This is a genomic window from Desulfomonilia bacterium, from assembly GCA_036567785.1.
GTDB lineage: Bacteria > Desulfobacterota > Desulfomonilia > UBA1062 > UBA1062 > DATCTV01.
This window is the reverse complement of sequence record DATCTV010000055.1, coordinates 1-45403: the sequence shown is the minus strand read 5'-3', so window position 1 is coordinate 45403 and position 45403 is coordinate 1. Positions and strand designations below refer to the sequence as shown.

At 46.4% G+C, this 45403-nt stretch carries 40 protein-coding genes and 2 pseudogenes; 13 read left to right on the top strand and 29 right to left on the bottom strand.

Annotated elements, in window-relative coordinates; all coding sequences use genetic code 11:
- The first annotated feature begins 180 nt into the window (after positions 1-180).
- Both VIS94_14705 and VIS94_14700 read left to right on the top strand, forming a co-directional pair.
- The gene (locus tag VIS94_14705; GenBank protein HEY9162324.1) at positions 181-1131 is read left to right on the top strand and encodes a transposase; all 951 of its coding nucleotides are present in this window, start codon (positions 181-183) and stop codon (positions 1129-1131) included.
- 97 nt (positions 1132-1228) lie between these two features.
- Positions 1229-2050 (top strand): endonuclease/exonuclease/phosphatase family protein, encoded by an 822-nt coding sequence (locus VIS94_14700; protein ID HEY9162323.1) that lies wholly within the window; start codon positions 1229-1231, stop codon positions 2048-2050.
- A 40-nt stretch (positions 2051-2090) separates the two neighbouring features.
- Here VIS94_14700 and VIS94_14695 read toward each other — a convergent pair whose 3' ends face one another.
- Positions 2091-2255 carry a hypothetical protein gene (locus VIS94_14695; GenBank protein ID HEY9162322.1) on the bottom strand — a complete coding sequence of 55 codons (165 nt, stop codon included), beginning with the start codon at positions 2253-2255 and terminating at the stop codon, positions 2091-2093.
- Between the two features lie 211 nt (positions 2256-2466).
- Between VIS94_14695 and lon the strand changes: the two genes are divergently transcribed.
- A complete protein-coding gene (gene lon, locus VIS94_14690; protein ID HEY9162321.1) occupies positions 2467-4896 on the top strand; it encodes an endopeptidase La in 2430 nt (809 codons plus the stop codon).
- Positions 4897-4915: 19 nt separating this feature from the next.
- Here lon and VIS94_14685 read toward each other — a convergent pair whose 3' ends face one another.
- From VIS94_14685 to ffh, 17 genes and pseudogenes are all read right to left on the bottom strand, one after another.
- On the bottom strand, positions 4916-5476 hold the full coding sequence (locus VIS94_14685) for a hypothetical protein (GenBank protein HEY9162320.1): 561 nt from the start codon (positions 5474-5476) through the stop codon (positions 4916-4918).
- Positions 5477-5846: 370 nt separating this feature from the next.
- Positions 5847-6032, bottom strand: a complete 186-nt coding sequence (locus VIS94_14680; protein ID HEY9162319.1) for a hypothetical protein — start codon at positions 6030-6032, stop codon at positions 5847-5849.
- Positions 6033-6076: 44 nt separating this feature from the next.
- Complete coding sequence (locus VIS94_14675) at positions 6077-6202, bottom strand: hypothetical protein (protein HEY9162318.1); 126 nt, start codon at positions 6200-6202, stop codon at positions 6077-6079.
- Between the two features lie 123 nt (positions 6203-6325).
- Positions 6326-6766 carry a hypothetical protein gene (locus VIS94_14670; GenBank protein ID HEY9162317.1) on the bottom strand — a complete coding sequence of 147 codons (441 nt, stop codon included), beginning with the start codon at positions 6764-6766 and terminating at the stop codon, positions 6326-6328.
- A gap of 57 nt (positions 6767-6823) precedes the next feature.
- A complete protein-coding gene (locus VIS94_14665; protein HEY9162316.1) occupies positions 6824-7288 on the bottom strand; it encodes a GNAT family N-acetyltransferase in 465 nt (154 codons plus the stop codon).
- Between the two features lie 125 nt (positions 7289-7413).
- Positions 7414-7845 (bottom strand): D-glycero-beta-D-manno-heptose 1-phosphate adenylyltransferase, encoded by a 432-nt coding sequence (gene rfaE2, locus VIS94_14660; GenBank protein ID HEY9162315.1) that lies wholly within the window; start codon positions 7843-7845, stop codon positions 7414-7416.
- A 105-nt stretch (positions 7846-7950) separates the two neighbouring features.
- A pseudogene (locus VIS94_14655) lies at positions 7951-8694 on the bottom strand (Rossmann-like and DUF2520 domain-containing protein).
- The gene (locus VIS94_14650) at positions 8687-9580 is read right to left on the bottom strand and encodes a hypothetical protein (protein ID HEY9162314.1); all 894 of its coding nucleotides are present in this window, start codon (positions 9578-9580) and stop codon (positions 8687-8689) included. The pseudogene VIS94_14655 and the gene VIS94_14650 overlap by 8 nt, the downstream one beginning before the upstream one ends.
- Entirely contained in the window at positions 9574-10260 is a 687-nt protein-coding gene (locus VIS94_14645; protein ID HEY9162313.1) for a double zinc ribbon domain-containing protein, read from the bottom strand. Before VIS94_14645 ends, VIS94_14650 begins: the two co-directional genes overlap by 7 nt.
- Positions 10261-10337: 77 nt before the next feature.
- Entirely contained in the window at positions 10338-11129 is a 792-nt protein-coding gene (locus VIS94_14640) for a CpsD/CapB family tyrosine-protein kinase (GenBank protein HEY9162312.1), read from the bottom strand.
- A complete protein-coding gene (locus tag VIS94_14635; GenBank protein HEY9162311.1) occupies positions 11130-12596 on the bottom strand; it encodes an AAA family ATPase in 1467 nt (488 codons plus the stop codon). It abuts the gene before it with no gap.
- Between the two features lie 15 nt (positions 12597-12611).
- Positions 12612-14144, bottom strand: coding sequence for a GNVR domain-containing protein (locus VIS94_14630; GenBank protein ID HEY9162310.1), 1533 nt, complete (start codon positions 14142-14144; stop codon positions 12612-12614).
- Positions 14141-15400: a hypothetical protein gene (locus VIS94_14625; protein ID HEY9162309.1), complete on the bottom strand. Its 1260-nt coding sequence runs from the start codon at positions 15398-15400 to the stop codon at positions 14141-14143. The genes VIS94_14630 and VIS94_14625 overlap by 4 nt, the downstream gene beginning before the upstream one ends.
- Complete coding sequence (locus VIS94_14620; GenBank protein HEY9162308.1) at positions 15397-15939, bottom strand: polysaccharide biosynthesis/export family protein; 543 nt, start codon at positions 15937-15939, stop codon at positions 15397-15399. The genes VIS94_14625 and VIS94_14620 overlap by 4 nt, the downstream gene beginning before the upstream one ends.
- A gap of 12 nt (positions 15940-15951) precedes the next feature.
- Positions 15952-17385 (bottom strand): sigma-54 dependent transcriptional regulator, encoded by a 1434-nt coding sequence (locus VIS94_14615; protein HEY9162307.1) that lies wholly within the window; start codon positions 17383-17385, stop codon positions 15952-15954.
- Between the two features lie 40 nt (positions 17386-17425).
- Positions 17426-19408, bottom strand: coding sequence for a PAS domain S-box protein (locus tag VIS94_14610; protein ID HEY9162306.1), 1983 nt, complete (start codon positions 19406-19408; stop codon positions 17426-17428).
- 20 nt (positions 19409-19428) lie between these two features.
- Positions 19429-20910, bottom strand: coding sequence for a signal recognition particle protein (gene ffh, locus VIS94_14605; protein ID HEY9162305.1), 1482 nt, complete (start codon positions 20908-20910; stop codon positions 19429-19431).
- Between the two features lie 258 nt (positions 20911-21168).
- Between ffh and VIS94_14600 the strand changes: the two genes are divergently transcribed.
- The 7 genes from VIS94_14600 (at position 21169) to VIS94_14570 (ending at position 28018) form a co-directional block, all read left to right on the top strand.
- Positions 21169-22488 (top strand): MFS transporter, encoded by a 1320-nt coding sequence (locus VIS94_14600; GenBank protein HEY9162304.1) that lies wholly within the window; start codon positions 21169-21171, stop codon positions 22486-22488.
- Between the two features lie 16 nt (positions 22489-22504).
- Positions 22505-24685 (top strand): alpha-galactosidase, encoded by a 2181-nt coding sequence (locus VIS94_14595; protein HEY9162303.1) that lies wholly within the window; start codon positions 22505-22507, stop codon positions 24683-24685.
- An 11-nt stretch (positions 24686-24696) separates the two neighbouring features.
- Positions 24697-25668 carry a sugar phosphate isomerase/epimerase gene (locus VIS94_14590; protein HEY9162302.1) on the top strand — a complete coding sequence of 324 codons (972 nt, stop codon included), beginning with the start codon at positions 24697-24699 and terminating at the stop codon, positions 25666-25668.
- 47 nt (positions 25669-25715) lie between these two features.
- The gene (locus tag VIS94_14585; protein HEY9162301.1) at positions 25716-25940 is read left to right on the top strand and encodes a DUF6290 family protein; all 225 of its coding nucleotides are present in this window, start codon (positions 25716-25718) and stop codon (positions 25938-25940) included.
- Entirely contained in the window at positions 25909-26181 is a 273-nt protein-coding gene (locus tag VIS94_14580) for a type II toxin-antitoxin system RelE/ParE family toxin (GenBank protein ID HEY9162300.1), read from the top strand. Before VIS94_14585 ends, VIS94_14580 begins: the two co-directional genes overlap by 32 nt.
- A 317-nt stretch (positions 26182-26498) precedes the next feature.
- On the top strand, positions 26499-27095 hold the full coding sequence (locus VIS94_14575; protein HEY9162299.1) for a class II aldolase/adducin family protein: 597 nt from the start codon (positions 26499-26501) through the stop codon (positions 27093-27095).
- Positions 27056-28018 carry a 1-phosphofructokinase family hexose kinase gene (locus VIS94_14570; protein ID HEY9162298.1) on the top strand — a complete coding sequence of 321 codons (963 nt, stop codon included), beginning with the start codon at positions 27056-27058 and terminating at the stop codon, positions 28016-28018. The genes VIS94_14575 and VIS94_14570 overlap by 40 nt, the downstream gene beginning before the upstream one ends.
- Before the next feature lie 60 nt (positions 28019-28078).
- On the opposite strand, the gene VIS94_14565 is transcribed toward VIS94_14570, so the two are convergent.
- From VIS94_14565 to VIS94_14535, 7 genes are all read right to left on the bottom strand, one after another.
- Positions 28079-28540, bottom strand: coding sequence for a hypothetical protein (locus tag VIS94_14565; protein HEY9162297.1), 462 nt, complete (start codon positions 28538-28540; stop codon positions 28079-28081).
- A 124-nt stretch (positions 28541-28664) separates the two neighbouring features.
- A complete protein-coding gene (locus tag VIS94_14560) occupies positions 28665-29075 on the bottom strand; it encodes a DUF721 domain-containing protein (protein HEY9162296.1) in 411 nt (136 codons plus the stop codon).
- The gene (locus VIS94_14555; GenBank protein HEY9162295.1) at positions 29072-30034 is read right to left on the bottom strand and encodes an RluA family pseudouridine synthase; all 963 of its coding nucleotides are present in this window, start codon (positions 30032-30034) and stop codon (positions 29072-29074) included. Before VIS94_14555 ends, VIS94_14560 begins: the two co-directional genes overlap by 4 nt.
- 14 nt (positions 30035-30048) lie before the next feature.
- Positions 30049-30972, bottom strand: coding sequence for a patatin-like phospholipase family protein (locus tag VIS94_14550; protein ID HEY9162294.1), 924 nt, complete (start codon positions 30970-30972; stop codon positions 30049-30051).
- Entirely contained in the window at positions 30962-32308 is a 1347-nt protein-coding gene (selA, locus tag VIS94_14545) for an L-seryl-tRNA(Sec) selenium transferase (GenBank protein HEY9162293.1), read from the bottom strand. The genes VIS94_14550 and selA overlap by 11 nt, the downstream gene beginning before the upstream one ends.
- 1 nt (position 32309) lies before the next feature.
- Positions 32310-32735 carry a hypothetical protein gene (locus VIS94_14540; GenBank protein ID HEY9162292.1) on the bottom strand — a complete coding sequence of 142 codons (426 nt, stop codon included), beginning with the start codon at positions 32733-32735 and terminating at the stop codon, positions 32310-32312.
- Positions 32736-32871: 136 nt separating this feature from the next.
- A complete protein-coding gene (locus VIS94_14535; protein HEY9162291.1) occupies positions 32872-33507 on the bottom strand; it encodes an SRPBCC family protein in 636 nt (211 codons plus the stop codon).
- A 162-nt stretch (positions 33508-33669) separates the two neighbouring features.
- On the opposite strand from VIS94_14535, the gene VIS94_14530 reads away from it, so the two are divergent.
- The 3 genes and pseudogenes from VIS94_14530 to VIS94_14520 all read left to right on the top strand — a co-directional run bounded on the left by VIS94_14530 (position 33670) and on the right by VIS94_14520 (position 38886).
- Positions 33670-35013 carry an NAD(P)/FAD-dependent oxidoreductase gene (locus VIS94_14530; GenBank protein ID HEY9162290.1) on the top strand — a complete coding sequence of 448 codons (1344 nt, stop codon included), beginning with the start codon at positions 33670-33672 and terminating at the stop codon, positions 35011-35013.
- Positions 35013-36086: an NAD(P)-binding protein gene (locus VIS94_14525; protein HEY9162289.1), complete on the top strand. Its 1074-nt coding sequence runs from the start codon at positions 35013-35015 to the stop codon at positions 36084-36086. The genes VIS94_14530 and VIS94_14525 overlap by 1 nt, the downstream gene beginning before the upstream one ends.
- Before the next feature lie 304 nt (positions 36087-36390).
- Positions 36391-38886, top strand: a pseudogene (locus VIS94_14520) (penicillin acylase family protein).
- A gap of 207 nt (positions 38887-39093) precedes the next feature.
- Here VIS94_14520 and VIS94_14515 read toward each other — a convergent pair.
- The 4 genes from VIS94_14515 to VIS94_14500 all read right to left on the bottom strand — a co-directional run.
- Positions 39094-41100: an Ig-like domain-containing protein gene (locus VIS94_14515; protein ID HEY9162288.1), complete on the bottom strand. Its 2007-nt coding sequence runs from the start codon at positions 41098-41100 to the stop codon at positions 39094-39096.
- A gap of 54 nt (positions 41101-41154) precedes the next feature.
- The gene (locus tag VIS94_14510; protein HEY9162287.1) at positions 41155-43140 is read right to left on the bottom strand and encodes an Ig-like domain-containing protein; all 1986 of its coding nucleotides are present in this window, start codon (positions 43138-43140) and stop codon (positions 41155-41157) included.
- A 13-nt stretch (positions 43141-43153) separates the two neighbouring features.
- A complete protein-coding gene (locus VIS94_14505; GenBank protein HEY9162286.1) occupies positions 43154-45139 on the bottom strand; it encodes an Ig-like domain-containing protein in 1986 nt (661 codons plus the stop codon).
- Between the two features lie 76 nt (positions 45140-45215).
- Positions 45216-45403, bottom strand: a 188-nt coding sequence (locus VIS94_14500) for a hypothetical protein (GenBank protein HEY9162285.1), incomplete at its 5' end; no start/stop codon positions are given.

Sequence of the window (45403 nt, the reverse complement as noted above, 5' to 3'; positions counted from 1 at the left end):
GGCATTCCGCAAAAAGATAATCCGATGTTTTATCCCCTGGTAATTTTATCCCCAGGTAAATGAAAGGCAAACCTTATGGCTTCAGCTTGCCCCCCCCATTCCCAAAAACAGCCAATACCTATTTGGGCAACAGACCGTTGAAGCTTGACATATGATATCCTAGCAGGTATTGGATTTTGCATGGGCAGGCCATTGAGAATCGAATATCCTGGTGCGGTATATCACATAATCAGCCGGGGCAATGAGAGAAGGAAAATCTTCCTAAATGATGAAGACCGGCTCAAGTTTCTTGACATGCTGGCAGAATACCATGACAGATTAGGCATATTGATTCACTGCTTTGTACTGATGGACAATCATTATCATATCGTCATGGAAACGCCAAAGGGCAATCTTTTAAAGGTGATGCACAGTCTCAACAGCGGATACACGGGATATTTCGACAGAAAGTACAACCGTACAGGCCATTTGTTCCAGGGAAGATATACAGCTGTAATAGTGGATAAGGAAAACTATCTTCTTGAACTCAGCAGATACGTTCATCTTAATCCTGTAAGGGTGGGCATAACGGAAAAACCGGAAGAATATGCATGGAGCAGTTATGCCGGATACATTAAGGCAAACAGGTCAAAACCCTGGATCGAGTACTCATCGATACTGGGGATGTCCGGTGAAGAAAAAGTATCGCGGAGAAAGTATAAAAAGTATGTTGATAAAGATAAAGAATCAAAAGAGGCGAAGCTTTCTGATAAACTGCACGGCCGGATTATCCTTGGTAATGATGAGTTCATAGGCAAAGTTAAGAAATTGATCGGCAAAGGGCTCAACGACGGAGTGCATTACAGGAAAAGACTCAGCGCCGAAACAGAACCAGAGACAATAATAAAAATATGCTGTGAAACATTCAAGATTTCGAGGTATGAGCTTTTCAAGAAAGGTCCGCAGAGAAATGCAGCGATATATCTGATGAAAAGATATTCCGGTTTGGGCAACAGGGAAATTGGAGAACTCTTCGGGGGGATGCATTTCACGGCAATAAGCAAGACATGTTCACGTTTTGAGGAAAGGCTGGCCGGTGATCCGGAGTTATCGAAAATGCTCACGGAGATTATGTCCCGCTTCAAAGACTGACTCAAGAACAGACTTTTTCATAGAAAATTTCTTATCTCTTTACAAAGCATCCCGATAAGTCCTATATGTCTCTGGGTTCACAGGAGGTGTTTATCATATGAATTCTGTCCAGAAATTCCCGGCAGTACCTGTCAAACAACAGGACAGTAAAGTCATCAGGCTGCTCAGCTATAACTTCCAGGTAGGTATAAGCACGAATAAGAGCATGGACTATTTCACCAGCAGCTGGAAGCATTTCATGCCGCACACGAGAAGAATTGAAAATATGAAGAGGCTGGCCAGGTTCATCAGGGACTACGACATCGTAGGCCTTCAGGAACTTGATGGAGGAAGTTTCCGTTCAGGCTTCGTGAACCAGGCCGAATACCTTGCCATGGCGGCCGGTTTTGACTGCTGGTATGACAAGATTAATCGCAACATGGGACTTGTAGCAAAGCACAGCATGGGGGTGCTCAGCAGGTTCAAGCCTGAAAATGTCGAGCGTCATGACCTGCCCGGTTTTCCCGGAAGGGGCTGTCTCACCGTGACCTACGGAAAAGAAAGAAATATCGGTATCATTCTTGCTCATTTGTCTCTGGGAAAGCGTGCCAGGCTTAAGCAGGTTGATTTCCTGTGTGAACTTGTTTCACAGTTTTCAAATGCAGTACTGATGGGAGATCTCAACTGCATCCCGAAAAGTGAAGAAATTGAGATGCTCAAAAAAAAGGCCGGACTCAAGGACTATGGGACAGCAAGACCGAGTTACCCGAGTTGGGCCCCTGTTCAGAGACTTGACCATATACTGGTGTCAGACGGTCTTAAAATTAAAAATACAGGCGTTCTGCCTTGGTCGCTATCGGATCATCTGCCCATATCAATGGAAATTGAGTTTGAAGAAAAGGCACTCGATACGGAACTCAGGATAAAGAAAGCGGCATAAAAAAACCCCCGGCATTTCCGGCCGGGGGGTCTTAAAAATTCTACAATTCTTTGTTGAGGATCTTTTCTTTAAGAATATCCCACTGCTCTTTTGTAAGCGTGCATATATTCTTGTCTTCGCCTATGACGACCCTTTCCTTTTCCACCCTTACCTCCGGACAGCACGAACCTTCCTTGCAAAGCTTAACCGTGATTTCTTTTTCCATCTGACATCTCCTTAAGGTTTAAATATTTATAAAACAGTTATTAGTGTCATTAAAAATTAAATCAATACCGTTTATGATTTTTTTATCCTGTCGGGTTTAATATTTCAGCTTTTATGCCCCCTCACCATTTTCAGCATCAAACGTCTGTTTTAACGGTTTGGGAACATCCCGCTGATTTGACTTTCTGAATCGCATGCCCTACATATGATTCATGGATTTCTTTTCAAGACTATTCAGGACAGGAAGGGAAGAGGCGAAAGATCAGCCCTCCCCTAAACGCCCAAAGGTACTGCCCGTGCTGCCGCTTAAAGATACGGTACTCGTACCTGGCGCACTTCTGCCGCTTCTCGTATCAAACTCTGCATCCATAGGACTTGTAAGGAGATTTCATGACAACAATGAACCTTTCGTAGCCGTCGGCATAAAAGATCCCAAATCGGCAAATACCGACGTCTGGGAAAATATATACAGAACCGGTTGCCTCGCATATATAGTCAAGCTCACAGAGAACGACAGCAACGAGGTCTCCATCATGGTCAGGGGCGATCACAAGGTTTTTCTGGAAAGCAAGGTTGAAACGTCTCCTCTTCTCAAGTCAAATGTGATTTATTTTGATGAGGACATGAGCATCACACGCGAAGTGCATGCCCTCGTCCATTCGACCATTCAGGCGCTCAATCAACTTGCCAGACTATCCTACCACAGCATGGATGCGGCCATATCCGGAATGGCCAAGATCAGGGACCCTCTCGTCCTTTTAAGCACGGTTACAACCACGCTTCCTCTTCCTGTTGAAAAAAAACAGCAGATTCTTGAACTCAAGTCCCTTACAGATAAATTTACGCTCCTTCATCAGGTGCTCAGGGATGAGCTTGATATCCTTGAAACATCCTCCCGGATAACCGAAAAGGCAAAGGGTGAAATAAGCCATGCACAGAGAGAATATTACCTCAAGCAACAGATGAAGGCCATCAGGAATGAACTTGGCGAAACCCTCGAAACTGAAAACGAAATGGAAGATCTAAAAAAAGAGATCGGGGCAAAAAACCTGCCTGAAATTGTCAGAAAGGATGTTGACAAGGATTTGAAACGTCTTGCGCGAATGCAGCCCGGCTCTTCCGAATATGTAACGCTCCGTACGTATATGGACTGGATACTAGAGCTTCCCTGGCATGAACAGAGTGAAGACGAACTGGATATTGCCCGTGTTGAAGAGATCTTGAACGAAGACCATTTCGATCTTAAACGCCCGAAGAAACGCATCATTGAATATCTTTCCGTAAAAAAGCTGAAAAGTGACATGAAAGGTCCTATACTCTGCTTTACCGGTCCTCCGGGAGTCGGCAAGACCTCACTCGGCCGTTCGATTGCAAGGGCTATGGGCAGAAAATTTGTCCGTATCTCTCTTGGCGGTGTCAGGGACGAGGCTGAAATCCGCGGACACCGCAGGACTTACATAGGCGCCCTTCCGGGAAGGATCATCAACGGCATGAAAACCGCAGGTACTATGAATCCTGTTTTCATGCTTGACGAAATCGACAAGCTCACAAGGGATGCACAGGGTGATCCCGCTTCCGCTCTGCTTGAAGCGCTCGATCCGGAACAGAATTCGACTTTTTCCGATCATTATCTCAACGTGCCCTATGACCTGTCCAGTGTACTGTTCATCACTACGGCAAACGTAACCGATTCGATCCCGGCAGCGCTCAGAGACAGGATGGAGATAGTTGAAATCGAAGGATACACCCAGGAGGATAAACTGAGAATTGCTACCAGTTACCTTATCCCTAAAGAACTTGAGGCAAACGGCCTGTCATCGTTCGGCATCAGCTTTGATGACAGTGCAATAACCCACATAATAAGACATTACACAAGGGAATCGGGGGTCCGCAACCTTCAGCGGGAAATCGCTTCCGTCCTGAGGGTTATCGCATCACGGATCGCCAGAGGAGGCGATCCTGTAAAAAAAGTGGACATCGCATTTATCGAAGAAGCCCTGGGGGCGGTAAAATACCTTCCGGATGCCAGAAAGCGGACACGAATCCCCGGAATATCGACCGGCCTGGCTTGGACGCCCTTCGGCGGAGAAGTCCTTTATATCGAGTCCGCCCTGGTTGACGGAAAGGAAGAGATGATACTTACAGGACAGATAGGCGATGTCATGAAGGAATCAGCCCGCATCGGCCTCAGCCTCATAAGAGGAATGGGAATCCCCCTGCCAAAAGACAAATCAGTTCACATACATGTACCTGCGGGTGCCATACCGAAAGACGGACCGTCGGCCGGCGTCACCATGGTAAGCTCTCTCTATTCGCTGCTGACAGGCAAAGTTGCAGCAGATAACCTGGCCATGACAGGTGAAGTTACACTCAGGGGAATCGTCCTGCCGGTCGGAGGGATCAAGGAAAAAGTGCTCGCAGCAAAAAGGGCAGGAATAAGCACTGTCATCCTGCCGAAAATGAACGAAAAGGATATTGGCGAGATTGAACCGGAAGTACTCGGAGACATTAAAATAATATATGTCGAGTGCATCGAAGATGTTCTTAAGACAGCCTTTGAGGGTAATGTACAGCCCGGGCGCATCTGTCTTCCCGAACACAATGATGCAGCTTCCAGCAACAGCACCTTAAGGGTCCCCTGAATTTCAAACCCGTTTCAGGCTACCACAACATGCCGAATGAGGCTGACGCACCTATTTTGCTGTCATAGCCAAACTGCATGCTGCAGTTTTTGAGAAAATAGCCGATACCGCCACCGGCAAACATACCCGGTGAATCCGCCAGGTTATAAATTGAACCATCGCTGCTGTTCAGTTCGACACCGCCCGATGCCAGTATGAATATACCGGAGTCATTTATGGCCTTAATTGCGCTTTTGATATACAAACCGTTATTGACTGTTTTCAGATTCTGATCACTTTCAATGTCATCAGAGCACCTCATTGGTGACAGTTTTCTTGAAAGAGAACACCCCATTGAGTTGACATATTTCATTATAGCGCTGTCGGAGTACCCGCTTACCTTGATCATCAACTGGCCGCCATTTATACGGGTCACACCGTTATCACTCATTTTCAGACCGCTTATGATTTCCGAATTCGGACTATCGGAGGCATCTTCAATCAGCACGGTTTCGGACTTTTCCGGGATAAGACTCTCAAAACTGACATACCTTACACCACCGGATGCGAATACCGAACCAGGGAAGAAGACAGTTATCATCAAAAACATGAATATTTTTTTCATATGGAGTTAAGACACAGCAAATAAGGTGCCATATATCAATTCCAAATATTTCAATATGTTACATGAATAATGATTTCTTTTCAGAATACCGTTATGTAATTATTTTCACGTAAGCGTAAATCCGGTTACATTGAAAACCTCATATATTTTCTTCCTGTGTTCATCGAACACAAAACCATTTACAACTTAAATAAAATAACTTCTGAAGGTGCCGGCATAAAAGAATACAGACAGAATCCCCATCAGTTCAAGCTATTTGAAAACGTACCCCAAGTTGAATCTGACCGGTAAACTTCAAACACTTTAAATTCGTTCCGAAGGCAAGGAACTCGGACAACAGTGAAGATCAGGATTCATTTAAACCTGAGCAATCTGCACAAGTGAAAATTCCGCATCCGGAGTCAAATGTATCAGGTCCCGAATATCCGCCAGCCTTGCAGCCAGTTAAAACTGCTTCTTCGGACATATTTCGAATCAGAATTGTCAACTCGGGTTTTTGCCATTTTCTTTCTGTTGAATCTTCAACAACCATTTCCGATCCCCCCTAAAAAAGAACCACCTAATCTGTTAAAAGATTTAGAAAGACTCGCTCTCTCTTGAATAGCCCCAGACATCTTTCAGCATGAATTGAGGCTGTATGATCCGCCTGATACGACCGGCGGACAGAACGAGCATCAGGAGTATTACTGCCAGACAGTACATTGTGTTATTCCGCCCTCCTTTTATTTCAGACTCTCGTCAGTGCAGCGACGACACTTAAAATTTAGCACATGATCTTCAATTAATGCCAACTCTATATATCTTATACCTTTCTAACGTTTTTTCTCATCCAGGAAAATTGAGCGCGCCTGTCTGATAGTAGAATTTCCATTCGCCCGTCTGAAGCTTCGTGAAGATTTTGCAGACCCGGCCTTTCCAGTGGGAAAGCTCCCCGGTGGTCTTGTTCCGCCAGAGGGTGTCGATATCGACTACAGCAAACGCCGCATCCTCCTCTTTGGAGACCTCGATCTTCACGGTATTGCGGCGGTTGTGGATAAGATCGTGGGTATCGAAAAGCCCCTGCCAGCTTCTGCGCCAGCGCTCCCTGTTGAACCGGCCCATCACGAAGACCCAGTCAATCGGATCATGGGAGTTTGCCGTGGGCGGCCACGGCCAGGCCATGTCAGGATGAATCATGGACAGGAAAGGCTCAGGGTCTTTCGTATCCCATCCCCTGGTTTCAATATCCACCATTTCCTGAATTATCTTCTCAATCGCTGTATTCAATCAGATTCCTCTTTAAGATATTCGATTTAATCATATCCGCGTGCTTTATTGATTCTGTCAGCTTTTAAGATCACAGGCCATGGGCACGAATGTGATGCCGTTCTTCTCCTGAACCGGTCCTGTGGCCTTGAACCCCATCTTCGAGTATATGGACTCCGCAAACGGCGACGAATTGACTGTGATCGTCTTAATATCGGGATGCCTTTTCAGGCAAACATTTACGGCCTTCTTGAACAGCCCTTTTGCTATTCCCTCGCCCCGGCTGCCGACAAAAAGCATCGCTATATGGTTGAAGGAGCGCATCTCGATGACTCCAACAATATCAGTCCCCTTTTCAGCTATTATAACGACTTGTTCAGGTCCTTTGCGCCTGGCCATGGCCATAGGATTGGCGAATCTGAAGAATTCATCGACACCCTCTTGACCGTAATCCGGAGCAACGAATTCGTTGAACACCTTCTCAATCAGAGCGCACACCCTTCCCTCTTCACCCGTTTTCATGAATCTGTAGTGAATATCCATATCGATTTCCTCAATATCGGCAAGTTAATTGTTTGTTAACGTCCTCAATCGGTTCCCCGGCATGCCGTTTTCGAAAAAGCCCTCCCGGTTCGGAGCTATTGAAAAGTGCAGGAAAACTCTAAAATCTAAGAAAGGGGATTGCCGTCCGCCTTCTCAATGATTGAAGTTGAGGAATACCCTTCCCTGAAGGGCAGTGAATATACCTTTCCACCTGCAGCTGTTACAATGTCGGAACCGACGATGCTGTCAATATCCCAGTCTCCCCCTTTGACCAGGATATCGGGCATGAGCGTCTTGATTAGATCATATGGCGTATCCTCTTCAAAAACACACACATAATCGACGGCATATAAAGCGGCCAGCACCTCGGCTCTTGCCTGCTGGTTATTTATGGGGCGTGTTGAGCCTTTCAGCTTCCTTACGGAATCGTCGGAATTGAGCCCGACGACAAGACAGTCTCCCAGTTTGCGGGCCTGTTCAAGATACTGCACGTGACCCGCATGGATAATATCAAAGCAGCCGTTTGTGAATACGATCTTCAGTCCATGATCCTTCATCCTGCATACTTTTCTTGAAAGTTCGTCTCTCCCTGCGATTTTAGAGCGATTCTCGACATTGATCCTCCACGGTCTTCCCGCGATACGTGAAGTATATCTCCCGAGTGCAAGGTACAGACCTGTAACATCGGGATATTTTTCGGAAAGAACATTCAGATGACGCTGGACAGTAGCCCAGTCCCCTCTTCTGATCGGCCCTGTCAACGCCGTCCTTCCATGCTTTTCAATGTTGTCAAGGGTGCCCTTTATCAGGGGAAGCATATGTCCCCTTTTTAACCCTATTTCGCTCATCAGGTCTTCAGCCATGGCTACAAGGCTCGTTATATAATTCGAAGCGACAACCGCCGCCGTATGATAGATAACCTTATCTTCCTTTGCTATTTTTAATATTTCGCCTCCCAGTTTATCCGCAATCCTGCGTGCGGTCATAAGAGCTTTAGGCGAGCCTTCCGCCGTAAAAACACTTCCTTTGAGGGCTTTTCTTGCGCTTTCCGGGTGCATGATCGATTGCAGAGGATGAAAACTGGCTGTTTCAGCCCCGAGCTTTTTTAGCGGTTCAAGGATATCCGATGTATGAAGGCCGCTCATATGAAAAACAACTCTGCCCTTTAATTTGTCTTTCCATACCAGAGCCATTGTTGAAACCACTTCTGATATCAGATCGTCAGGGACGGTAATGAATACGATATCGGCGCCGAGAGGCTCATCCGGCAGGGATTTATATACCGGGATATCGGACTTGTGATTTTCAACCTCGACCACCCATACGGGTGTATAACCTGAATCCTGCAACAGTGCTAAAATTGCCCCGCCGACTCTTCCGTGTCCTATAACGCCGAATTTACGCATCATAACTTAAACCCTGCTGTTTGAGCTTATCGTACCTTTCCCAGTCTATGGCATACTTGGAGTTTCTGAAGCTGTCTTCCACTATCTCCTTGTATTCCTCGGAATCGACATACTCGCGGAGAAGCGCTGAAGTAGGATATATCTGCTCACTTGGTCTCCAGAACTTCGTTTCCCCTGTATTAACATCTATTAGACAACCGTTGGATATGGCAAGAGACACATCTGCGAGCGGCCTGTCGACAAGGTCCCTTGACATTGCTTCAAGCTGCCCGGCATCCACGGGAGAGAAAAACGAATAGAGCCTTTTATAGATAGAGGAATAGAGCCTGGAATATATTACAGCCGCATGATAATGCTGCGGGACATCAACTACGGCCTCCTTGCCGCCGTTTTCCCCGAAAAAGTAAAGCATCGCCTGAAGATTTCTGAGTCCGCCCAGTCCTGGATATGCCTGACCGGGAAGCCTGGGCTTTTCCGGCGAAAAAACCCCTGCCGGATCCTGAAGGGCAAGCCATTCAACAAGAATCATATGCAGGCCTCCACTGAAATCGAAACGCGGAATAAAAACCTCCTTGGGCCTGAACATGCCTTCCCTTAATATCAGTTCAACAAGCCTTGTCTCCTTGTCGTATCTTTCATAATTGACATAGAGTCTTGAAATAAAATCCTCTCTTGATATCGTGATTATTATATCCTTATACCCCTTCTTCCTTATCACATTCATGAGGCCTGTTTTTTCCATAATGCCCATCAAATCGTCTTTGCTGTATCTTCCCAGAAAAAGCTCGGAGTGTGTAAAGTCTATTTTGCCCTTTTGCCAGGGCATCAGGTCATCGCTGAATGTAACTTCTTCTAGGTACTTCGGGCTTTTTTTCATTTCTACCATGGCATAGTTCTCCCGATTCCTGCGATATAAACTTTATCAGCACCGGCTTTCTTCAGGGCCAGGGCTGCGGCCCCGGCTGTCTCCCCTGTAGTGATGACATCATCAACGACAAGTACATTGAGGCCTTTGACGCCCTTTGCCAGAAAAGAGCCTTTAATATTTTTGTGTCTTGCTTTTCTATCCAGACCAGCCTGGGTTTTTGTATTCCGTATTTTCACCAGAACATCAAACCCGGCTCTTGCTCCAGTCAGCTTTGCCAATTCTCCGGCTATTAATGCAGACTGGTTATAACCTCTAACAAAGAGCCTTGTCCAGTGCATCGGTATGCAAGCTATGACATCGGGCCTGATATCGGCTTTAACCAACGATTGCCGGATTACCTTTCCAAAATATTTCTTGAGGCCCGTCCTGCCTCTGTATTTGAAGGCATGTATCGCTTCCCTTGTTTTCCCTTCAAATATGAATGCTGTTACAATTTTTTCAAAACCGGGGGGACTGTCAAGACACGTGAGACATACCCCTGATGTTCCTACCGGCTTGCCGCAAATGTCACACACAGGATCAGGAACTTCGTTCATTTGATTCCTGCAGTTATTGCACACCCCGTCCTCAACATCTTTCATAGCTGAGCATAAAAGGCATCCCGGAGGAAAAAGACTGTCAATTAACCGGTTCAGCATGACCTCTCCAAAGGTATTTAACCGCTTAATCGGCAGGAAAATGGCCGATATAGAACATTATTTTCTGCCGGTTTTAATCAATAGTATTTGTGATAATTATATTTCTTATATTTATACATTGTTGCCGGCATTGCATCAACAGCATTCAATACAGTACCGACAATCTTTTCCCTTGGCATAGCCGATATTGATGCTTTGTAATCCATCTGCCTTACATAACGGTATTTTACTACAAACACTATGCCGTCAACATATTTGGATATGACTTTCGGATCGACAGTTGCCTGCACAGGGGGGGTATCGACAATGAGATAACTCTGAGGAAATCTCTCTTTGATTTCTTCGAACAGATGCCTCATGTTTCTTGATTCCAGCAGTTCAGAAGGATTTGAAGGCGGTTCTTTTGTCGCATGCAGCATTTCAAGCCTTTCAACCGGCGTTTTTACAAGGCATTCATCAAGGGTCTTCCTGCCCTGAAGAATGTCGGCCACACCAGCGGCAGGCCTGTTTCCGAAAAGCTTATATAAGGATGGCCTCCTCAAATCGCATTCAATGAGAATAACATTCTTATCCTCTCCTCTGGCAATCGAAATTGCCAGGTTTGAAGATATGAGGGATTTTCCTTCCGAGGGAAGAGAGCTGGTTACCATGAACACCTTTTTGTCAGACCATAACGGTGAGTGATAAATGAATGTTCTGATCTTGCGGATCTGCTCTGCAATATATGTATAAGGCATATGATACATGTACAGATGATCATCCAGTTTATCTTCAATCTTAAACTCAATCTCTCCGCCGGTTTTTTTCTCATGGGGTTCAGGAGATAAATTTTCACCTGTCTTTTCAAAGGCCTTGGATATGTCAACCATTCATCCCTCCAGATTTATCTTTACGGGTTTAGAATATAAAAATCCCTGACCGATAAGATCACCCGCCTTGATTTCCGCCTCTTCTTTTGTCTGGAAAACACCAGTATTCACAAGAAACCATCTCTTTTTCTTCTCATCAATATACTGGAATACCCCGGAAGCTATCCCTTTGGCAGACATTGAATCGGAAACCAGCCTTGCTTCGGCACCTGTATTATACGAGGCGATGCAGACAGTGTAATACTGGCTTTTTATGGTTTCAAGCGGGGGAAGAACAACCGTAACATTTTTATCAACTCCATCTGTTTCATTCAACCTCGGATTTGCAAGCTTGATTGCATTGATTATCCCGGGAGAAGATTTCCCATAGTAATCCGATGCAATTGCTGAAAGATATGTCCCGGGTTTGACTTTGATTACTCTCTTAAAAGGTTCACCCGTTTCAAAAGCTGACGCTGGAACACCTGAAGCCTGAGAAAGCACATCTCCTTCCAGTTCTACAGTTTTCTTACTGGAATCCTCAGCTGCTATATGATTTTTTGTTTCACGGGGCATGTATCCCGGGATCACATATTTCAGAAATAAGGAAGCAGAAGCCAGGATCACCAATGCAATTGCGACCAGTGCGAAGACAAACCGGTTTTTTTTCAGCGGTATTTTTTCTTTTCCGTAGCTTGCCTCAATCTCGCGGAAAACTTTTCTTATAATTGAAGTAGATATCTCTTTCCTGTCTTCGATAAATCCTGCCAGCAGGGCATTGTCGCACAGAGTGTTAATCAGGCGCGGAAACCCTTTTGTCAGTGAATATATCTCTTTTATCGATCTCAAAGGGAAAATAGGTGTCTCTTTAGGTTCATAACCCGCCACCCTAAGTCTATGGTTTATATAATCTTTTGTCTCCTCATAATTGAGAGGCTCCAGGTGAAATTTGACGCTTATCCTCTGTTTCATCTGCCTCAGCATGGGGCTTTTCAGTACTGTGTTGAGTTCCTGCTGTCCGAGCAGAAGAATATGTACAAGTTTCCTCTCAGGAGTTTCAAGATTGGAAAGAAGCCTTATTTCTTCGAGCATGGCAATTGAAAGCCCCTGAGCCTCATCAACTATCAGGGCCGCACCGCCTATTTGCCTGAGTCTTTCCTCGAATTCTTTGATATGATTCCTGTTCCTTATTTCTTCGGGTATCCCTATGGCCTCACCAATAAGATAGTAGATGTTTTCCTGTGTTATGTTGGGGTTCTTGATAACGACCTTAGGCATATCAGAAGGCAATCCATTGAGCAGGGCATTCAAAAGGGTTGTTTTTCCTGTGCCGGCTTCCCCTGTAATAACTACAAAACCGCTTTTTTCCTTAACACCATACACAAGATGAGCAAGGGCTTCTTTATGCGTATGGCTCATGTAGAGAAATCTAGGGTCAGGAGCTATACTGAACGGTTTGAGCTTTAGTCCGAAAAATTCAGTATACACCTTATTTCACCGCATCTACATTCCCATCGGCTTATTGATTGTAATATGAAGCACCCAGGAAGCCGCCACGGCAATAATGCCTAATATTACCAGAGCAATGTTTATACCGATGAAAACAAATGTTTTTCTTTTCTGCATTTTTTTATCTTCTCCGGTCAGAGAAAGAGGAATTGCAGAAATGCATGTTATTCCGTTTTCCAGTGATTCGAGCTGACTTATGCTTTTAATAGAAGAATCCTGCATTTCAATCAGAAGGATTACTCCTGCCCCTGCACCCAGACCTATGGCAATACATATCAGCATAATCTTAATCAGGTCAGGCTTTGTAGGGCTTTGAGAAGGTTTGGCGAAATCAAGTATCCTGAACTGTTCACCCTGCTGCCGTTTTTCCATATTTTCCGCACGTTTTGCTTCTAAAAGTCTGTCGAGCTGTTTCTGATAATTATCCTTTGTAATCTGATAATCCCTCATTAATATTGACAGTTCCTGCTCCATTTTCGGTGCGTTTTCAAGCCTTCCCTGATACTGATTGATCTTGGCGTTCACCCTGCCTGCATCTCTCTCAAGACCCGCAATCTCATTGTTCGTTGCCCTGAGCTGAATCCTTAATTCGGTAGCTCTGGGGTTTGAAAATTCGGATGAGCTGCCTTCTTTTTTTGATTCCAGTTCCCTGATCTGATCCGTAAGTTTTATAATTTCAGGATGTTCAGCTGTATAATTGCTCTTGAGATCTTCAAGTTTCTCTTTAAGCTCGGCTATTTTCTGGTCCCTCTGAGAAGATGTTGAACCAGGCTTTGAAGTTTCCAGCAGAGATAATTGGCCTTCAAGGTTAATTTTCCTGTTTCTTGCATCGGTAAGTGACCTTTGTATGGTATCGAGATTGCTTTGCAGATTCAAAAGAGTTGCTGTATTGGTCTGCACCTGTTCCGGCAATTGACCCATGTGGGTGCTTTTGAATGCCTGAAGCTGTTTCTCATAGTCCTCGAGCGACACCTTCAATTCTTCAAGCTGCTTTTCCAGAAAGACCGTGGTTTCCGATGCCTTTGAGGCCCTGATCTTCGTATTGCTGTCAATTATGAGAGATGCAAGCCTGTTGGTGACATCTGCCGCTGTTTCAGGATCAAACCAGCTGAAAGTTATTATAAAGGAGGATACTCTTGCTCCTTCACTGCTGGCTACATTAACATTTATCTTTTTTCGGAGTGCATTGACAAGGATCTCCATAGGCACTCCTCTTGCCCTTTCTTTAGGGTAGAGTTTCATTTCATTGATTATCTGCTCAAGATTGGATCTGGAAACCACCTCGAGAGAAAGTGTCTTGACCCTTTCTTCCACCGCGGAAGTTACTGTTGCAACAACATAATTCGACGGTATCTCCTGGGGTTCTATAAATATAAGCGTTGAACTCTCATATTCCTTGGGAAGCACCAAATACAACCACAATCCCAGGAATGTAAAAAAAAGGAAAGGAATAGTTACCCAGTACCACTTCTTTTGAAGGGCATCCAGAATATCCTCAAGATTGATCTTTTTTTCCTGCTCGTTCAATATCTCATCTCTATATCAATCATATATCGGTTTTCTCTTCTAGTATCTGTATTCCCATCTTCAACATTAATTTCCGTATACTGTGTATTAAGATTGGTATAAGTTCCATTAACCGTCATCCACTCAAACGGCATATACCTTAAAATCAGACTAGCAAACCTGTCAGTGGTGCCGTTCTGAAAATTGCTTTCAGGTTTCCTTTTTGTCAGAGATCCGTTCACTACAACACGGAACTCTCTTATGAACATATGCTCCCAGGAGAGACTCACTGCCGTGATTTCATACATACCATATGTGCTTCCCGTGGTATAATCATAAGAAAAATCTCTTGATCCCGATAAAACAAAATGATCCGAATCTGTCAATCTTTCTATCCTCAATTCACCTGCCGCCATTCCTGTTGTTCCCTCTTTTTCGTGTTTCAGACATGAATATCCGGCCTTTGCATATAGAGTGATATAATGAGTTAATCTATAATCAGCCCTTAAAAAACCCTCATATATATCGCTATTGGGGTCCCTTGAAGGACTGTTTACAGTATATGCCGCTTCAAGACCTGCCCTAAGATTTCGTGAAAGGCCGTACATCCATATCCCGTCTGTAACAACTGTCAGAATGTTGTCTCGAAGGTAACTGTCATATTTATAGTCGCGTACCCTTGCAGAAAGGTCCAGCTCGTTTCTCTGTGTCGGGTTGTATTCAATAACCATCTCCCCGCTGTTGATTTTCAGGTCGTTTGAAACCGAAGTAACAGGATCATCAGGTGCATAATCCTGCTCTATCGTATACCTGAGGCTGACCGAATCCGTGTCGGAAAAATTCTTTCTGTATTCCGCAACACCTATATTATAGGTATATTCTCCCCATGTCATATCGAGTGATTGCCTTTGGGTGGTTCTCCTGTATGAATAGTTAAGATTCATCAGCTGCGTGTTTCCTGTAAGGTTCAATTCTGATTCAATGAATGCTTCATCGGAATCATCATTGGTATTCCGTTTATGATATTCCTTTGTAGCATATCCGGAAAAGTTGAAAGCAATCCTCTGGGATGCAATTTTAAAATCCAGTGTCGGTCCGACATTATATGTTGTATCACTCTGGGGATTTTGAAAATTTGATACACCGAAGTAATTATCAGAATACATGCATGATGCAAGTACGCCCGGATGGACCTCCCAGCTCAAGGCAAATGCTGCTGATGCTGGCGTGATAAGGCATACTGTCAGCAGAATGCTTCGGAACAGGCATCTTCTCACGGCACAACTATCGTATCTCCCGGCATCAGTTTAATATCCGGTCTTTTGCCTTTGATTATTTTATTGTAGTCTGCCTTGATCGGTATCCGTTTGTCGCCTTCGGTCCTCAGTATTGTTATTGAGCCACTTCTTGCCCACTCGGTAAAACCGCCCGCTAGAGAAATTATCTGCGACAAGTAGATGTCTTTATCCAGGGTGAACTGTCCGGGATTTATAACCTGCCCGTCGACATAGACCTGCTTGCTCTTCGGATCAAGAACAATTACGACACATTTCGGATCTTTTATGAATTTGGAAAGAGCCTGTTGAATTTCCATCTGTAGTTCAACCGGTGTTTTCCCGTCAGCCTTTATTTCTCCAATCAAAGGGAGCGAGATAAGACCGTCCGGCCTTACCGTAATCTGTCTTGACAGATTCTGCTCACCCCATATGGATATATCAAGACTGTCCGACTCTCCAATGATATAGTTTGCATCCGCTGCTATAGAGACAAAAGGCAAACAAAGAAAAAGTCCCATCATCAGTAGAGCTTTTTTCATCATATCTCTCCTCTATTTCTCTATTCCGCATTCCTTGATCTTGTACAACAGTGCCTTATAGCTTATTTGTAGAAGATCAGCCGCCTTTTTCTTGTTCCAGTTCGTTCCATGCAGCGCTCTCAGTATCATCTCCCTTTCCGCCTTAACCGCCGCCTCCTTGGCCACATCTTTGAGAGGGATTATTGTGGTGATATCTGCATCATGATGCTCTTTTGCCGCCTGCCCCCTCGAGGATACTTCCTTCACCTCCTGCCTGAATTCCATCTGCGCTGTGGAGACATGGGTCAGATAACACTCCAGGTCTTCAACATTTCCCAGAATTACAATCCTTTTAACAAGATTTTTCAGTTCACGGATGTTTCCCGGCCAGGGATACGAAATCAGCAGCGGATAAATCTTCTCCTTATCGACACTGATATGCTTTGCATATTTTTCATTGTATGTTTCCAGAAAGTATTCAAAAAGATACTGAATGTCTTCAGGACGCTCGGATAGGGGCGGAAGGTGAATGTTAACGACATTGAGCCTGTAATATATGTCTTCCCTGAATCTTCCTTCCTCTACGGCTTTTTTGAGGTCCCTGTTTGTTGCGGCAATAACCCTGACGTTTACCCGCACATCCTGTTTGCCGCCTAGCCTTGAAAAAGAGCCTTCCTGAAGCACCTGAAGAAGCTTCGACTGTATCGCAAGATCTATTTCACCGATTTCATCAAGAAAAATGGTGCCGTTGTTGGCCAGTTCGAACTTGCCCGCCTTTGATTTATAGGCACCGGTAAACGCGCCGCGGTCATACCCGAACAATTCACTCTCAAGAAGTTCATGCGGGAGCGCTGCACAATTTACCTTTACAAAAGGCTTGTCCCTAAGATTTGAGCGGAAATGCAGAGAGCGAGCAATGAGTTCTTTCCCGGTTCCGCTTTCCCCATCGATAAGAACGCTCACATCGGTGTCTGCTACCTGTTCGATTACATCTTTTATCTTCTGCATTTTAGGAGAAGTAAAAATAAATTCCCCTTTCAATTCATCTATTCTGAGTTTCTTTTTAAGGCTTGTAATCTCGGCAAGGAGCTTTCTTTTCTCGATTGATTTGCTTATGGCAAGTTCAAGTTCCTCTTCTTCGAACGGTTTTACAAGGTAATCACTCGCGCCGGCCCTCATGGCCTTCACAATAATACCCGTCTGCCCCAGCGCGCTCAGCATTATCACGGGAAGCTCTTTGGATGCCTTCTTGATTTCGGTTAATGTTTCAAGACCGTCCATGTCGGGCATGAGTATGTCAAGGAGCACCACAGCGACATCAGGATTCACCTTAAGCAGGTTAAGGGCGTCTTTGCCGCTCGAAGCGGTTATGACTTCAAAGCCGCTCATATTGAGCAGTCTGGAAATATACCCTCTTATGCTCTCATCATCGTCAACGATAAGGATTTTGAATTTATCTCCAATCATTTACACCGCTCAATAAAAAATTTAATCATTCTTAAATACATTAATCATTACAGGTGTTCAAGGGGATTGTTATCACAAAAACGCCGCCTTCATCGGATGGTTTAGCCTCAATCATCCCACCATGTGCATGGATTATCTCTTTGGTTATCGCAAGCCCCAGTCCTATCCCGCGCCTTGAGTTTCCGCTTATGCCGACAAAAAATTCATTGAAAAGTTCTCTGGCCTCTTCAGCCTTCACACCCGGGCCTGAATCGATAACAGACACCTCTGCCGTCTCCTGTCTCAGGATTTTATTCAAATCCTGGCTCCCTTTTGTCTGCACGAGCTTAACCTTCACAAGACCGTTTTCATCCGAATGCTTGATGGCATTGTCTATAAGGTTGGTCAGAGCCTGTTCGATGCGAAGCGGGTCGACATAGGCACATTGAATCAATTCATCCGCTTCCAGGACTATTGATACCCCTTTCTCGTTCGCCTTGATCTGCATGTCATTCACGACATGCCTAGTAAGGTCAAATAAATCCACCTGCTGCCTGTTTAAAGTCAGTTTGCCTGAATTTATGCGGGCGAAATCAAGAAGGGTATTTGTAAAATTTATTAATTTTTCGCAGTGCTTTTCGATCTCGTCAATGCACTCCTGCTGCGAAACGCTCAAGGGGGCGCCTGTCATATCTTTTGAAAGCATCCTCACATAGCCTTTGAGCACTGTAAGGGGGACCCTTATTTCATGGGAAGCCACATGAAGGAATTTTGTCTTTAACGCAAGCAGTTCCTTTTTGCTGGTTATATCCCTCACCATGCCCACGAAGCAGTCCTCTCCGTCCATGTTCAGCCTGCCTACGCTTATCTCGAGGGTCAGCTGTTTGCCGTCCTTTCCGTTTGTAAGTATCTCGAGATTAGGGATAAACCCGTTCGGACTGACGCCCCGCAATGTCCTTGTGATACCCGTCACAGCCTCTCTTGTAATGAAATGTCTGTAATGTCTGTTAAAAAGCTCTTCAGCACTGTAGCCAGTAATTTCCTGAAATTTTTTATTGGTAAGGATGAACCTGCCGTCTTTCAGGACATACATGGCGTCTATGGCATTTTCGATGAGATCCTTATACTGGTCAATTCTTTTGATGTCCTTTTCCCTGAAACGGTCAAGGGTGACATCACGAATGCTTGCTATCACCTGCCATCGGGGTTTTACCGGCAGCGGTGAGAACTCGAAATTGAGGATCCTTCCCTTGTATTTTTTATCGATTGAAAACGATTTCATGCTTGGCCTGATCTCATGCTGCGTTTCCTTTCCGACGACCTCGGCAATATTATCCCCCTGCGCAAGTCCTGTGAGTTCATATGCCTTGCGGTTGATCATGACAATTTTACCGTCGGAATCGCATGTGATGACGCCGATAGATATATACCCGAACATGCTTATTGCCTGTTTCCTGAATTCGGATACTGCATGATCGGTCATTGAAAGTTCATCCCTCAACAGCGTATTGATGTCATCCACCTCACGCATGAGCCTTGCATTTCTGAGTGCAAGGGCCGCAGGGGCAAGGATTATATTCATGAGGGAAAGGTCCTGTCTGGTGAATATGGCCTTTTTTGAGTGGCTTATATTGAGGACGCCGACAAGCTCATTTTTCCCGTATATCATCGGAAGGCTCATCAATGAACTTACCTTGACCTTCATTTCACTGGCTTCCACCATGGGATTGGACATTATGTCGCTGAGAATAACGGGCTCCAGTGTTTGCGCAACCTTGCCGGCTATACCCTCCCCTATCCTGATGTTAAGACCCAGGGGTTCTTCGGAGTATCTGCTTGTTTCATCCAGATTTCCCTTCGCCGCCCTGATTTCAAGAAATTTGCCGTCGCGCGAAGGCATCATGATTGATGCATTTTCAGCATTGGCCTCTTCAATGACGATATCAAGGATAGCCCCGGCAACAGCTTCAACATCAGGGGCATAGGATATGGCCTGGTTTACTTTTCTAAGTATGACCAGTTCTTTTGTTTCCAGATTGTTCATTACCCTCCCGGGTCAAACACTTAATGATTACGCTTTCTTGCTTTTTTGGCCAGTTTTCTCTTATCCCTTCTCTTCTGCTCATCCGCCTTCAAATTTACCAGAACCCTCTTGGGGGCCTGATCAGGCATCTGATCCATGAACATGTTGGCCATTCCTCCAAGCCCCATTTTTGCGAGGCCCTTCTTGTTGCCCTGGCCGAGGCTTCGCATCATGTTGCGCATCATCTTGAACCTGCCGACAAGCCCCGTTACCTGCTCTGCCGGCTGGCCGCTTCCTTTTGCAATCCTGTTTAATCTGCTTTCATTAAGTACATCAGGATATTGTCTTTCCTGTTTTGTCATGGAGTTGATCATTGCCTCTACCCTGACAAGTTCCCTGTCATCCACTTTCAGACCCTGCGGAACTCCAAGCTGTCCCAGTGGAAGCTTATCTAATATGTCGGCCAGAGACCCCATTTTCTTTATCATTTTGAGCTGTCTCAGGAAGTCGTCAAACGTGAAGTCCCCCTTGAGCATTTTCATTGCATCTTCTTCAGCCTTCTTCTCATCGACGACCTGTTCGAAATCCTTGACAAGGCCTACCACATCACCGAAACCGAGAATCCTTGAAGCAAGCCCTTCCGGTCTGAACTCCTCGAGCCTGTCCAGGGATTCTCCCATTCCGAGGAATTTTATCGGCTTTCCCGTAACCTGCTTTATGGATATTGCCGCACCGCCTCTGGCATCGCCATCAAGCTTGGTCAGGATAAAGCCCGATATTCCAAGTCTGCGGTCGAATTCGCTGGCAACATTTACCGAATCCTGTCCGATCATCGCATCGACTACGAGCAGGATATCGTCAGGATTGGTATATGATTTTATATCTTCAAGCTCTCTCATGAGGGTATCATCGACAACCGTACGTCCGGCCGTATCGAAAAGCACAACATCGCAGCCCTTGAATCTGGCGGCTTCCATGGAATCCCTGCATATGTCGGGAGGTGTTTTGCCCGGTGCATGGAAAACCGGCATGTTAAGCCTTCCTCCGAGCACTTTAAGCTGTTCGATAGCCGCCGGACGATAGATATCGGCCGCTACCAGCATGGGTTTTCTACCCTGCTTCTCAAGATGCCTGGCAATTTTTGCAGTGGTGGTCGTCTTACCGCTTCCCTGAAGGCCTACCATCATTATCGAGGATACGGGTTTGGTTTTAAGGTTGAGACTCGTATCGACAGGTCCCATGAGCGACGCCAGTTCGTCATAGCAAATCTTTATGAAATGCTGGTCAGGAGTTACCTTTAATTTCTTTCCGGCATGAGTTACCCTTGTCTGGACAATCTCTCCGATCGTCTTGTCCTTGACCGTATCAAGGAAATTCCTTACGATATGAAATTCGACATCCGCTTCGAGCATTGATATGCGTATCTCTTTTATTGCATCGTCAATATTGCTTTCCTGCAGTGTAGTCTTGCCCTGCAGGATTTCCTGAGCCTTTTTAAAACCGCTGGATATAAGTTCAAGCATTGTTTCTTCTCCCGGATTATTTAAGAGTTATTACCGTATCCGATAAAGTTGGCGCATGTCAATGTTCAGGACCTGCCCATAGAGAATTTTCTTTTATAAACCGTCATGCCTCACAACAGATTCTAAAAGAATTATAATGAAATATTAAACTTGCATGGAACTGTAATGATAATATATTTCCATCATAATAAATTTTTGATTTATTATCGCATCCATGCAGCCTCTAACACTGACTTAAAATACTAAGGGGAGATGATCATGGGCACTGTGAAAATGTCTTTCAGGGACAAAACCACACTCTTTATGCTGGTCTTCATGTCGATTTTTCTGCTCGCAGACCAGAGGATCATGTCGGCCATCCTGCCCGAACTTTCAAGAGAATACGGCGTCAGCGACTGGCAGCTCGGTTTGATCGGTTCGGCTTTCGTGCTCGTCGGCTCAATAGTCAGCATCCTTTTCGGCTATTATACCGACAAGTTCTCACGCAAATGGCTCCTGATCGCTACAGTCCTCGTCGGTGAAATCCCATGCCTGTTTTCAGGCCTGCCGTTTTTCACAAAGACCCTTGGCGGTTTCGTGTTCTGGAGGGTCCTTTCCGGAATCGGCGTTGGAGGAATCTTTCCGATATCCCTTTCCCTTCTCGCCGACTACTTCAAGGAAGAGCACAGGGCGACGGCCTCGGCATGGCTTCAGACCGCATGGGCCGTGGGTTCAATCGTGGGAGTGGCGGTTGCAGGTTTCATGACCAACAAGTACGGCTGGCGCATATCATTTGTCCTCATCGCTCTGCCCAACCTGCCTCTTGCCCTGATATTCGCCCTCTTTGCCAAAGATCCTCAAAGAGGCCGGACGGAAGATGCTCTTGAGGATCTGATTCAGAAGGGATTGGCCTACAAGCAGGTAATCCACCTGAGGGATTTCAAAATTATATTCGGAAACAGGACAAACCTCTGGACCTTCATTCAGGCGATCCCCGGGACCGTGCCGTGGGGCATACTCGGATACTGGATAATACATTTCTTTGAAAACGTGAGACATGTTTCTAAAGAGAAGGCTACGACGATCTTCCTCATCCTGGGTCTCGGAGCCACTTTGGGGATAATATTCTTCGGCTATGTCGGAGAGTGGCTGTACAGAAAAAATCCGAAATACAATCCGCTTATGTGCGGTTTTGTAGTTCTGCTGGGTTGCATCCCTGCTTTCATGCTCGTTAACATAAGCTTTGATGCCGCAGGCGCCGGCTTTTATGCCTATCTCTGCCTGGCATTCCTCATGGGATTCCTGGTAGTCGTCGCAGCCCCGAACTGCAAGGCAATCCTCATGAACGTTAACCGGCCAGAGCACAGAGGAACCGTTTTTGCCTGCTACAATATCACCGAGAACATCAACCAGGGACTGGGACCAATGATCGGAGGGCTGCTGCTGCCGTTCGGTTATCTGTTCATGATGAACTTCTCCATATTCTGGTGGGTCCCGTGCGGGCTGATGCTGTTGATAGTCGCCAGATTCATAACGTTTGACAGGGACGCGCTAAGGAAACTGCTCGAAGAACGTGCAGAAGAAATGAAGAAAGAATAATAATCCGGAGGCAGGTATGGCTATAACTTTCGATAAGGATAAAGGCATCTTCAAACTGAGGGCGGGTTCGAGTGATTATGTGATCAAACTCGCATGGGGCGATCTTGTACACCTCTACTGGGGAAAGGCGGTAACAGATGCCGATCTTTCGCCATTCATCCGGCAGGCGATAAGGGTCTACTCTCCTGACACGCATCCGGGCGAATTCGTATCGTACGACTTTCTGCCTCTCGAATACCCGTTCTATGGCACCGGCGATTTCAGGCAGCCCGCTTTTCAGGTGCAGACCTCTGACGGCTACAGGCTGGCTGAGCCCAAATATCAGGGGCATTCGATAACAAAGGGTAAACCGGCTCTCGACGGACTGCCTGCGACATACGTTGAAAATGCAGATGAAGCCGAGACCCTCGTGATCGACATGTTCGACCCGCTGATCGGATTGAGGGTTCTGTTGAGCTACACAGCTTTTGAAAGATACAACGCCGTTGCACGCTCGGTAAAATTCATCAACGAAAGCGCATCGAACATAAAGCTTTTAAGGGCGCTGTCTTTCAGTCTTGACTTCATGAACTGCGACTTCGAGATGCTTCAGCTTTCAGGTTCATGGGGCCGCGAACGGCATATACACAAGAGGCCTCTTGTGCCCGGTACACAGTCTATAGAGAGCAGGCGCGGCGTGAGCAGTCACCAGCAGAATCCGTTTATCGCCCTTCTGAAAAAGGACTCGACGGAAGACACGGGTGATGTCCATGGATTTTCCCTTGTCTACAGCGGTTCATTCCTTGGTTCGGTCGAGGTTGATCAGTATGATTACACCCGTGTGGCCATGGGCATAAACCCGTTTGATTTCGGCTGGACGCTGGAACCGGGCGAAAAATTCCAGACACCCGAAGCCGTTCTAGTATACTCAGATTCAGGGCTCACCGGAATGTCGCAGACATACCACGAACTCTATTCAAAGAGACTCTGCCGGGGCTTTTACCGGGATAGAGAGCGCCCGGTATGCATCAACAACTGGGAGGCCACCTATTTCGCATTCAACGAGGAACAGCTTTTAGGTATAGCAAAAGACTTCAAGGAACTCGGCGCAGAAATATTCGTCGTTGACGACGGGTGGTTCGGGCAGAGAAACGACGACTCGTCCTCGCTTGGCGACTGGTTTGTCAACAAGGAGAAGCTTCCGGGCGGACTAAAATCGCTCGGGGAAAAGGTCCTTTCTCTCGGTATGGAATTCGGCGTCTGGGTCGAACCCGAGATGATTTCGAAGAACAGCGAACTCTACCGAGCACATCCGGACTGGTGCATACACGCGCCGGGCAGGAGGCAGACGGAATCGCGCAATCAGCTCGTGCTTGACCTGTCCCGCGCCGACGTCTGCGAATACGTGATAAACGTGCTCAGCGACGTGTTTTCAAGCGCACCCATCACCTATGTGAAATGGGACATGAACAGGAGCCTTACTGAAATAGGCTCGTCCCTTGCCACACCTGAGAGACAGATTGAAACGGCGCACCGTTTTGTCCTTGGGCTTTACGGCATACTCGATACGCTTACGGCGAAATTTCCACACATACTTTTCGAGAGCTGCGCCAGCGGCGGCGGCAGGACTGACCCGGGCATGCTCGCATACATGCCTCAGACATGGATAAGCGATGACACGGATGCATTCGAGCGCATAAAGATACAGCACGGAACCAGCATCGTCTATCCGCCGATAAGCATTGAAGTGCATGTGTCGGCATCGCCCAATCATCAGATACACAGGATGACCCCGGTTATGACGCGCCTGCATGCAGGCATGGCTGGGAACTTCGGCTTTGAGATAGACGCTTCCAAACTCACGTCCCAGGAAAGGGAACTGATAAAGACGAATATCGCGCTTTACAAGGAAATCAGGCCGATAGTCCAGTTCGGAAGATTCTACAGAATTTTAAGTCCATTCGAAGGAAACGAAACAGCCTGGATATACGTGACCGAAGACAAGGCAAAGGCCGTGCTTTTCTATTTCAAGAAAACTGCTGGCGCCCACGAGCCCTTCAAGATTTTAAAACTCAAAGGACTTGACCAGGCTAAAAACTACACACTGGTCGGTCTCAATCAGTCCTTCAGCGGAGACACCCTCATGAATGCCGGCATCAACACACCGGGTGTCATCGGCGATTTCGGCAGCTCGATGATCAGGCTTTACAGCGAATAACAGGAGAGGTTATGAAACTGAAACTATCGGTATTTCTTGGCAATGCGGGCTCGTGTTCCGACAGGTTCTGCTCTGCCTATGACAGGCCGTATTCCACAGAGGAACTCTTTGAAAGGATTGCATCGGTGGACGGCCTTACAGGGGTGGATCTCGTGGGCACGGATGACATCCTCGATAATCTTGATGAAGTAAAGACGTGTCTTAAGCGCACAGGCCTCTCGGTCGTATCCATAGTGCCGGATCTGTTTTCACGGGCCGAATACAGGCAGGGTACATACTCTTCCATCGACCGGGCCGTTCGCAGGGATGCGATCGCACATACCAAAAGGGTGATCGACGCAGCTGTGGAACTGGGCTGCAGCCTTGTCGCCCCATGGCCGGGACAGGACGGCTATGACTATCTCTTCCAGACCGACTACGAGACGGAACGTACGCTTTTCGAAGAGGCCATAAAGGAGCTGTGCGATTACAACAAGGACATCAGGATCGGACTCGAATACAAACCCAAGGAGCCGCGAAACCGCTGTTATGCAAGTACTGCTGCCGTAACGCTCCTGATGCTCTTGCAAACCGGCGCATCCAACTGCGGGGTGGTGCTCGATTACGGCCATGCCCTGTATGCCTATGAGAATCCTGCCGAGGTGGTAGCGATGCTTCATAAATACGGCGACAGACTCCTGCACATCCATATCAACGACAATTACCGCTACTGGGACGATGACATGATAACGGGAAGCGTACATACTCTCGAATACCTTGAGTTTTTCTACTGGCTCAAACGTACGAACTATTCCGGTTGGATTACAATCGATCAGTTTCCTTACAGGGAGGACGGCCGGGACGCCATAGCAGAGAGCGCCGCCTGGCTTACAAAGTTTCATGAGATAATTGAAAAGGCGGACGCCGGAGAAATCGAAACGGTACTTAAGAAAAAAGATGCTACATTCTCAAGCAAATTAATGCGCAGGCTGCTTTTTGGATAGACAATTATAGTATTACAATGTATTACAACGTAAAATGGAGGTGAAATATGGCACAAACAAGCATCGCTTTACGCTTACCAGAAGAAATAAATAATATACTAGATCAATACGCCAGACTCATCGACCGCCCGAAAAGCTGGCTCATCAGGAAAGGCATAGATGCTATCATTCAGGAGATGGAAGATATGGAGATTGCAAACAAAAGATTGAACGACCCGCATGCTGAATACAGGGATTTTGATGAAATCAAGAAAGAACTCAATCTGCGTTAAATTTGATAAAAGGGCGGAAAAGGAATTTAAGGAACTACCCAGGAGCTATCAGGTAAAAGTTACAGAAGCGATCAATGAGTTGTACACAGAACCGCTTAAGGGTGAACCTCTTTCCGGTGAATACAGATATTTAAGAAGACTACGGGTAGGCGTTTACCGTATAATATATCACTTCAAAAAAGATGAGCTTTTAATCCTCGTTCTGCGAATTGGACACAGAAGAGAGATTTATCGGAAATGAATCTCATTGATCCTTTACAAACTTTTAGATTAACTTGAGAGTTGAAATGAAAGAAAAGCTCACGAGAGAAATTGCATATCATGATATCAGAATCGGAGAAGGTCTTAATAATTCATTTCTATATTTATTCCATCTGAGATACCAATTGCGCCTCGATCAAACAAGAAGAGATAATGAAAAACATCGTCTTTGTGAGTTATTCTTAAACGCAATACAATATAACAAGGGAATTAATCCAAATGATTTAATGAAAGTACCTGCTAATTAAAACTTTGGTTGTTTAAATTAGAATAAATGCAAAAAAGGATAAATTGATCATGCTGGAAGACGCAAAGAAACTGGTGCTTGAGATAGCGAAGCTCGTCTGGGAGAGAAGGCTGTCCGATACGGCAGGGGGCAATATAAGCGTACGGGAAGGCGATCTTGTCTGCTGCACGCCGAGGCTCATGGGTTACCGTCTGCGCTGGCAGATAAAGGACGCGGACCTGTCAGTCGTCGATCTTGACGGCAATGTCCTCGAAGGGCCGGCACAAATAACCAGGGAGGGAAAACTGCATCTCGCACTTTACAGGGAATTTCCCGAGGCTCATGCCGTTATACACGCCCACCCGTACTGGACGAACGTGTTCGTTGCAAAGGCAAGGCCCATCGTTCCCAAACTGGAAACGACCGAAAAATTCGGGACAATCGGCTGCTGCAAAGAGGCGCACGGCTACTCCGAGGAGCTTATAAAAAGTGTTCTGGATCATTTCCGGACTAAAAAAACTCAGTGGGAGAAAAGTCCGCTTATGGCCATTATGCCGCGCCATGGAATCATCGCAGTAGGCAGGGACATGAACGCCTGCTTTGACATCGTCGACAGGATAGAAACCGAATGCCGCTGCCAGATTCTGGGAAAGCTGCTCGACCTATGATACTGGCCGTAACGCTGAATCCTGCAATCGATTTCACTGTTTTTGGAGACAGCTTCAAGACAGGCACCACAAACCGCGGGCAGGATGTCTTTCCCGATGCCGGAGGCAAGGGTAACAATGCGGCCAGGATTGCAAGGCTGCTCGGAAGCGATGTCATGGTTACGGGTTTTCTGGGCGGTTTCACGGGCGACTTTATCACCTCGGAGCTTGAGCGTGAAGGAATCCGGACGGTATTCTATCGCATAAATGACCTGACCCGCATCACGCTTGCCTTTATTGACAAGAAAAACCAAAGTGAAACAAAGGTCGTCCCGTTCGGGCCGAAGATTTTTACACAGCAGGCCGATGCGTTCTGCAGCCATTTTGAAGAGCTGCTGATTAAAAACGATTTTTCAATAGTTGCATTATGCGGGTCGCTCGCCAACGGCCTGTCCGACGATTATTATTCCAGGCTTGTGAGCATCGCAAATGCACATGACATCCCTGTCGTGCTGGATACGAGCGGCAAGGCGCTGGAAAAAGGGATCGAATCCTCACCCTTTATGATAAAACCCAACCTGGATGAAGCAGCAGAACTTTCGGGATTAAACCAGGTCGATGAAATCATCTCATTTCTTAGAACGCTCACACCGAAGATCGGAACCGTATCGCTCACTTTGGGAAAAGACGGCGCGTTCTTCATCACAAGGAACCACTCGACTAGGGCAAGGGTAACAGGTGTTGATGCCGTAAACCCGGTAGGAGCGGGAGATGCATTCGTCGGCGGTTTCCTGGCGGCCTATGACAAGTTCGGAATGGATACTCACAAGCTTTATTCCTGGTCAATTGCGGCTTCAGCCTGTACGGCACAATCAAAGGGGCTCCTCTGGCCGCCGGATATATTCAATGAAATGCTCAAATCGGTTGACATCGAAATTATATAGGTTCCGTAAAATACCTCAGCAACTCACACTTGTTCTTTTATGATGATTTTCCCTGACAGGTTACTGCCTTTTCTGAAATTTTGCCTGCTCGTGCTGATAACCTGAGATTATGGCAGTGACGATCCTGTCAAAAAACAGGTCTACATAAAAATCGATTTCCATAAGCCTTTTAAGTTCGAAGTCATCGTTCACGCTGAGATCTTCCCTGAACGCATGCCATATCTCACGCTTGATAAGCTGATAAAGCCTGACGACTTCCTCAAGCGGTATACCTTCCCGCATCCTTTGGGCGCCGAGGTCTGAATAATAGGCAAACAGAGTGTTCTTTGATTTGTTCTTGTCGAGCCAGTTACCGAGCCGTTCATAAACATTGCGGATCACCTGATAAACCCGCTCCGTCAAAATTTCATCAGAAATCCCGCGGTACTGGGAAAACTCTTCATTATTGTAAACGGCCTGCACGATGCTCTTTGCTATATCTTCCGCGTTTTCCTCTATGAGTTCCATAAATTTTCTGTACATGATTCCTTACCTCACCATGGGGATAATAAAGGCATATCCGGTTTTGTCAATGCGCACTTGATTTTTCAATGCTGTACTGCAGCCGGAACCGTCATACTCACGGTTCATCACTTTCGGACAAATTTCAAGACCCTTTTATCAGAGCCTTGATCTTTTCTCTCAGTTCAGGATTTTTGATATTTTCATATACCTGGCTGTCGATATCAAGTTTGACGGGTACGGATTTTTTCAATCCCGGTTGAGCTTCCGGTTTCAATACCCCGATCTTTGAATCAATTTCCTTTATTCTCAAATTGGTAATCTTCCTGATGCTTTCAATGAGCGTCAGTTCGAGCAGGCCCACCTGCTGCACCCAGACAGAGGAATCGCAAAGCACTTCCAGTTTGCTTCCTTTCAACCTGGCCGGGACAGTATGACCGGCAAAGACTTCACCGGCAATCTCTCTCCATTGCGATTTTATCTTCAGGAGCCTGTATATGTCCTTGCTTATCACCCCGAGGTGATTGCCGAGCCTGTCAAGTTCCTTGCCTTTCATGAATAGTTCCTGTTCAGTTCCTGCTCCAACAGGATCATGTCTTCCGGGAGTTGAGAGATGAATTCCATGTATTCCCCCGTTTCGGGATGATTGATTCCCAGGATATGCGCATGAAGCATCTGCCTTTCAATCTTCCTCACATAAGCCTTAACATCGGCATTTGCAATATTGGCTGCCCTGCCCTTCCCGCCATATTCGACATCGCCTACAATCGGATGTCCCAGATCCGACAGGTGCACTCTTATCTGGTGAGTGCGGCCTGTTTCAAGACTGAGCTTGAGCATTGAAAACCCCGGCCATGATTTCATCACTTCCCAGTTCGTAATAGCAGTTCGTCCTGACTTCGCCTTTGAGGTCATCTTCTTTCTGTCGCCCGGATTCCTGTTGATGAGGCTTTCAATGCGGCCGCTGTTCCTGGGCATCATGCCGAAGCATATGCATATATAGACCCTCTTGTGTGTATGATCTTTGAACGCGTCAGACAGTCTGCTGTAGGCCTGCTGGTTTTTTGCAACCACCATGACGCCTGATGTAAGCTTATCGAGCCTGTGGACAATGCCGGGCCTTTCTATGCTGCCCACATTAGCCATCTGCGGATATCTTGCAATAAGAGCATGGACAAGCGTTTTTTCAAAGTTGCCCGCGCCGGGATGAACTACAAGGCCTGCAGGCTTATCGATCACGATAATTGCCTCATCGTCATAAAGTATATTAAGCTCGGTTTCCCAGGGCAGGATATCAGAGGTTTTTTCCTCTTCAGGCTCGAGTGCCACCCTCATGCCGGCGGATACGGCAAAGGAAGGCTTCCTGTTAAGCGAATCGACCGTTACCTTATCTTCAGAAACAAGGCGCGTCGCAGCGGATCTGCTTATCCCGGCTCTTTTTGCAAGAAAAACGTCCAGGCGGCTGCCCGAGTCTTCTGCTGAAACTTTGAGAATAATCCTTTTTTTCGTCTCCATGACCGGAACGGAGCCTATTTGAAAAGCCTCGGCAGGCCGGTAATATGAAACTTCAATATGGTCTTCTTCAGTGACGGCATGGCCGTTTTTGCCGCTTTGTAGCCCGCTGCAACATAGGCGTCAAAGTTTTCAAAAGCAGACCACGGCGCATCTCCCACTTCCGGATGTATAACAAAATCGGCTTCCTTTGTCCGGAGCATGTTCATTGAGGACCTTGCAATGTCATTGGCCCTAATCATTATATCCATGCTGTTTCTAAGCCCGTTCTTCGCATCGATTGACGTAATGTCGCGCGAGACGTCGGACGCAATGATAAAATGCGCGCCAAGCTGCTTTACTGCGGATATCGGTACACTCTCGGCCCATCCGCCGTCCACATACATGCCGCCATCCATGCTGACCGGAGACAACGCCCCGGGAACGGCGCTCGAAGCCCTTATGGCCTTTCTCAGAGAGCCAGAACGAAATATGACCGTATTCCCTGAAACGAGATCAAGCGCGATACATGCAAACCTCAGCTTGAGATCCGAGAAATATTTATCCGGCACAAGCTTTTCGATCTCCTCGAAAGCGGCCTGCGAAACGACCGAGTCCTTTGTCATGAAACGGTAGAATGCATATCCTTTTTTTGCCGTATCGAACATCTTTTCAAAAAAGCCCATGTCAATGTCCGTTCCTCCGGAAAGAGACCCCATCTTCTGAACCTGTTTTAAAAATTCTTCGGAGGTGAGAACTCCCCTGATGGCGCTTTCTGTTCCTGATGCGCTCAGCGTATCGGCATAAACTGCCCCTACGATGGCCCCCATGCTTGTCCCTGATATGACATCGGGTTTTATGCCTGCTTCTTCCATCGCCCTTAAAACGCCTATGTTGGCGAGCCCCCTCACTCCCCCTCCTCCAAGGGCTATTCCGATTCTGTATGGCGACTTAAAGGGCATTGTTGATCCTTTCGGCGGCATCTTTCAGCTCTTCGTCCGATACGGTTTTCATATCGAATATCAATCTGTCATCTTCGATCCTGCAAACGATTCCTTCATCACGTAGCCTGGCATGGGCGGCAACTGAATCAGGTGATGAAATCACCACGGCAAATGACGGGATAGTAGATGTCGGAGCAGCCCCGCCCCCGATCACAGCCTTTGTCTCGATTATTGCGCTTTTCGCCTTAAGTTTTCTTTTAAGCGACAGGGCCCTTTTTTTAACCTCAGCGCGGTCTTCGGTAATCATCCTCAGTACCGGCAGCTCGTCATACATCTCCATCGCTGCCAGTTTGAGCGTCTCGACAAGCGCAGCCAGACTGAACTTGTCTATCCTTACAGCCCTGTGCAGCGGATGTTTCGACATTTTCGATATGAGGGACTTCCGGCCTACAATGATTCCTGCCTGCGGACCGCTCAGGACCTTGTCTCCACTGAAGGATACTATGTCCGCTCCGTCCGTAAGGCATGAGGGTACAGTCCATTCGCCGTGAATACCGAACGCAGAGAGGTCGAACGGTATGCCCGAACCCATATCCACATATAAAGGCAGGCCTCTGGATTTAGCGAGAGTTGACAGTTCCTTTATTTCTGTCTCATCGGTGAAACCTATGAGAGCGAAGTTGCTCCTGTGCACCTTCATGATGAGTCCTGTGTTATCGTTTATTGCGGCCTCGTAGTCGGACAGTCTTGTCTTGTTTGTAGTGCCCACCTCTTTGAGTACGGCACCGCTTAATGTCATGACATCGGGCATCCTGAACGATCCGCCTATCTCGACAAGCTCTCCCCTGGAGACGATCACTTCCCTGCCGGCAGCCAGGCTTGTCAGAACCAGCATTACCGCAGCCGCATTATTGTTCACGGCGATCGCATCCTCGACCCCGAAGGCCGCTTTCGCGATCTCCTTTATATGATCCTGCCTGGAGCCCCTTATGCCTTCCTTTATATTATATTCCAGATCTGAATACCCGCCCGCATCTATCATGGCCATAAGGGCGTAGGAGGAAAGGGGCGCCCTTCCCAGATTCGTATACACCATGACGCCTGTCGCATTTATCATTGGCCTCAATCCTGCTTCGATGAGAACTGATAGAACCGCTGAAACCCTGGCAGCTATCTCCTGTGCTGTAGGAATTTTCCGTGCATCACCTTTTTTAATCGAATCACGAATTGTGACCAGCTCATTCTCAACAGCCTTTTTTATTATATCCTGACGAAGGGGCAGGCTTAAGAGCTCGTCCATGCCAAGAATCATATCCATCTTCGGGATGCTCCTGTACGCATCTTTTCTTTCCATGTCACTCCCTCATCTTTTCGACTGTAAAATAAAACGTGTTGTAGGCCTTCCCCTTTATGAGGAAGACCCCGCGCCCGAGATAGAAACCGTCCGACATTTTTTTGAGTTCGTCATTTAATGGCTTCAGCCAGAAGGGATTGCCCTTCCTGTTGTAATTGATTCGGAGTACCTTCTGCCCGTCGCCCAGTATGGATTCTGTCCTTTCAATTATAAAATCGCCTATCCTGATGAATCCAAGGAATTCGTTGAATCCGCCGCCTTTATCTTCCACACCCATCGGGAAAAATTTGCAGTGCAGGAAAGACCTGAAATCCGGCAATATGCCGGTGACAAGCTTCACCTTGAAGTAACCCCTGAGTTCCGCCGGGTCAGGCGTGGTGCCTGCGGCAAAAGCATCTTTCAGTTTTTTATACCCTTTCCAGGACATTATTATCTCTCCTTTTGACAATATGAGTGCCTTTTACCACACACATTTGAAATATTAAACGGCTCTTAAATTAATGATTTATTCCGGTTATTTGCACTGCCAGATTAAGCCGGTGTCTCTATCAGGCTGCATCAGTTCAATTCACCTGACTCACTGGGGGCAGAACGGGTTTCGGTATTGGCCCCTTTTCTTTCAGCATGGCAACTCTTTTCTTGAGAGATTTGAATATCGAAGGGAAAGTCGTCTTGCCCAGGCTTTCCTCAATAAAACCCGGTATGGCCTTTCCCACATCGAGCGAAGTAGTGTAAGTGACAAGCACTCTTTTATCATCATAAGGTTCTATCCTGAAATACCCCTGGGCGTCCTTAATCGGGCCTTTTACATAGAACCAGTATGTAGTGTAATCCTTCTCGTCGATCACATAGGAAAGTGTGTAGTCCATTTTGAACATTACGACCTTGACCCTGCAGTCAACAATAAGCCTTCCGTCCTTCCACCCGACCGGCCTGTAATAAATGACATTCGGCATGAATTCGCCGAAATGGTTGAAATCGGTAATAACCCTCCAGACATCTTCAGCACTGGCATCCACAAGGCTGTGGCCTGTGGGGTTGAACACCTTTGTGTGCGGGTTCTGTTCGATCGTCATTATGACCTTCCCGCTTTCAAGGTCCTTTTTTGTCTTTGCATCAAGATTGAGCTGGGCGGCCTGAACAAGGCCGGAATGTATCAGAAAACCGATCATCAGAGATAATACTGAAAGATGCCTCACAACTTCCTCCAACTTATAATAATCAAACACCCAGAAGTTCAATACAGACATTGTTTCTTGCATTATAATTAGATAAAAGTAATTTCACAAGGCGCATAAGATAATTATCCCGCCTCTCAATGCTGGTAAAATTAAACACATTATCGTATTCGGGGCATATTTATGAAGGTTATAATAATAGGAGCTGGCGCCGCAGGACTGGCAGCCTCGTATATATTGAAAAAAAATGGCATCGGCTCGCTTTGTCTTGAAGAAAATTCCTTTGCCGGCGGCAGAACAGCGAGCCGGAACAGAGACGGTTATATCCTCGATACAGGCGCACAGTTTCTATTCAGATATTATCATACATATTTCATGCTGAGCAGGGAACTCGGGCTTTCCGCCGAACTCGTTCAGATGCCCTTCCGGGCCGGGATCCCGCCTGCCATTGGCAGAAAACCGTCTCCTGTGCTGGCCTCGATAAGGCCTCTGGACATAATAAAGAACCTCCCCGAGCTTCTGAGATTCAGGGGCGTTCCTATGAAGGCTATCTTTGAACTTATAAAGATCACCCCCGATATAATCAAAAGGATTGGGAAGCTGGATTTCACGAACTATGAGCCATCCCTTGACCTGGATACCATTTCTCTTGCCGACTTCACGCTTAGAAAGGCCGGGAGTTCCCTGCTTGAGCATGTTTTCCAGCCCGTTGCATCATGCATGACACTCGGGGAACCCGAGGACGTGGCTGCAAACTACGGACTTGCGCTCCTTCTTTACTGCATCAACGGCCTCTGGACGTTCAGAAACGGCATGGGTTCGCTTTCAGCAAGACTTTACGATGAATGCAAAGGCTCGGTAAAGTTGAACACCAAAGTAAACAGGATTGTTATTGAAGGCAAATCCGTCAAAGGCGTAGAGACAAACGAAGGGCTCATTGAATGCAAGAATGTTATATGCACTGCCACTGCGACATCTGTCATGAAATTGATCCCGGATCTGCCGGATACAATCATAAAGCCCCTGGAAACAGTCCGCTATTCGCAGTCATGCCATGTCATTTTCGGCCTTGAAAAAAGGCTTCTGCCCGAAGGCTGGTATGCGGTTGCACTCCCCAGAAAATTCGGTTCAGCAATGGCAGGCTATACCGAAAGTTCGATGAAATCACCTTTTTATGCACCGCACGGAGCAGGTCTTATAAACTGCTTTACATACGGAAGACAAGCGGCAGAACTGATTAAAATGAAAGATGACGATATCAAGAAATATCTTATTAAAGATATCCAGAGATTTACACCGGACATGCCTGACTTTCCAGTATTCACCGAGATTTTGAGGTTCAGTGAGGCGGTCTGCACATCTCCGCCGGGGATGCTCACCGCAATAAGCCGCATGAAAAAAGATGGCCTTGGTGATGTGAAGGGTCTTTTCCTTGCAGGAGAATACATGTACATGCCGTCGGTGGAAGGGGCGGCCAAAAGCGGTATCGATGCAGCAAATGCGATCATCAGGTCAATGGGGGCATAATGGCGAAAGAAGTTTTCATATACGGTGCAGGGATGTCAGGGCTTGTCTGTGCGATTAACCTTGTACGGGAAGGTTTCGATGTCACCGTTATCGAGCGTGAAAAATCATACGGAGGCGATCCCCTTTATAATCCTTCGACGCACACGACACCGATCAATGTCAGGATGACTTCGGAATATATCGGCATCGACATTTCACCGTGCTTTTATCCTGTTATCGCATGCCCGTTTTATTTTCACGACACCAAGGCGTATGCGCCGCATGGCGGGCTATATAGCGTCGAGCGGGGCAACCGCCCCACAAGTCTCGATACGTATCTTTACCGGATTGCCTCTGATGATGGTGTGAAATTCGAATTCGGGCATGCACTTAAAAAAGAGGATATCGGCAAACTCGCACCCGGCACGATCATAGCATGTGGCCTTACCCAGGGGGCTTACGACATGTTAGGCATCCCCTACCAGCGATGGTACGGCTATATCTCCAGGGGTGAAATAGGTTTTTCAAACTACTCATGGCTCTGGTGGAACGAAGGCATCACGGAATACGGCTATCTGAGTTCTGCCAACAATTATTACTTCAACCTTCTCTTCTCGACCCGCGAGGTGAAACGCACGAGCCTGGATGAATATACCGATTTCATGCGCAGAACCCAGGGCATCGAGCACGACTATTGGCACTATGCATCAGGCGCGGTTCCGCTGGCAAGCACGGATAACCCCAGGCTTACAAGAAACGGCCTTATCTTCTGCGGCACAATAAGCGGGGCCATGGATCCGATCGGCTGGTTCGGCATACTGGGCGCGCTTATCACAGGCAAGGTCGCAGCAATGGCGGTTTATGATAAAGACAGGGCCCAGTCGGAATTTGCCCGATTCACAAAGTATTTCAAGCGCGCCTTATGGATAAAGAACAACATCTGGTACAGGTTCAGGCCTCATGTCAGTCTTATAGAAAATGCAATCACTTTTATCGGGGTCAATAACATCGAAAGGCTAGCTGCATATTTTGTAAAAGAGGATGAGCATATCCCGTTTTCAATCCCCGGTTTTGCCCATCTCGGGTGTTACTGATTATAACCGAATATAAAAATCAGGTGCAGGATGATTGACATAACCTGTTTTACAACAAGTCAGTAAATGCAGCTGTTTTATCCGGCATATTTCAATCATCAGACAAGCTGCATTTTATTATGGGCATTGTCCGGCCTTTTAATTTTTCTGAGATTGGTGTAACTTATACGTTGAACTGTTTCTCCAGCAAGAGAAGTGCTTTTTATTTATCCGTTTGAGACTGTGACCCGGATTACAGGAGGTATTAATCTGCTTCATCCGGGTTCTTGTTCAGCCCAAATAATTTTCATGAGGAGGGGGTCATATGAAAGGAAATTCAGGGATAACCCGCAAGATGTATTTTCGATCAATCATTCGGCTTCTGCTGTTGGCGCTTATTGTCATCTTCATCGCCAGTTGCAGCAATAGCGGCGATAACTCCGATGCCGGCACAGCAAACAACACACCTACGCTTCCTGAAGAAAGCGGATTTCATGCAACCATCCGCCGTACGCCGCATGGGATACCTCATATCAAGGCCGCCGACTGGGCGGGTCTGGGGTACGGTTATGCATATGCCGCTGCCGAGGATAATATCTGCAGGCTGGCCGATGCATATGTGACTGCCAACGGCGAACGCTCGAAGTACTTCGGTCCGGATAACACCTTCCATTTTCCCGGAAATGAAATGCTGTTCAAGAACTCAGACAGTGATTTCTTCTTCAAGTTGATTAAGGCACGGGGTCTCGTGGAAAAGATAATGACATCTCCCTACCCGGTTGGGATGGGACCTGAAGTAAAGGACTTGATCAGGGGGTATGCGGCCGGATATAACCGCTATCTTAGAGACCACCCGGCAGAGACCCTTACCGATCCGGCCTGCCAGAACTCTGAATGGGTCAGGGAAATCACCGAACTCGATGTTTACCGGGTGTGCTACATGATTCACATCATGGCGGGATCGGCCGCTTCAGTAGGCGGAATCGGCGGCGCCAGTCCCAAAAAATCCGCGGCAAATGTACAACTGGCCGATATACTGAATTCAGACGAACAGTCCATATCCCAATTGAAGTCACACCTGAAGCTCAGCATGGGAAGCAATGCCATTGCAGTCGGGAAAGAAGCCACAAAGAACGGCCGCGGACTGCTGCTGTGAAATCCGCATATGGGGTGGCTCGACTCCGGGAGTTTCTATCAGGTTCACATGACCATCCCGGGGGAATATGACGTTAACGGCATAAGCTTTCTGGGAATACCAATAATTGCCATCGGCGCGAACAGCAGTGTGGCCTGGTCGCACACAGTATCCACGGCATTCCGTTTCGTCCCGGTTCAACTTGATGTTGTAAACACCTACAGTTACAAGGTTGACGGCAAGGTCGAACAGATGAAGGCCTGGCCATTGGAGATCGAAGCGCTCAATGATGACGGCACGACCGGCAGGATAAAACGCACCCTCTATACCACACGATTCGGCCCCATGTGCACTGCCCTGACCGACCTGGAAATTCTTTCATGGACGTCTTCCAGCGGCTTTGCCCTTCTGGACCCGAATGCTGAAAACCTGCGGGCACTCAATCATTTTGTGGAAATGGGCAAGACAAGGAATGTGCACGATGTAAAGCGGGTACTGGAAAGGTTCCAGGCTATCCCATGGGCTAATACGATTGCCGCCGATGCTTATGGAGAGGCCTTTTACGGTGACATTACCGTAGTTGCAAACATCCCTGACAAGAAGGCAACCTCTTGCGGATCATCTCTGGGACAGCTTACTTTCAGACTTCTGGGGCTTCCCATTCTTGACGGAACCCGCTCAGAGTGCATGCCGGAGGCCGCCTCGGATGCCATAGTTCCGGGCATTATGGGCATATCGCAATTACCGTCGATCTTCAGGCATGATTTTGTGCTTAACAGCAATGACAGCTACTGGCTGGTAAACCCGTCAGAACCCGTTACAGGCTATGCCCGCATCATAGGTACGGAAAATTCGCAATTAAGCCTGCGTACTCGAATGGGGCATACAATAATCGCAGAAAGGCTCTCGGGCAATGACGGGCTTCCGGGCAACAAATTCACCCATGACAACATGCGGGAGATTATTTTTAATGCACGCAACAAGCTGGCCGAGCTTTGGGTGGACGATCTTCTCCGGCTTCTAAAAATAATGGCCATCGTTGATAACAGCATAAAACCGGCCATTGACGTACTTGCAGCCTGGGACCGCACGGATAATCTTGACTCCCCCGGGGCGCTTCTGTTCCGGCGCATTGCCAGGCAGCTGCTTGGAACATCATTGCCGGCCGGGACAACATATTCCCCCACCATACCGCTGACATCATGTTTTCTTTATCCCTTCAATACCACTGACCCTATCGGCACTCCCAGGGGATTGAACATACTGAATCCGAAGGTATGGACAGCCGTTAATGATACGCTGCAGGAATTCCATGATCTTAACCTTCCCCTTGATGCGACGCTGCGGGATCATCAATACGTGGAACGCGGAGGTGAAAACATCCCGGTGCACGGCGGATCCGATTCACTGGGTTTGTTCAGTGTTATCGAGAGTAATTGGGACCCTGCAAAGAAAGCCTTCGTCAATCCGTATCACGGAAATACATATATCCAGGTCGTGAGTTTCGAAGGCAGGGAATACCCGCGCATGAGCACCATCACGACCTATTCACTGTCACAAAACGTCAATTCACCCTGGTATAAGGATCAGACACAAATGTACAGCGACAAGGAATGGATCGACCTGCCGTTCAGCGAAGCAGATATTGCGGCGCAAACCATCTCAACGCAGGATTTAAGAGAATAGGATAAGGAAAACCCTGATACTACTGATACATGAAAAACCTTAATAATGCTTAAAAAGGTTTAAGTGAATATTTTGTACTGATCAGAAAAAGAACTTTCTTCAAGATAAATAGAGACCCCTGATTTCCAGAAAACAGGGGTCTCTATTGTTTCATATATATTCAAGCTTTTTTAGTTTTATCAAATCTGACTCCTGTAGGCTTTCGCATCACCTGTACTCGGTCTTGAACAACTGCCATCTGCTGCCGTCCCATTCCTGCCAGATGATTATGGCATTTCCCTTCCTGTCCATTGCAACTCTGGGATAATCGGAATATCTACCTGCCGTGCTTATCTGTTGTGATTCGTAATTCCATATCCCGCTCCTGTATTCGTTTCTGAATATCCTGTAGCAGCCATAGTCCCTGAACCAGTAGGTTCCAGACTGGTCCTCCCTCTGAGGCCAAGCCATAACCGCATTGCCCCTGCCGTCTATATCAAGCCGGAAAGCTCTGGCAAGGTTCCAGATATCAAGCTTGCAAATTGACATATTTGTTGCAAGCATCGGAACTGTCCATTCACCGTTGATGTATTCGGCGCTGTAAGTATAATAACGGTTTTTATTGTAAGTCTGATAAGCTGTAAAATATTCTCTCCAGGCAAGAAATACAGAATCCCCTTTTTTCGCCAGGTGATAGCCGTTTTCCTCTGTAGTATCTCTTCTGACAATATTGATGCTCGTATCACTGCCGGACCTTACGGGATCAATAATCCACGAGAATATACAGTTCAGAATGCCGTCGGCTACATTATCTCCATAACGATTCAATATGGGAATAGTCTTATCGAAAGTATCGGTTTTTATTTCTTCAGGTTCGGTCCATATGTGGCTGTTCCTCTTCATGAAGAATGACGGGCGGTCATTGTTGTCATCCTTGAGCCATGTTACAATCGCATCGCCTGAATCATCAATCTCAAGCTGGACATTTATGGCATTATATTCATCCGTGTCGATCTTTTTCAGAGGCATGTTGTTCCACGAGCCGTCTCTGAATTCCTTTATGCCCAATCCAAGAATATTGAAGTTATCATCGAGAAGGTAACCGGCAAGAATGGCATCTCCGTCATTACCGAGTGCAATAGAAATATAATTATTCATTCCCTGAACAATTTCAGGAGTACTCCATTCTCCGTTTCTGTACAAGCTGCTGAAAAGTTCCTGCGTATAAACAGGATTTTCATCTTCCCCTGTATATGTTTTGTCCCACTCGGTCCAGACGATTATTGCTTCATCGTTGTCGTTCATAACGACTTTCGGAGCACCGGCATTATTCCGTGACATGCTTATTTTTTGAACTTCCCCCCATGCCCCGTTCCTGAATTCGCACCTGCTGATCCAGCTCTTAACATTGTCAACCTCGACAAAAGCAACTATTGCATTTCCGTTACTGTCCATGGCCAGATCAGCATAACCTCCAAATGTACCATTATCCGTCATGAATGCTGCCGGCGTGTTCCACTTCTTTTCTGCTTCCGTTGTAAAAGAAAGGCTTATACCCTTTTCAAGCCGTATTCCCTTATTGCTGGAAATCTTATTTTCAAGCCGTACAGTGTATTCTGTCAGGAAAGCAAAAGGATTGACAGGTATGAATGAAAGACTTTTCATGTCGTCGCTGAAAGAAAAATTACCATTTATTCTTGTACCCTCACCATCTGTTACAATAAAGCTTTTTGAATTTACCGATGATCCGAGAACGGCAGTGTCGAACCTCACCCTGACAGGTGCATCAAAGGCTATGCCGGTAGAACCGTCAGAAGGCGATACAGATAATACATGAGGCATCAACGACGGATCCGGAGACGAACATGCAGTGGTAAATGAAAACAAATACTCTTTAAGACCTGTACCCATCATGTCTTTAATCTGTTTTTTTAACGTGACAGAATACTTCGTTCCCTTCGCAAAAAGGGTTTGAGGTGTGAAAAATACCTCTTTGCCGTTACAGAAAATATCTCCAGGGATAATACTGCCGGAACTGTCTTTGACAATCAGTGTCCCGGCATTGACCGTACCGGGATTCACTTCCCTGTTGAGAACCATGCGGACAGTCTTGTTAACCGGTACACCTTCCGAACCGTCTGCAGGATCCGTACTTATCACCTTTATACAACCGCCAAGTAAAAACACTGATATTAAAAAAACAACTGTCAGGATATTCCTATAATTTTTTTTCATGATGCAGTCTCCTCATTAAATTAAAAAATTTGTTTTAAATCAGGTGTTATGAATTCACCGGAATTCACTCATAAAGACCGATGGTTTTCCATCATCCGATTTCTGTTCCCAGACCGCAATGGCATTACCCCTGCCGTCGGCTGCCAGCCTGAGATTCAAGGCATCCGAATCAGGACTGCTTATTGCAGTCAGCACAGATGCCTGAGGCCTGGCAAATTCGGTTCTGAATATCTGAGCTTTCTGGTTTCCTCGGATATTATATCCTGAAACAAGGATCCGGACCTTACCGCTGTTATCCATAGCCATATGGTAACCGGCCCCGTCAGATCCGGTGCAGACCGACAGAGTGAAGATATATTCAGGATAGGTATCCCAGAAACCTTCATGTCGGCTGATGCCATACATATGTTCTTTTTCCAGCCATAATATCTGGGCATCACCAAGGCGGTTCATGGCAATCTTTGGGCGTGATGCGTCCACACCTTCCCTGCTCAGTATTGAAGGCTTTTCGTCCCACACTCCATTGTGGCGCTCACTCTTGTATATCCTTTTCACATATGGATCGCCGACCTCGGTTGATGCCTTTTCCTGCTGGCACCAGACCATAATGGCATCTCCGTTTTCTTCCATTACGATTTCAGGATTGGTGGTTGAAGTCAGTAAACTGCCTGTTGTATAGGTGTAATTGTTTATTCTTTCGGTGTTACCCCAGCTTTCACCGTTGTACTCCTTCTTGAAAATACGGCCGAATGTCAGTACATAATTGATACTGCACTGTTCTGTCCATGCTATTATGGCACTGCCGCTGCGGCTTATTGCTAACTGAAATTCATACGGTATTCCTTCCGGTTCACCTGTCGATAGAGGAGCACTCCAGATGTTATTCTTCAGAATACTGAAGCAGACCCTTGTTGTGGAAGGGTCTTCCTCATAAGTTTGGAGCCATGCCAATATGGCGTCTCCATTATCGTTTACCACTGCTTTTGCTATATTGATTTCCCCGACGGCATCACTTACCGCTGCAGGCTTTCCCCATTTGCCCGCTTCATACGTGCTGCTGAACAATCGGCATAAAACACCGTCAAGTTCGATCCAGAAAGCAATCGCCTTGCCGTTTTTATTCATGGCGACCTGCGGATAATCAACATATTTTTGATTAAATGCAGTCATGCTCATTACATCCGGAATTGTTGAAAGCGTTCCGTTCTGATAATCACTTCTCAATATTGCTGAAGCTGAATCCGCATACTGCCACCAGAAGATGAATGCATTGTTGTTGTCATCCATAGAGACATGCGGGCTGAAAGCGTACTCCTTTTCAGCATTGACCCTGACAGGAGCACTCCATGAATCGGCTCTGGTTGTAAATGATGATGTAAAGTCTCTTGTAATAGGCCTTCCCTTGATATCTTTAACCCCTGTGGTAACCCTCAGAGTATATTTTTCAAGCTCTGATAATCTCAGTATGGGTTTGAAAACCGCTATCCTGCCGTTGGAGATGACTTCTCCGGCAACCGGATTGCCGGAACCGTCCATAAGCCTGATAGTTGAATCATTGACGGTTGACGGATCGGCATCCATGCTGAAAAATATCTTTATTATGCCGCCGCATGGAATACCCTCAGAACTGTCCGCCGGATCAACAGATGCCACGATATTTCCTGTGGTTGTAAAGTTGAATATGTAATCCATATCCAGCTCTTTTCCTGAAGCGTCTTTAATATTTTTCATTACATAGACTGAATATCTGCTTCCTGGTGCCAGACTTGAGACAGGTTTAAACGCTGCAGTTTTGCCTGAAACCGATATTCTGCCTTCAACGCCTTTTCCTGAGCTGTCTTTCAGAATAAACGTTCCGGCATTAACCGACGCACTATCAGGTTTCATGTTGAATATAACCTTGACGCATGCATCAGTCTCAACATCTGTTGCCTTGTCTGAAGGCTCTACAGCATTTACCCTCAGACACCCGACAGCAAGTACAATGAAAGTCATAAAAACTGAATAGATTACGATTTTCCTTGTTTTTGCACATTTCATATATTCCCCCTGATTAATCAAATATCATTGAATATAAACTGCCGCCCTGCTTCCAGATCAGGACTGCACTTGAATCCGGACTTACGGCCACATGCAAGGATTCAGGTGCATCGCTGGATTCTACGGACTTTATTATTTGCATATCTCCCCATATACCCAGGTCAGAATCCAGCTTTCTCACACACAGGTCGTATCTGTTAAGAATAATGTGCCTCTGCCACCAGATCAGGAATATATCACCGTTCGGACAGCCGGCGGCTTCAGGATTTGAAGCAATGCCTTCTAGCGGCGATGCAAGCAGCTGCGGAAGGCCCCATGAATTCCGGTTATATCGTGATGCAAAAATACTCCTTCTGTTTTCACCGTCTTTCCATGCCATTACAGCATCGCCAGTTGAACCGACAGCGATCGCAGGTTTCATGAATGGTTCAACATATGCGTTTCCGATTGCTCCCGATGATTCCCATCTATCTGTTTTGCTATCCCAACGGTATGCTATAACCGATGTCTCATATTGATATCCTCCAAACCATGCAGCCAGGACATCGCCGTTCGAAAGAAAGGTCATATTTATGCTGTTTCCTGTAGCTCCCAATGATTTTGCATCGCCCCATACTGCCCCGTTGTAATGGCTGGCATATATACCTGAAGCAGTACCCATTAATTTTTTCATTATCAGCATCCCATGTCCGTTTTTATCAAAACCAACCTGCTGTTCCATAACAGTATCACTGCAAGTCGGGAAAACCTCTTCAGGATCACTCCAGGTATCACCATCATTTACACTGTACATTATTTGAGAAAGAATGTTTTTCTCTGCAAACTCCCAATAAAGCCATGTTGCAAATGCCCTTCCATCAGGGCCATATGACAAACTGAGCTGTCCGGGATAACGGCTTGCCTCTATGCTGCGTTGACCGGCGGTTCCTACAGTTTTAACACCCTGCCATGCTGTTCCGTTCCAACAGTTAGAATAGATATCGAACGCAGGAAGGCCCTGTTCAGTATCAAACGATTGAGCCCATAATACTGTTGCCTGGCGCCCATCCATGCTGAATGAAGCCTGAACGTCAAATATTGAAGGGCCGTCACACAGGGCACCCGGTATTCCGATGGGCTGGGGATTTTCCCAGGATACTTTATTCCAAAGACTTGCATAAATATTATATTCAGGACATTTGTTTTCATCAAATCCGTCGATCTGGGACCACACGGCTAATGCATACCCGTCCGGATTTGAAACAAACCTTATATTTGAGGAGTCGATATCAGCGTTTACAAATGGGAAATCTATAGGCCTCCACAAGCCATCATGAGTTTTGAATTCAAAAGAATAATCCTCTGAGGCTGTCCAGCCGTTAATATGTTTTATTCCTTTTGAAATATTGACAGAATATACTGTATTCATATCAAACTTCTCATCATGTTCCATGGTTAAACAATTTCCTCTAACCAAAACACTTTTGACTTTAACTGTTTTCCCGATCCTGTTCTTGATGTTAACAGAACCTGAAGAAATGCTTGAAGAGTCCAGCTTGCTGTCAAAGTATATTTTTACTGCTGTATCCCGTTTTACATTCATCTCATTATCTGCGGGAGATGTAGCAATGACATTAAGTCCGGCCGGGGCTTCGGTTGTAAATGATGATTTAAAATCTGTGCCAAGTGATAAACCCGTCTTGTTTCTTACCACAGTCTTTATTGCCAAATCATATCTCGTTGCATAGATCAGAGGTGAAGCCGGTTTAAACTTTATTTTTTTGCCATCGCATTCGATTTCACCGTCTACGACATTTCCGGAATCGTCTTTGACAACAAATGTATCCCTGTTGATTGTAAGAGGATCTGGGGCAATATTGAATAAAACTATTATCTCAGCGTTTCTGCTTACATTCTCAGATGCCTTTGCAGGAGTTATTCCAGTAACTTTCAGGCATGCCGTCATAAAAAAGAGCATCAAAAACAATAACCACGGATAATATAATTTTCCTGTTTTCATAGATGTCCTCCACATTTAAATTCAATTCATTATTGTGTCTGAAAACAGCCGACAACCCGGCATTTATATATTGATTTTAATTGTTCCTGTTCCCCTTAATATTTAACGATCCGGCTGATATTGTTCTTTCAACATAATCAGGAGCGGGAAGTCTTACAAGGAGTGTTGAGCCGTTCTGGAGTTTGGAGACGGTTACGAAGTCCCGAGTTATGCCTTCTATGCGGCAGTCCGATACTATGTCACCCAGTCCGACTGTATGGTTCT

Excerpts from the sequence above, each read along its gene's own strand:
- VIS94_14705 (HEY9162324.1), top strand. The coding sequence starts at position 181 with ATGGGCAGGCCATTGAGAATCGAATATCCTGGTGCGGTATATCACATA.
- VIS94_14700 (HEY9162323.1), top strand. The coding sequence starts at position 1,229 with ATGAATTCTGTCCAGAAATTCCCGGCAGTACCTGTCAAACAACAGGAC.
- VIS94_14695 (HEY9162322.1), bottom strand. The coding sequence starts at position 2,255 with ATGGAAAAAGAAATCACGGTTAAGCTTTGCAAGGAAGGTTCGTGCTGT.
- lon (HEY9162321.1), top strand. The coding sequence starts at position 2,467 with ATGGATTTCTTTTCAAGACTATTCAGGACAGGAAGGGAAGAGGCGAAA.
- VIS94_14685 (HEY9162320.1), bottom strand. The coding sequence starts at position 5,476 with ATGATAACTGTCTTCTTCCCTGGTTCGGTATTCGCATCCGGTGGTGTA.
- VIS94_14680 (HEY9162319.1), bottom strand. The coding sequence starts at position 6,032 with ATGGTTGTTGAAGATTCAACAGAAAGAAAATGGCAAAAACCCGAGTTG.
- VIS94_14675 (HEY9162318.1), bottom strand. The coding sequence starts at position 6,202 with ATGTACTGTCTGGCAGTAATACTCCTGATGCTCGTTCTGTCCGCCGGT.
- VIS94_14665 (HEY9162316.1), bottom strand. The coding sequence starts at position 7,288 with ATGGATATTCACTACAGATTCATGAAAACGGGTGAAGAGGGAAGGGTG.
- rfaE2 (HEY9162315.1), bottom strand. The coding sequence starts at position 7,845 with ATGAAGGATCATGGACTGAAGATCGTATTCACAAACGGCTGCTTTGAT.
- VIS94_14650 (HEY9162314.1), bottom strand. The coding sequence starts at position 9,580 with ATGGTAGAAATGAAAAAAAGCCCGAAGTACCTAGAAGAAGTTACATTC.
- VIS94_14645 (HEY9162313.1), bottom strand. The coding sequence starts at position 10,260 with ATGCTGAACCGGTTAATTGACAGTCTTTTTCCTCCGGGATGCCTTTTA.
- VIS94_14640 (HEY9162312.1), bottom strand. The coding sequence starts at position 11,129 with ATGGTTGACATATCCAAGGCCTTTGAAAAGACAGGTGAAAATTTATCT.
- VIS94_14620 (HEY9162308.1), bottom strand. The coding sequence starts at position 15,939 with ATGAAAAAAGCTCTACTGATGATGGGACTTTTTCTTTGTTTGCCTTTT.
- VIS94_14615 (HEY9162307.1), bottom strand. The coding sequence starts at position 17,385 with ATGATTGGAGATAAATTCAAAATCCTTATCGTTGACGATGATGAGAGC.
- VIS94_14610 (HEY9162306.1), bottom strand. The coding sequence starts at position 19,408 with ATGAACAATCTGGAAACAAAAGAACTGGTCATACTTAGAAAAGTAAAC.
- ffh (HEY9162305.1), bottom strand. The coding sequence starts at position 20,910 with ATGCTTGAACTTATATCCAGCGGTTTTAAAAAGGCTCAGGAAATCCTG.
- VIS94_14600 (HEY9162304.1), top strand. The coding sequence starts at position 21,169 with ATGGGCACTGTGAAAATGTCTTTCAGGGACAAAACCACACTCTTTATG.
- VIS94_14595 (HEY9162303.1), top strand. The coding sequence starts at position 22,505 with ATGGCTATAACTTTCGATAAGGATAAAGGCATCTTCAAACTGAGGGCG.
- VIS94_14590 (HEY9162302.1), top strand. The coding sequence starts at position 24,697 with ATGAAACTGAAACTATCGGTATTTCTTGGCAATGCGGGCTCGTGTTCC.
- VIS94_14585 (HEY9162301.1), top strand. The coding sequence starts at position 25,716 with ATGGCACAAACAAGCATCGCTTTACGCTTACCAGAAGAAATAAATAAT.
- VIS94_14580 (HEY9162300.1), top strand. The coding sequence starts at position 25,909 with ATGAAATCAAGAAAGAACTCAATCTGCGTTAAATTTGATAAAAGGGCG.
- VIS94_14575 (HEY9162299.1), top strand. The coding sequence starts at position 26,499 with ATGCTGGAAGACGCAAAGAAACTGGTGCTTGAGATAGCGAAGCTCGTC.
- VIS94_14570 (HEY9162298.1), top strand. The coding sequence starts at position 27,056 with ATGCCGCTGCCAGATTCTGGGAAAGCTGCTCGACCTATGATACTGGCC.
- VIS94_14565 (HEY9162297.1), bottom strand. The coding sequence starts at position 28,540 with ATGTACAGAAAATTTATGGAACTCATAGAGGAAAACGCGGAAGATATA.
- VIS94_14560 (HEY9162296.1), bottom strand. The coding sequence starts at position 29,075 with ATGAAAGGCAAGGAACTTGACAGGCTCGGCAATCACCTCGGGGTGATA.
- VIS94_14555 (HEY9162295.1), bottom strand. The coding sequence starts at position 30,034 with ATGGAGACGAAAAAAAGGATTATTCTCAAAGTTTCAGCAGAAGACTCG.
- VIS94_14550 (HEY9162294.1), bottom strand. The coding sequence starts at position 30,972 with ATGCCCTTTAAGTCGCCATACAGAATCGGAATAGCCCTTGGAGGAGGG.
- selA (HEY9162293.1), bottom strand. The coding sequence starts at position 32,308 with ATGGAAAGAAAAGATGCGTACAGGAGCATCCCGAAGATGGATATGATT.
- VIS94_14540 (HEY9162292.1), bottom strand. The coding sequence starts at position 32,735 with ATGTCCTGGAAAGGGTATAAAAAACTGAAAGATGCTTTTGCCGCAGGC.
- VIS94_14530 (HEY9162290.1), top strand. The coding sequence starts at position 33,670 with ATGAAGGTTATAATAATAGGAGCTGGCGCCGCAGGACTGGCAGCCTCG.
- VIS94_14525 (HEY9162289.1), top strand. The coding sequence starts at position 35,013 with ATGGCGAAAGAAGTTTTCATATACGGTGCAGGGATGTCAGGGCTTGTC.
- VIS94_14515 (HEY9162288.1), bottom strand. The coding sequence starts at position 41,100 with ATGAAAAAAAATTATAGGAATATCCTGACAGTTGTTTTTTTAATATCA.
- VIS94_14510 (HEY9162287.1), bottom strand. The coding sequence starts at position 43,140 with ATGAAATGTGCAAAAACAAGGAAAATCGTAATCTATTCAGTTTTTATG.
- VIS94_14505 (HEY9162286.1), bottom strand. The coding sequence starts at position 45,139 with ATGAAAACAGGAAAATTATATTATCCGTGGTTATTGTTTTTGATGCTC.